55 protein-coding genes (2 of these 55 running past the window's edge) are annotated in these 56034 nt (G+C 64.9%); 17 read left to right on the forward strand and 38 right to left on the reverse strand.

Annotated elements, in window-relative coordinates; genetic code table 11:
- Window positions 1-567, reverse strand: partial view of a cold-shock protein gene (locus GQO94_RS21245; protein ID WP_156840894.1) — the 5' portion only. The gene continues 186 nt to the left of window position 1, outside the view; 567 of the gene's 753 nt are visible here — the first part of the coding sequence; its start codon is at window positions 565-567; the stop codon falls past the left edge of the window.
- A gap of 274 nt (window positions 568-841) precedes the next feature.
- Here GQO94_RS21245 and GQO94_RS08715 point away from each other — a divergent pair, with 274 nt between their 5' ends.
- The gene (locus GQO94_RS08715) at window positions 842-1273 is read left to right on the forward strand and encodes a TIGR01244 family sulfur transferase (RefSeq protein ID WP_156840758.1); all 432 of its coding nucleotides are present in this window, start codon (window positions 842-844) and stop codon (window positions 1271-1273) included.
- A 149-nt stretch (window positions 1274-1422) separates the two neighbouring features.
- On the opposite strand, the gene GQO94_RS08720 is transcribed toward GQO94_RS08715, so the two are convergent.
- From GQO94_RS08720 to hisN, 14 genes are all read right to left on the reverse strand, one after another.
- Window positions 1423-2757, reverse strand: coding sequence for an ammonium transporter (locus GQO94_RS08720; RefSeq protein WP_156840895.1), 1335 nt, complete (start codon window positions 2755-2757; stop codon window positions 1423-1425).
- A gap of 29 nt (window positions 2758-2786) precedes the next feature.
- Entirely contained in the window at window positions 2787-3125 is a 339-nt protein-coding gene (locus GQO94_RS08725) for a P-II family nitrogen regulator (protein ID WP_156840759.1), read from the reverse strand.
- Window positions 3126-3411: 286 nt separating this feature from the next.
- Window positions 3412-3750, reverse strand: coding sequence for a P-II family nitrogen regulator (locus GQO94_RS08730; protein ID WP_156840760.1), 339 nt, complete (start codon window positions 3748-3750; stop codon window positions 3412-3414).
- 149 nt (window positions 3751-3899) lie between these two features.
- A complete protein-coding gene (locus GQO94_RS08735; RefSeq protein WP_156840761.1) occupies window positions 3900-4604 on the reverse strand; it encodes an endonuclease/exonuclease/phosphatase family protein in 705 nt (234 codons plus the stop codon).
- A gap of 44 nt (window positions 4605-4648) precedes the next feature.
- Window positions 4649-6187 carry a peptide chain release factor 3 gene (locus tag GQO94_RS08740; protein WP_156840762.1) on the reverse strand — a complete coding sequence of 513 codons (1539 nt, stop codon included), beginning with the start codon at window positions 6185-6187 and terminating at the stop codon, window positions 4649-4651.
- Window positions 6188-6227: 40 nt separating this feature from the next.
- Window positions 6228-6977: an SDR family oxidoreductase gene (locus GQO94_RS08745; RefSeq protein WP_156840763.1), complete on the reverse strand. Its 750-nt coding sequence runs from the start codon at window positions 6975-6977 to the stop codon at window positions 6228-6230.
- 10 nt (window positions 6978-6987) lie between these two features.
- Window positions 6988-7869 (reverse strand): aldose 1-epimerase family protein, encoded by an 882-nt coding sequence (locus GQO94_RS08750; protein ID WP_156840764.1) that lies wholly within the window; start codon window positions 7867-7869, stop codon window positions 6988-6990.
- Window positions 7866-10280, reverse strand: a complete 2415-nt coding sequence (gene pheT, locus GQO94_RS08755; protein ID WP_156840765.1) for a phenylalanine--tRNA ligase subunit beta — start codon at window positions 10278-10280, stop codon at window positions 7866-7868. Before pheT ends, GQO94_RS08750 begins: the two co-directional genes overlap by 4 nt.
- 16 nt (window positions 10281-10296) lie before the next feature.
- Complete coding sequence (gene pheS, locus GQO94_RS08760) at window positions 10297-11391, reverse strand: phenylalanine--tRNA ligase subunit alpha (protein ID WP_156840766.1); 1095 nt, start codon at window positions 11389-11391, stop codon at window positions 10297-10299.
- Between the two features lie 44 nt (window positions 11392-11435).
- On the reverse strand, window positions 11436-11768 hold the full coding sequence (locus GQO94_RS08765) for a GIY-YIG nuclease family protein (RefSeq protein WP_156840767.1): 333 nt from the start codon (window positions 11766-11768) through the stop codon (window positions 11436-11438).
- Between the two features lie 123 nt (window positions 11769-11891).
- Complete coding sequence (gene rplT / locus GQO94_RS08770; RefSeq protein ID WP_156840768.1) at window positions 11892-12251, reverse strand: 50S ribosomal protein L20; 360 nt, start codon at window positions 12249-12251, stop codon at window positions 11892-11894.
- Between the two features lie 13 nt (window positions 12252-12264).
- A complete protein-coding gene (gene rpmI, locus GQO94_RS08775; RefSeq protein ID WP_156840769.1) occupies window positions 12265-12468 on the reverse strand; it encodes a 50S ribosomal protein L35 in 204 nt (67 codons plus the stop codon).
- A gap of 164 nt (window positions 12469-12632) precedes the next feature.
- Window positions 12633-13058, reverse strand: coding sequence for a gamma-glutamylcyclotransferase family protein (locus GQO94_RS08780; protein WP_156840770.1), 426 nt, complete (start codon window positions 13056-13058; stop codon window positions 12633-12635).
- Window positions 13059-13068: 10 nt separating this feature from the next.
- On the reverse strand, window positions 13069-13851 hold the full coding sequence (gene hisN / locus GQO94_RS08785) for a histidinol-phosphatase (protein WP_156840771.1): 783 nt from the start codon (window positions 13849-13851) through the stop codon (window positions 13069-13071).
- 200 nt (window positions 13852-14051) lie between these two features.
- Here hisN and GQO94_RS08790 point away from each other — a divergent pair, with 200 nt between their 5' ends.
- The gene (locus GQO94_RS08790) at window positions 14052-14957 is read left to right on the forward strand and encodes a helix-turn-helix domain-containing protein (protein ID WP_232332839.1); all 906 of its coding nucleotides are present in this window, start codon (window positions 14052-14054) and stop codon (window positions 14955-14957) included.
- 7 nt (window positions 14958-14964) lie between these two features.
- On the opposite strand, the gene GQO94_RS08795 is transcribed toward GQO94_RS08790, so the two are convergent.
- Complete coding sequence (locus GQO94_RS08795) at window positions 14965-15900, reverse strand: ribose-phosphate pyrophosphokinase (RefSeq protein WP_156840773.1); 936 nt, start codon at window positions 15898-15900, stop codon at window positions 14965-14967.
- Between the two features lie 109 nt (window positions 15901-16009).
- The gene (gene glpX / locus GQO94_RS08800; protein ID WP_156840774.1) at window positions 16010-17008 is read right to left on the reverse strand and encodes a class II fructose-bisphosphatase; all 999 of its coding nucleotides are present in this window, start codon (window positions 17006-17008) and stop codon (window positions 16010-16012) included.
- 105 nt (window positions 17009-17113) lie between these two features.
- Here glpX and GQO94_RS08805 point away from each other — a divergent pair, with 105 nt between their 5' ends.
- A complete protein-coding gene (locus GQO94_RS08805; protein ID WP_156840775.1) occupies window positions 17114-17530 on the forward strand; it encodes a hypothetical protein in 417 nt (138 codons plus the stop codon).
- 12 nt (window positions 17531-17542) lie between these two features.
- Here GQO94_RS08805 and GQO94_RS08810 read toward each other — a convergent pair whose 3' ends face one another.
- Together GQO94_RS08810 and GQO94_RS08815 are read right to left on the reverse strand one after the other, a co-directional pair.
- Entirely contained in the window at window positions 17543-18850 is a 1308-nt protein-coding gene (locus GQO94_RS08810) for a homoserine dehydrogenase (protein ID WP_156840776.1), read from the reverse strand.
- A gap of 85 nt (window positions 18851-18935) precedes the next feature.
- On the reverse strand, window positions 18936-19787 hold the full coding sequence (locus GQO94_RS08815) for a hypothetical protein (protein WP_156840777.1): 852 nt from the start codon (window positions 19785-19787) through the stop codon (window positions 18936-18938).
- Window positions 19788-20140: 353 nt separating this feature from the next.
- On the opposite strand from GQO94_RS08815, the gene GQO94_RS08820 reads away from it, so the two are divergent.
- The 4 genes from GQO94_RS08820 to GQO94_RS08835 all read left to right on the forward strand — a co-directional run bounded on the left by GQO94_RS08820 (window position 20141) and on the right by GQO94_RS08835 (window position 22778).
- Window positions 20141-20809, forward strand: coding sequence for an energy transducer TonB (locus GQO94_RS08820; RefSeq protein WP_156840778.1), 669 nt, complete (start codon window positions 20141-20143; stop codon window positions 20807-20809).
- A 66-nt stretch (window positions 20810-20875) separates the two neighbouring features.
- The gene (locus GQO94_RS08825) at window positions 20876-21664 is read left to right on the forward strand and encodes a MotA/TolQ/ExbB proton channel family protein (protein WP_156840779.1); all 789 of its coding nucleotides are present in this window, start codon (window positions 20876-20878) and stop codon (window positions 21662-21664) included.
- Window positions 21665-21782: 118 nt separating this feature from the next.
- Window positions 21783-22316 (forward strand): ExbD/TolR family protein, encoded by a 534-nt coding sequence (locus GQO94_RS08830; protein WP_198045892.1) that lies wholly within the window; start codon window positions 21783-21785, stop codon window positions 22314-22316.
- Window positions 22317-22343: 27 nt separating this feature from the next.
- Window positions 22344-22778: an ExbD/TolR family protein gene (locus tag GQO94_RS08835; protein WP_156840780.1), complete on the forward strand. Its 435-nt coding sequence runs from the start codon at window positions 22344-22346 to the stop codon at window positions 22776-22778.
- 74 nt (window positions 22779-22852) lie between these two features.
- On the opposite strand, the gene GQO94_RS08840 is transcribed toward GQO94_RS08835, so the two are convergent.
- Window positions 22853-25309, reverse strand: a complete 2457-nt coding sequence (locus GQO94_RS08840) for a ligase-associated DNA damage response DEXH box helicase (protein ID WP_156840781.1) — start codon at window positions 25307-25309, stop codon at window positions 22853-22855.
- 246 nt (window positions 25310-25555) lie between these two features.
- Here GQO94_RS08840 and GQO94_RS08845 point away from each other — a divergent pair, with 246 nt between their 5' ends.
- On the forward strand, window positions 25556-26491 hold the full coding sequence (locus tag GQO94_RS08845; RefSeq protein WP_198045893.1) for a BON domain-containing protein: 936 nt from the start codon (window positions 25556-25558) through the stop codon (window positions 26489-26491).
- Window positions 26492-26579: 88 nt separating this feature from the next.
- Here GQO94_RS08845 and pgmG read toward each other — a convergent pair whose 3' ends face one another.
- From pgmG to GQO94_RS08860, 3 genes are read right to left on the reverse strand one after another with little or no spacing between them, the layout of a single operon-like run.
- Window positions 26580-27983: a phosphoglucomutase/phosphomannomutase PgmG gene (gene pgmG / locus GQO94_RS08850; protein ID WP_156840782.1), complete on the reverse strand. Its 1404-nt coding sequence runs from the start codon at window positions 27981-27983 to the stop codon at window positions 26580-26582.
- Complete coding sequence (locus GQO94_RS08855) at window positions 27983-28276, reverse strand: J domain-containing protein (RefSeq protein ID WP_156840783.1); 294 nt, start codon at window positions 28274-28276, stop codon at window positions 27983-27985. The genes pgmG and GQO94_RS08855 overlap by 1 nt, the downstream gene beginning before the upstream one ends.
- Before the next feature lie 15 nt (window positions 28277-28291).
- Window positions 28292-29098, reverse strand: a complete 807-nt coding sequence (locus GQO94_RS08860) for a division plane positioning ATPase MipZ (protein WP_156840784.1) — start codon at window positions 29096-29098, stop codon at window positions 28292-28294.
- Between the two features lie 99 nt (window positions 29099-29197).
- Between GQO94_RS08860 and panC the strand changes: the two genes are divergently transcribed.
- The 7 genes from panC to GQO94_RS08895 all read left to right on the forward strand — a co-directional run bounded on the left by panC (window position 29198) and on the right by GQO94_RS08895 (window position 34940).
- Complete coding sequence (gene panC, locus GQO94_RS08865; protein ID WP_156840785.1) at window positions 29198-30085, forward strand: pantoate--beta-alanine ligase; 888 nt, start codon at window positions 29198-29200, stop codon at window positions 30083-30085.
- A 124-nt stretch (window positions 30086-30209) separates the two neighbouring features.
- A complete protein-coding gene (locus tag GQO94_RS08870) occupies window positions 30210-30980 on the forward strand; it encodes a CsgG/HfaB family protein (protein WP_156840786.1) in 771 nt (256 codons plus the stop codon).
- Between the two features lie 169 nt (window positions 30981-31149).
- A complete protein-coding gene (gene modA, locus GQO94_RS08875; RefSeq protein WP_156840787.1) occupies window positions 31150-31911 on the forward strand; it encodes a molybdate ABC transporter substrate-binding protein in 762 nt (253 codons plus the stop codon).
- A gap of 12 nt (window positions 31912-31923) precedes the next feature.
- On the forward strand, window positions 31924-32589 hold the full coding sequence (modB, locus tag GQO94_RS08880; protein ID WP_156840788.1) for a molybdate ABC transporter permease subunit: 666 nt from the start codon (window positions 31924-31926) through the stop codon (window positions 32587-32589).
- The gene (locus GQO94_RS08885) at window positions 32586-33242 is read left to right on the forward strand and encodes an ATP-binding cassette domain-containing protein (protein WP_156840789.1); all 657 of its coding nucleotides are present in this window, start codon (window positions 32586-32588) and stop codon (window positions 33240-33242) included. Before modB ends, GQO94_RS08885 begins: the two co-directional genes overlap by 4 nt.
- Window positions 33239-33640, forward strand: a complete 402-nt coding sequence (locus GQO94_RS08890) for a winged helix-turn-helix domain-containing protein (RefSeq protein WP_156840790.1) — start codon at window positions 33239-33241, stop codon at window positions 33638-33640. The genes GQO94_RS08885 and GQO94_RS08890 overlap by 4 nt, the downstream gene beginning before the upstream one ends.
- Before the next feature lie 103 nt (window positions 33641-33743).
- The gene (locus tag GQO94_RS08895) at window positions 33744-34940 is read left to right on the forward strand and encodes a carboxylate--amine ligase (RefSeq protein WP_156840898.1); all 1197 of its coding nucleotides are present in this window, start codon (window positions 33744-33746) and stop codon (window positions 34938-34940) included.
- Here GQO94_RS08895 and GQO94_RS08900 read toward each other — a convergent pair.
- From GQO94_RS08900 to GQO94_RS08910, 3 genes are all read right to left on the reverse strand, one after another.
- The gene (locus GQO94_RS08900) at window positions 34897-35376 is read right to left on the reverse strand and encodes an arsenate reductase/protein-tyrosine-phosphatase family protein (protein WP_332310837.1); all 480 of its coding nucleotides are present in this window, start codon (window positions 35374-35376) and stop codon (window positions 34897-34899) included. The genes GQO94_RS08895 and GQO94_RS08900 overlap by 44 nt on opposite strands.
- An 89-nt stretch (window positions 35377-35465) precedes the next feature.
- Complete coding sequence (locus GQO94_RS08905; protein ID WP_156840792.1) at window positions 35466-36446, reverse strand: polysaccharide deacetylase family protein; 981 nt, start codon at window positions 36444-36446, stop codon at window positions 35466-35468.
- A gap of 44 nt (window positions 36447-36490) precedes the next feature.
- Complete coding sequence (locus tag GQO94_RS08910) at window positions 36491-37333, reverse strand: cupin domain-containing protein (RefSeq protein WP_156840793.1); 843 nt, start codon at window positions 37331-37333, stop codon at window positions 36491-36493.
- Between the two features lie 324 nt (window positions 37334-37657).
- Between GQO94_RS08910 and GQO94_RS08915 the strand changes: the two genes are divergently transcribed.
- Window positions 37658-39034, forward strand: coding sequence for an ethanolamine ammonia-lyase subunit EutB (locus GQO94_RS08915; RefSeq protein ID WP_198045894.1), 1377 nt, complete (start codon window positions 37658-37660; stop codon window positions 39032-39034).
- A gap of 11 nt (window positions 39035-39045) precedes the next feature.
- A complete protein-coding gene (gene eutC, locus GQO94_RS08920; protein ID WP_232332840.1) occupies window positions 39046-39801 on the forward strand; it encodes an ethanolamine ammonia-lyase subunit EutC in 756 nt (251 codons plus the stop codon).
- Between the two features lie 252 nt (window positions 39802-40053).
- Here eutC and GQO94_RS08925 read toward each other — a convergent pair whose 3' ends face one another.
- The 12 genes from GQO94_RS08925 to GQO94_RS08980 form a co-directional block, all read right to left on the reverse strand.
- Window positions 40054-40638, reverse strand: a complete 585-nt coding sequence (locus GQO94_RS08925; RefSeq protein ID WP_332310838.1) for an ArdC-like ssDNA-binding domain-containing protein — start codon at window positions 40636-40638, stop codon at window positions 40054-40056.
- Window positions 40639-41289: 651 nt separating this feature from the next.
- Window positions 41290-42105, reverse strand: coding sequence for a uroporphyrinogen-III C-methyltransferase (cobA, locus tag GQO94_RS08930; protein ID WP_156840796.1), 816 nt, complete (start codon window positions 42103-42105; stop codon window positions 41290-41292).
- The gene (locus tag GQO94_RS08935; RefSeq protein WP_156840797.1) at window positions 42102-44678 is read right to left on the reverse strand and encodes a nitrate reductase; all 2577 of its coding nucleotides are present in this window, start codon (window positions 44676-44678) and stop codon (window positions 42102-42104) included. The genes cobA and GQO94_RS08935 overlap by 4 nt, the downstream gene beginning before the upstream one ends.
- A 6-nt stretch (window positions 44679-44684) precedes the next feature.
- Entirely contained in the window at window positions 44685-45053 is a 369-nt protein-coding gene (nirD, locus tag GQO94_RS08940) for a nitrite reductase small subunit NirD (protein ID WP_156840798.1), read from the reverse strand.
- Window positions 45050-47566: a nitrite reductase large subunit NirB gene (nirB, locus tag GQO94_RS08945; protein WP_232332841.1), complete on the reverse strand. Its 2517-nt coding sequence runs from the start codon at window positions 47564-47566 to the stop codon at window positions 45050-45052. Before nirB ends, nirD begins: the two co-directional genes overlap by 4 nt.
- A gap of 253 nt (window positions 47567-47819) precedes the next feature.
- On the reverse strand, window positions 47820-48266 hold the full coding sequence (cynS, locus tag GQO94_RS08950; protein ID WP_232332842.1) for a cyanase: 447 nt from the start codon (window positions 48264-48266) through the stop codon (window positions 47820-47822).
- Between the two features lie 82 nt (window positions 48267-48348).
- The gene (locus GQO94_RS08955) at window positions 48349-49197 is read right to left on the reverse strand and encodes a formate/nitrite transporter family protein (protein ID WP_156840800.1); all 849 of its coding nucleotides are present in this window, start codon (window positions 49195-49197) and stop codon (window positions 48349-48351) included.
- A 43-nt stretch (window positions 49198-49240) separates the two neighbouring features.
- Window positions 49241-50473 (reverse strand): alginate export family protein, encoded by a 1233-nt coding sequence (locus GQO94_RS08960; RefSeq protein WP_156840801.1) that lies wholly within the window; start codon window positions 50471-50473, stop codon window positions 49241-49243.
- A 179-nt stretch (window positions 50474-50652) separates the two neighbouring features.
- Complete coding sequence (locus GQO94_RS08965; protein WP_156840802.1) at window positions 50653-52347, reverse strand: ABC transporter ATP-binding protein; 1695 nt, start codon at window positions 52345-52347, stop codon at window positions 50653-50655.
- Between the two features lie 22 nt (window positions 52348-52369).
- Window positions 52370-53389, reverse strand: coding sequence for an ABC transporter permease (locus tag GQO94_RS08970; protein WP_156840803.1), 1020 nt, complete (start codon window positions 53387-53389; stop codon window positions 52370-52372).
- Between the two features lie 40 nt (window positions 53390-53429).
- Window positions 53430-54857, reverse strand: a complete 1428-nt coding sequence (locus GQO94_RS08975; RefSeq protein ID WP_156840804.1) for a CmpA/NrtA family ABC transporter substrate-binding protein — start codon at window positions 54855-54857, stop codon at window positions 53430-53432.
- 221 nt (window positions 54858-55078) lie between these two features.
- On the reverse strand, window positions 55079-56034 hold the 3' portion of the coding sequence (locus GQO94_RS08980) for an ABC transporter substrate-binding protein (protein ID WP_156840805.1). Its footprint extends 253 nt past the window's final position; the window shows 956 of its 1209 coding nt (coding positions 254-1209); its start codon lies off the right edge, out of view — the gene reads right to left on this strand; it ends in the stop codon at window positions 55079-55081.

The following is a 56034-nucleotide window of genomic DNA, read 5'->3' on the forward strand; positions in this document are numbered from 1 at the left end:
GAACTTGACCGTTCCGGTGGCCTTCTCGCCGGTCAGCTCGCGCTGCGGAGCCTCGCGCTTCTCGACCGCGATGACTTCGCCGACAGGCTGCAGATCGCTAGCGGAAATCTTCCCGCCACGATCGACCAGCGTGAACTCGAGCTGCTGGCCTTCTGCCAGGCCTTCGAGGCCGGCGCGCTCGACAGCGCTGATGTGCACGAACACATCTTCGCCGCCCTCATCGCGCTGGATGAAGCCGAAACCCTTGTTTTGGTTGAAGAACTTTACGGTGCCTTTGCCCTGGCCGACAACCTGCGCGGGCATGCCACCTCGACCGCCGCCGCCGCCACCGCCGAAGCCGCGACCACCGCCGCCTCCGCCAAAGCCGCCACCGCCGCGTGGGCCACCGCCACCGCCGCCGAAACGGTCTTCCTGAAAACCGCCGCCCGGGCGATCGCCGCCACCGCCGAATCTGTCGCCGCCGCCGCCGAACCGATCCTGTCCACCATAGAACGGATCGAATTCTTCTTCGCCGAACCTATCCCGCTTGTCGCGTCCCCTACCGCGACGCCCTCTATCAAAACCCATTTCTAAGAACGTACCTTCGCTTCGCCCCAAAAGCGTTCGCCCGGCCACGCGGACGAATCGCGCCAGGCGACAGTCGGAGTAACCGATACACGTGATCAGCCCTCTGCTGCGAGATAAGGTATACACACTTTTCGCGCCCCTTGCGACCACAAATAGTTGCGATTGCGCGCGAAGCGGAATCTTGTGTTGGTGTCGCGATAGCCTATCGCCGCCGTACCGTTCAGCAAGTGACGCCCGATCGGATGATGACGCATCGAGCCAGGAGATTTCGCCCATGTTCAAGACGATCGATCCCGACATCCTCGTCAGCCCGCAGATCGATCCGGCCGATGTGGCGGAAGCGAGGGACCGTGGGATCGAGCTGATCATCAACAACCGCCCCGAGGGCGAGTCGGATGACCAGACTCCAGGCGAAGCAATCGAGGCTGCCGCCCAGGCTTCGGGCATCGCTTACGTCTCGATCCCGGTCACGCACGCCGGTTTCAGTCAGTGGCAGGTCGATGCCATGGTCGCGGCCCTGGAGTCGGCCAAAGGCCCGGTGCTGGCATATTGCCGTTCGGGTACGCGCTCGACTTTGCTTTGGGCCCTGGCCCGCGCGCGAATGGGCGACGATCCCGACCAGCTGGCGTCGAAGGCGGGGGCCGCGGGATACGACGTTGGCCCGGTCCGGCCAGTCCTGGACATGATCGCCGCAAACCGAAGCTGACACGCGCCGTGCAGCGGTAGGGGCTAACACCCTTCAAGTCTGGGCAATGAGAAAGGGCCGGAGCGGTTGCTCCGGCCCTTTCCTTTGGCGTCGAGAGATCGAATGCGACGAAGGAGAGAGCGAACTCGCCTCCGTCGACCCGAACCCTGTCAGTTGTAGGCGCGCTCGCCGTGCTCGCCGATGTCGAGGCCTTCCTGCTCGACTTCGGGAGTGACGCGCAGGCCGGTGATCATCTTGGTGATGAAGCCCGCGATCAGCGTGCCGACGGCCGCCCAGACGACCGCGATGAGAACCGCGACGATCTGCGTGATCACTTGCGCGCCCATGACGAAGTCGTCACCGCCGGGGCCGCCCAGCGAAGGCGCGTAGACGACGCCGGTGCCGATGGCACCGACGATGCCGCCGACGCCGTGGATGCCGAAGGCATCGAGCGAGTCGTCATAACCCATGGCCGGCTTGATCTTCGAAACGACGAAGAAGCAGACCACCGAGGCGACAATGCCGAGAACGATCGCGCCGAACGGGCCGGAGTTGCCCGCTGCCGGCGTCACCGCGACGAGGCCCGCGATCACGCCCGAGCAGAAGCCCAGCGCCGAACCCTTGTGACCGGCCAGACGCTCCATGACCATCCAGGTGAGGGCGGCCGCAGCGGTGGCGACGAACGTGTTGATCATCGCGAGACCGGCGGTGCCGTCCGCTTCGAGTTCCGAACCGGCGTTGAAGCCGAACCAGCCCACCCACAGCAGGCCGGTGCCGACCATGGTCAGCGTCAGCGAGTGCGGCGGCATCGGCTCGGTCGGGTAGCCATGACGCTTGCCCAGCAGGAACGCGAGCACCAGGCCGGAGATACCGGCGTTGATGTGCACGACGGTACCGCCGGCGAAGTCGAGAGCGGCAGGCGACCAGTTGAACAGGAGGCCCTGACCCGCCCAGACCATGTGCGCGATCGGGAAATAGACGATCGTCAGCCAGATCGGGACGAACAGCATCACCGCGCTGAACTTCATGCGCTCCGCCGTCGCGCCCAGGATCAGCGCCGCGGTGATCGCCGCGAAGGTCATCTGGAAGCAGACGAAGACGTATTCGCTGATGACTTCGTCGGAGAAGGTCGCCGCCGTACTGTCGGACGTCGTCGCCGACAGGAACAGGTTGCCCCAGCTGAAGAAGGCGTTGCCTTCGGGACCGAACGCGGTCGAATAGCCCCAGATCACCCAGATGAGCATCGCCAGCGCCGCGGTGGCGCCGATCTGCGTCATCGTCGACAGCATGTTCTTGGTCCGCGTCAGACCGCCGTAGAACAGCGCGAGGCCGGGAAGGATCATCATCATGACGAGCACGGTCGACGTCATCATCCAGGCATTGTTGCCCGGATTGGCGACGGGCGTGGCAGCGGCTTCGGCGGCCTGCAACTGCGCCCAGGCTGGCGTAGCGGCGAACAGGGATGCGCCAAGCGCACCCGCACCGCAAAGATACTTGCGAAACATGGTCTTCACCTCATGGTTCAAGGCGCCGATCACAGCGCGGTTTCCCCGGATTCCCCGGTGCGGATGCGGACGGCAGCGCCAATGTCGAAGACGAAGATCTTGCCGTCACCGATGCTTTCGCTGCTCGCGGTCTGCTGGATGGTTTCGATGACCTGCGCTTCCATGGCGTCCGAGATCGCGATCTCGAGCTTGACCTTGGGCAGCATGTTCGTGGTGTATTCGGCACCACGGTAGATTTCGGTCTGACCCTTCTGGCGTCCGAACCCCTTGACCTCGGTGACGGTCATCCCCGCTACGCCAATGCTCGCCAGAGCTTCGCGCACCTCGTCGAGCTTGAATGGCTTAATTATCGCCACGACAAATTTCATGTCTTCCCCCTTTCTGACAGGCCGCGGAAGCGACCCCGGAGCCCAAAATTCGCGGACACGTTCGCTGTGCCTCGCAAAAATCTTCCCCTACCCTTTGGAAAAAAGGGCCGGAGCGGCTGGCTCCGGCCCATTCAGTTTGTGTTCGCAGGAGGAACACCGTGTAGCGGGAGCGGGTCTGGAGGAGAGGAGAGAATGACCCGACCCCCGCTAAACTCTCTAAGCAAATCAGTATGTTACTGATTTCGGCCAAATCTCTGACGTGCCCCTGCCCGATCACAGCGCCCGATCACAGCGCCGTATCTCCGGACTCGCCGGTGCGAATGCGCACGGCGGAAGCCAGGTCGAGCACGAAAATCTTGCCGTCACCGATCGCCTCGGTGCTGGCTACCTGCTGGATCGTCTCGACGATTTTGGGAGCAAGGACGTCGGGCGCCGCAACCTCGATCTTCACCTTGGGCAGCATGTTGGTGGAGTACTCCGCCCCGCGGTAGATCTCCGTCTGGCCCTTCTGCCGCCCGAACCCCTTGACCTCGGTCACGGTCATGCCTGCCACCCCGATCGAACCAAGCGCTTCCCGCACTTCGTCGAGCTTGAATGGCTTAATGATGGCTATGATGAATTTCACGCCAATCCTCTGTCAGCTACCGACCCCCATCGTCGGCGCAACAGAATAAGCAAAGGGCGTGCCAGTTTACGGCTTGGCAATAATTAAACAGATTCAACGTTAATGCTCGCAGCGATTATGCCATGAGCGCCCGATTGCTGTGCAGCTGCCTACTTTTTAGGCAGCAGCAGCGACGCACGAATGGGCAAATGGTCAGAACCTTTCGCTGCTAACGCACTGTGGTGCACTCGCGTTTCCAAAAGCTCCCACTCCGGCGAAATTATAATGCGGTCGAGCTGCGCGACCGGGCGCCGTGAGGGAAAGCTCCGGCCTGGTGCAAGGACGCGCCAAGAGGAATCGAACGAGCGAAAGCAGCCGCCGCGCGTCGCCCATTCGTTGAGATCCCCCATCAGCACCGCCGGGTAGTGGGCCTCGCACGATGCCACGTGATCGAGCACGCTGCTCACTTGATGCCGCCGCCTGAGACCGGAAAGATCGAGGTGCATCCCGATCACGCGCACCCGCTGACCGCCAATCGCCAGATCCGCCCGCACCGCGCCGCGCGGCTCGAGAACGGGAAGCGGAACGGCCGCCGCTTCGAGGATCTCGATATCGCGACGCACCAGCAGGACATTGCCGTGCCAGCCGAGGCTGTCGGGCTTCATCGTCAGGGGGACGGGCTTGTAAGGCGTGCGCTCGTGAATGGCTTCGAGCGGCAGCACCGCCATGCGCCGACCGAAGCGCCGATCCGCTTCCTGAAGCGCCACGACATCGGCTCCGACTTCGTTGAGGATCGCAAGGATGCGATCGGAATCGCGCTTACGATCGAGCCCCACCGCCTTGTGGATGTTGTAGCTGGCGAACGTTACTTCCATGCGATGCCTCTAACCGACCGGCCGGGCGGCGGGCAGCCCACGGCTCAGCGTTCCTTGGTTCCACTAAACGTGAGGTCCGGGTTGCGTTCCTGCTGATAGCTCACATCCCAGGCGGATTTCGCCATGAAGACCGGATCTCCGTCGCGGTCCTTGGCAAGGTTCATCTTGTTGAAATCGGCGAAGTCGCGCAAGGCCTTGGCATCGCCGGTGATCCAGCGCGCGGTATCGAAGGGCGAGGCTTCGAGCATCGCTTCGACCTTGTATTCCGCCTCCAGCCGCGAAATCAGCACTTCGAGCTGAAGCTGGCCAACCACGCCGACGATCCACTGCGCGCCGATCTCGGGATAGAACACCTGGATCACGCCTTCTTCGGACAGATCGTCGAGCGCTTTCCTCAGCTGCTTGGTCTTGGTCGGATCGCGCAGCGCCACTCGCCGCAGGATCTCCGGCGCGAAATTGGGCAGGCCGGTGAAGCGCACGTCGTTCTTTTCCGACAGTGTATCGCCCACGCGCAGCGTGCCGTGGTTGGGGATGCCGATGATGTCGCCCGGCTCCGCCGTGTCGGCCAGTTCGCGATCCTGTGCGAAAAAGAGGATCGGCGAATGCACCGCGATCGGCTTGCCGAGGCCCGAGGGCGTCAGCTTCATGCCGCGATTGAAGGTGCCCGAGACCAGCCGCATGAAGGCGATCCGATCGCGGTGCTGCGGGTCCATGTTGGCCTGCACCTTGAAGATGAAGCCGGTCACGTCCTTGCGATCGGGCGTCACTTCGCCGCCGTCCGCCGGCTGAGGGCGCGGCGGTGGGGCATAAGCCGAGATTGCCTCGATCAGCTCGATCACCCCGAAGTTCTTGAGCGCCGATCCGAAATAGACCGGGGTCAGGTCGCCGCCGCGATAGGCTTCGAGATCGAATTCGGGATAGCCGATCTTGGCAAGTTCGATTTCCTCAGCGACCTCCTCGGGCAAGTCCGCGTCCTCATCGACTTTGCCGAGGAATTCCTTGGAATTTCCCTCGGGGCGGCTGACCCGTCCCGATTCGAGGTCCATGATCCCCTGGAACAGACCGCCCATGCCCACCGGCCACGACATCGGGCAGACATCGAGCGCGAGCATGTCCGCGACTTCGTCGAGCAGATCGAAACAGGCGCGCCCTTCGCGGTCGACCTTGTTGATGAAGGTGATGATCGGGACCGAGCGCAGGCGGCACACCTCGAACAACTTTCGCGTCTGCGGCTCGATGCCTTTGGCGGCGTCGATCACCATGATCGCCGAATCGACCGCGGTCAGCGTGCGATAGGTGTCTTCGGAGAAGTCCTCGTGCCCCGGCGTATCGAGCAGGTTGAACGTGATCACGTTGCCGTCCGCATCGGCACGCTCGAAGGTCATGACCGAGCTGGTGACCGAGATACCGCGTTGCTGCTCGATCTTCATCCAGTCCGAGCGCGCGCGCCGCGCGGCTCCGCGTGCCTTCACTTGCCCGGCAAGGTGGATCGCGCCGCCTTGCAGCAGCAGTTTCTCGGTCAGCGTGGTCTTGCCCGCGTCTGGATGCGAAATGATGGCGAAGGTGCGCCGCGAATTGGTCATCGCGCGCACTTAGGACCACCGGCGCCGGGCCGCAACGTCCTTAGGTCTCGCGCGCGACCTTGAAGCCTGCGAAGCTCTGGTTGACCGGCATCACTTCCATCGCGTTGATGTTGACGTGCGGCGGCTGGCTCGCGACCCACAGCACCATCTCGGCGATGTCTTGGCCGGTCAGCGGATTGACCCCCGCATAGAGCGCATCCGACGCCGCCTGATCGCCGCCGTTGCGCACGGTGGTGAATTCAGTCTCGACCATGCCCGGCTCGATCGACGTGACGCGCACCCCGGTGCCCGACAAGTCCGACCGCAATCCCAGCGCGAACTGGCGCACGAACGCCTTGGTGCCGCCGTAGACGTTGCCGCCGGTGTAGGGATAGGTCGCGGCGACCGAAGACAGCATCACGATCGCCCCCTTGCGCGCAATCAGCCCCGGCAGCAGCTTGTGCGTCATCGAAACGAGCGCGGTAACGTTGGTGTCGATCATCGTGCGCCAATCGTCGAGATCGGCCTCCTGCGCATCGGTCAGCCCAAGCGCCAGGCCCGCATTGTTCACTAGGCAGTCTATGCCCGCGAAAGCCTCCGGCAGCCCCTCCAATGCGCGGTCGCGCGCGGCCTCGTCGCGCACGTCGAAGACGCAAGGGTGGAAGACGTCGGCGCCCAATTCGTCGCACAGCGCCTGGAGCCGGTCTTCGCGGCGCCCGGTGCCGATCACGCGCCAGCCGGCGGCGGCGAAGGCGCGGACGCAGGCCTCGCCAATTCCCGAGGTCGCCCCGGTCACGAGCGCGGTTTTCATTGTCAGGCTCCTAGTCAGCGGTCACCACGGTCATGTCCACGCGCATGGTGTGGACCTCGCCCTGCGGCAGATTGACGATCCCGCGCTTCTCGCGAAAGTCGCCGGTGAAATCGGCATCATCGGCCAGCCCCTGCCACGGCTCGATACAGATGTAACCCGCGCCGGGCTTCTGCCAGATGCCGAGATAAGGCGTGTCGGGAAAGGCCACTTCGATGCGCGGGGCTCCGGATTGGCTTTCATAGCGCAAGTGGCGGCTGCGCAAGTCATCGAGGATCATCGCATCGTCCTCGAACAGCTCGGGGCGCAGCGACAAACGATCGCCCACGATGGGAGAACTCTCGTCATGCGCGATCAAACCATTGGCATCGAGCCGCCAGATGTCGAGCGGTTCGTCGCAGGCGAAAACGATCTGGTGCGCCAGCTTTTCCCCGCCGTCCGGCAGCGGCCAGGCGAAGGCGGGGTGGAAGCCGAAGCTGAAAGGCAGGGGCGCGTCACCGGGATTGCGCACCGAGGCTTCCAGCTTCAGCCGCATGCCGTCAATCCGGAACGTCAGTTCGAGCACGAAGGCGAACGGATAGACCGCGCGGGTTTCGGCGCTGTCTGTCAGGCGGAAGCGCGTCAGATCATCGCGATGCTCGACCAGTTCGAAGTGTGAGCGGCGCGCGAAGCCATGCCGCGTCAGCGGGTATTCCTTGCCGTCGAGCGAATACATGCCGCCACGCAGTTCGCCGACGATCGGGAACAGCACCGGCGCATGGCCGGTCCAGAACCTCGGATCGGCATCGGTCATGTATTCGCGCCCCTGCGCGTCGACGAGCGACCACAGTTCCGCCCCCAGCGGGTTGATCCGCGCGGTGAGATCGCTGGTCCCGATGGCAACGAGACCGCTCATCCGCGCAGCTCGGCACCCAGCTTGGCGGCCGCCTCGGTCACGCGCTGCGAGATCGCCTTGAGGTCGTCCTCCTTGTAGCTCTTCTCGAGCGGCTGCAGCGTCACTTCGATCGCCAGCGACTTGCGGCCTTCCGGAATGCCCGCGCCGCGGAAATCGTCGAACAGCCGGGCAGAGACGATGTTCGCTTTGTCCGCGCCCTGCACCACCCGCACGAGATCGCCCGCGGGCACCTCGACCGGCACGAGGAACGCGAAGTCCCGCGTCACCGCTTGCAGTGCGGGCGGCGCATAAGCCGTGCGCGCAAAGCTCGCGGCGCCCTTTTTCGCGGGGATGGCATCGAGATGAATTTCGGCCAGTGCCACCGGCCCCTCGATGTCGAACTGCTTCGCGGTCGACGGATGCAGCATGCCGAAGCGGGCGAGCACGTTCTTGGGGCCGAGCCGCAAGGTCGCCGACTGCCCCGGATGGAATTGCGGCCCCGCCTCGCCCATCACTTGCAGCTTATCGACCGGCGCGCCGGCCTCGGCGAGCAGCGCCAGCACTTCGGCCTTGGCGTCGTAGGCATCGAACGCAGCCGCCTTGCCGGTCGCCCAGCCGCGCGGCGTCTTGTCGCCTGCGAGCACCAGCCCGAGCGTCAGCTTCTCGTCGCTCGCGCCGCCTTCCCCGCGCAGATAGCGGCGGCCGATCTCGAACAGCCGCAGCGCGGTCGCACCGCGATCGAGGTTGCGCTTGGCGGCCGAGAGCAGCCCCGGCAGCAGCGAGGGGCGCATCGCCTTCATGTCCTCGCTGATCGGGTTGGCGAGCGTCCAGACGCCGCCATTTCCTTGCGCGAAAGCGTCGGCCTCGGCTTCGGGAAGGAACGACCAGGTCACCGCCTCGTGCAGACCCCGCGCCGCAGCCGCGCGGCGCACGCGGCGTTCCAGCTTCTGCGCCGGGGTGGCGGTCGGGCGCGCGACACCATCGGCGCGCGGCAGCGCCACGCTGGCGACGTTCTCGAGACCATGGATGCGCACGACTTCCTCGACGAGATCGGCTGCGCCGTCGATGTCCGGTCGCCAGCCGGGCACGGTCACGGCCCAGCTCTCGTCCCAGTTTGCCTCTTCGCCGACGACCGAGAAGCCGAGGCTTTCGAGGATGCGCTTCTGCTCGCCCGCCTCGACCGCCACGCCGCCAAGCTTTTCGGTCAGCGCCGGGGCGAAATGCACGATTTTCGGAACATCGGGCGCAGCGCCGGCGATCACCACATCCGAAGCCTCGCCACCGCACAGCGTGAGGACGAGCTTCGTCAGCTGCTCCATCGCGAGGCCGAGGAAACCCGGATCGACGCCGCGCTCGAAGCGCTGGCGCGCGTCCGAGGTGAGGTTCAGCTTGCGACCGGTGCGCGCGATGCGCTCGGGATCGAAGTAGGCGATCTCGAGCAGGATATCGGTTGTCTCCTCGGTGCAGCCCGAGTGTTCGCCGCCCATGATGCCGGCGATGTCATGGACGCCGGCGTCGTCGGCGATCACGGTCATTTCACCGTCGAGCGTGTAGGTCTTCTCGTTCAGCGCCTGCACCGTCTCTCCGTCGCGCGCGCGCCGCGCCACGACCGCGCCGGTCAGTTTCGCGAGATCGTAGGCATGCGCCGGACGGCCATAGCTCAGCATCAGATAGTTGGTCGCATCCACCAGCGCCGAAATCGGGCGCTGCCCGGCGGATTTGAGCCGGTCCTGCAGCCACTGCGGCGAGGTCCCGTTCTTCACGCCGCGCACGACGCGGCCGTAGAAGGCGGGGCAGCCCTCGGAATCGTCGGTGCGGATCTCGACCGGGCAATCGAACGTCGTCAGGTCCTCGACCTCGGGAAGCGGCTCGAGCGTACCCAGCCCTGCCGCCGCAAGATCGCGGGCGATGCCGTAGACGCCCATGCAGTCGGGCCGGTTCGGCGTGATCGCAACATCGATCACCGGATCGGCGCCGTGATAGTCCGCGAAGCTGGTACCGACGGGAGCATCGCCCGGCAATTCGATGATGCCGTCATGCTCCTCGCCCAGCTCGAGTTCGCGCACCGAGCACATCATGCCATTCGATTCGACACCGCGTATCGCCGACTTCTTCAGCACCATGCCGTTCGCCGGAACCACGGCGCCGGGTAGGCCGAGCACGCCGGTCATCCCCGCGCGCGCATTGGGCGCACCGCAAACCACCTGAAGCGGCGCGCCATCGCCGGTATCGACCGTGAGCACTTGCAGCTTATCGGCATCGGGATGACGATCCGCCGTCAGCACCTTGGCGACACGGAAGCCGGCAAGCTTCTCCGCCGGATCCTCGATGCCTTCGACTTCGAGGCCGATGGCGTTGAGCTTGGCGGCGATCTCTTCGAGCGAAGCGTCGGTTTCGAGGTAGCTCTTGAGCCAGGAAAGCGAGAATTTCATGTCGTGTCGTCCCTGCTCAAGCGGGGGTGCCGACGCCGGCCGACAGGGTCGGAACGTCGTGAGCGGAAAAGCCGTAGTGCGACAGCCAGCGCACGTCGCCGTCGAAGAAGGCACGCAGGTCGTCCATGCCGTATTTCAGCATGGCGAGCCGGTCGACGCCGGTGCCGAACGCAAAGCCCTGCCACTGATCGGGATCGAGCCCGCCGAACTCGATCACGCGGCGATTGACCATCCCCGAGCCGAGCACTTCCATCCAGGCATGCCCCGGCGCATCGCCCGAGCCGCCAACCACGCGGCGTCCCCCTTCGTTGAAATAGCCGACATCGACCTCGACCGAAGGCTCGGTGAAGGGGAAGTAGCTGGGCCGCAGCCGCAGGACGATGTCCTCGCGCTCGAAGAAGGCCTTGAGGAAGGTTTCCAGCGTCCACTTGAGGTGGCCGAGGTGGATGCCCTTGTCGATCACGAGGCCCTCGATCTGGTGGAACATCGGGGTGTGCGTCGCATCGCTGTCCGAACGGTAGACCCGGCCCGGCGCGATCACGCGCAGCGGCGCGCCTTGCTGGATCATCGAGCGGATCTGCACCGGCGATGTGTGCGTGCGCAGCAGCATCTCGCGGTTCTTCTCGTCCCGGTCCGGGAAGTAGAAGGTATCGTGCATCGCGCGCGCCGGATGGCTTTCCGGCATGTTGAGCGCGGTGAAGTTGTGCCAGTCGTCCTCGATCTCGGGACCGGTGGCGACCGCGAAGCCCATGTCGGCGAAAATCTCGGCGAGTTCGTCCATCACCTGGCTGATCGGGTGCACCGTACCGCGAGGGCCATCGGGCGCGGGCAGCGAAAGGTCGATGGTTTCCGACGCCAGCCTGGCTTCGAGCGCGGCCGTCTCGAACGCGGCCTTGCGCGCGGCCAGCGCCTCGGTCACGGTTTCGCGCAGCGCATGGATCTTCGGGCCTTCGACCTGCCGCTCCTCGGGCGTCATCTTGCCCAGCGTCTTGAGCAGGCCCGAGATCGAGCCCTGCTTGCCGAGAAACTCCACGCGCAGCGCTTCGACATCCTCGGCGGTGGCGGCGAGGGCGATCCGTTCGATCACCTGATTGCTATCGATCACATTCATCCCCGAATCGTCATTCCCGCGAAGGCGGGAACCCATCTCCGGCGCTAGCGGCGAAGAACCCGGCCCGATGCCAAGGGAGCAAACCCCATATCGATCGCCAGATCCCGCCAGTCCGGGTTCGTTTCCTCGATCAGGGCGATCTTCCACGCCCTGTTCCATTTCTTGATCCGCTTCTCGCGCGTTATCGCAAATTCCATCGTCTCGTGCGGTTCGAACCAGACGAGGCGCCGCACGCCGTAGTCCTTCGTGAACCCATCTAGCAAGCCTTCGCGATGCTGGTGGAGCCTTGCCGGCAGGTTCGATGTGACCCCGCAATAGAGCGTGCCCTGGCGGTGTGAGGCCAGAAGATAGACCATCGGCTGCAGATCAGGCCGCATGGGCTGGGTCCGGAGATGGGTTCCCGCTTTCGCGGGAATGACGAAGAAGAGAGCTGAAAACGAAAAGGGGCGCGATCCTTGCCGGACCGCGCCCCTTTGCTGTCGTCAGCGAAGAGCTTCGGCTTACGCCGGCAGCGCCTTCTTGGCCTGCGCGATGACGGTGCTAAAGATCGCACTTTCGTTCATCGCCAGATCGGCCATCGTCTTGCGGTCGAGTTCGATCCCGGCGAGCTTGGTGCCGTGGATGAACTGCGAATAAGTCAGGCCTTCGGCGCGAACCGCGGCGTTGATGCGCTGGATCCAAAGGGCGCGGAAGTTGCGCTTCTTCACCTTGCGGTCACGATAGGCGTACTGGCCGGCCTTTTCGACAGCCTGGCGCGCGACGCGGATCGTGTTCTTGCGGCGGCCGCGGTAACCCTTGGCCTGATCCAGAATACGCTTGTGCTTGGCGCGTGTGGTCACGCCACGTTTGATACGGGACATTGGCTAGTACTCCTCAGTTGAGCCCGTAGGGCGCCCACTTCTTGATGACCTTGGCATCGGCGTCGGAAATGACTTCGGTGCCGCGGTTCTGGCGGATGTACTTGCCGTTATGGCTGATCAGGCGGTGACGCTTGCCGGCGACGCCGTGCTTCACCTTGCCCGTCGCGGTGATCTTGAAGCGCTTCTTCACACCGCTCTTGGTCTTCAGCTTGGGCATTTCGGTCTCCTTGTAAGGGACACGTCGATCCGGCCGTGGCAGCCCTTTTCGCCAGGCAGGACAGTGAGTCGTCCGATTAGGGGATTTCTCGCGTGTCGATTGAAGGGCGCGCCTTTAGTCAGGTCTTGCCGATAAAGCAAGCGGAACGGGCGCCCGACGCGCAATCAGGTCCCGTTGCGCGTCCTCGCGAAGGCTGCCGATCCGGTCGCCTTGAGCCAGGAGGAGAAGTTTCCGCTGCGGATCGGCCGGGCAGCGGACGGCAGCGCGCCGTTCCAGATATACGCCTGCGCCGTGCGCCGAGACCCGCCGCGACACACGGTGCGCACGGCTCCGCGCCGGTATTCCCGCCCTTCGAAGCAGTCGAGCCGCGCCAGGTCCCCGCGCGCGAAGGCAAGGCGCAGCAGTGTCCCTTCGACCCGGCCGATCCCTGGCACCAGGGCGGGATACCAATGGTCGTCGGCCGCGATGGCATAGAGTGTGCCGGGCGCGCTCGCCGGCTGCGCCTCGGCCACGAAAGGCCTGAGCCAGCGGCTCATCCTTGTGTCGAGTTCGGGCTGCAGCGTCCCGTACACGAACAGGTCGATGCGCATCGCCCCGACCTCAGTGATCGCAGGCGAGCGCCTCGATCACATCCTCGAGCCGCGCCGGATCGCCGATCGCGAGGACGTGGCCGTCACACCCCGCATGCAGGGGATCGCCGTTCCAGTCGCACATGGTGCCGCCGGCGCCTTCCACCACCGGGACGAGGGCAGCGAAGTCGTACAGCTTGAGCCCCGCCTCGCAGACCAGATCGATATGACCGCAAGCGAGCAGGCCGTAGTTGTAGCAATCCCCGCCCATCACCATCCGGCGATGATCGGTGCGGGCGGCCAGCGCCATGAAGTGGGCGCCTTGGTGGTCGTCGAAATAGTGCGGCCCCGTGGTGGCGATGCTGGCATCGGCCAGATCCTTGCACGCGGCCGTGCGGACCGGCGCCCCGTTGAACGTGGTCGGTTGCCCGGACGCGCCGATCCAGCGCTCTTTCGCGATCGGCTGGTCGATGACGCCCAGCACGGGAAAGCCATCGACGAGCAGCGCGATCAGCGTGCCGAAGATCGGGCGCCCGGCGATGAACGACACCGTGCCGTCGATCGGATCGAGCACCCACTGCCGATTGGTCTCGCCCGGCTTCTCGCCGAATTCCTCGCCAATGACGCCATCGCGAGGAACTTCGGCGGTCAGGATTCGCCGCATGGCCTCTTCGGCCTCGCGATCGGCGACCGTAACCGGCGAGGCATCCTGCTTGCGCTCCGAGCCGATCCCCGAGCGGAAGTGGGGCCGGATCGCAGCGCCGGCCGCATCGGCGAGGCGCAGCGCGAGCGCGATATCGTCATTCATGGTCATGCCGCCTGTGTGGCGGTGCAACGCGCGGTCGGTCAAGTGTTGACCGAAATGACTAACAAGGCTTAATAAAGTTTACGTGCGAGCCGCAAGACCTGCCTTGAATACTGTCAATATCAGATAAATTACGGGCGTTACCCCAACACAACTTGAGGGTGAAAATCAGTTTAGTGTTGACTGGTACACACAAGAATGGTCAGGCGTTGAAACCTTCCATCGCGCACACGCGCGATGGACAGCCGATTTCCTACAACCGCGCGCCGGCACCGGACCTCGCCCCGTGGATCGCTCGGCTCTATGTTACCAAAGTCGATCTTGGGGACGAGGTCATCAGTTGCGGTCTGCTCACCGATTGTGCGGCGGTCCGCATCAAGTTGTCGGGAACCTGGCAGGCCGAAACCGCTGGCGGTCCCAGGCGGTTCAGCCAGGCCGTATTGTTTTTCGGTCCCCAGACACATCGCATGCCGGTGCAGGTGCGCGACGGTTTCGTCAGCCTCGGCTTCATGATCCGGCCTGGAGCTTTTTCGGCGTTTCGCGGCCAAAAGGTCGCCGAATATCTCAACAAGATATCGCCAATCACGGAGCTCTCGAACCGGGATCTGTCTCCCGCCGACATTTTCACGGATGACCTATCGCCGGAAGAATGGTTGCTTACGATCGAAGATGCCATCCGAAAACGGCTCGCAGACCGGGTCGATGCCCAAACTCATCCGGCGACGGCCTGCTTCGAGGCCATCGCGATGACGGACCCATCGGTCAGCATCGTCGAGGCGGCGGAGCGGTGCGGGGTTGATCGGCGGCAACTCGAACGAATCGTCCGCCGCGATTTCGGGATGTCGCCCAAACAGGTCCTGCGACGTGCGCGTGCGCTCGATATGGCAAGCCATCTGCGCGGCGTGGCCGACGGCAGCGAGGGCGACGAGATCGCGCTGCGCTATTACGACGACAGCCACCGCATCCGCGAATTCAGTCAGTTCTTCGGAATGTCGCCGCGCCAGTTCGTCGAACGGCCGCAACTGCTCATGACGCTGGCGCTGGAATTGCGTCAGGCCGGGCGACTGGAAATGCTCAAGCGGATCGAGCCCGGCAAGGCGCGGCCCTGGGAGTAACGGAAATTCAGTCGAACAGGCTGGAGACCGAGCTCTCGTCGGCGATGCGGCGGACCGCTTCCCCCAGCAGCGGCGCGATCGTCAGGATGCGGATCTTCTCGCAATCGCGGGTGGCATCGTTCGCCAGGATCGAATCGGTAATGACGAGCTCGGTCAGCGCCGAGTTCGCGACGCGCGCCACGGCGCCTCCCGAAAGCACCCCGTGGCTGATGTAGGCGGTCACGCTCGCCGCGCCCTGATCGAGCAGGGCTTGCGCGGCGTTGCACAAGGTGCCGCCCGAATCGATGATATCGTCGATCAGGATGCAGGCGCGGCCGTCGACCTCGCCGATGATGTTCATCACTTCGGACTGGCCGGGTCGGTCGCGACGCTTGTCGACGATCGCCAGCGGAGCGTTGTCCAGCCGCTTCGCCAGCGCGCGAGCCCGCACCACGCCGCCGACGTCCGGCGAAACCACGGTCAGGTTCTCGCCGCCGAGTCGCGCCTGGATATCGGCGGACATGACCGGTGCCGCGAACAGGTTGTCGGTCGGGATATCGAAGAAGCCCTGGATCTGCCCGGCGTGCAGATCGACGGACAGCACGCGATCGGCGCCCGCCTCGGTGATCAGGTTCGCGACCAGCTTGGCCGAGATCGGCGTGCGCGGGCCGGGTTTGCGATCCTGCCGGGCATAGCCGAAATAGGGCACCACGGCGGTGATCCGCTTCGCCGAAGCCCGCCGCAGGGCATCGATGCAGATCAGCAGTTCCATGAGGTTGTCGTTGGCCGGAAAGCTCGTCGGCTGAACGACGAAGACGTCTTCGCCGCGCACGTTCTCATGAATCTCGACGAAGACTTCCTCGTCCGCGAATCGCCGGACGCTGACATCGGTCAGCGGCAATTCGAGATACCCGGCAACCGCTCGCGCCAGCGGCAGATTGCTGTTGCCGGACATGATCTTCATCGCGAATCCCCGCTTACGCCCTTCAGGGCCTTGCCGTGCCCGCGTCTAGCCGAGAGTCACCCAATTGCAATATCGCGCGACCGCAGTTTCCCCGGCGCGCCTTGCCCGATCAGCCGAACGGGCTTGGGCCCTTGCGGTGTTCGCCCTGAATCCAGCGGACCGTGCCGGAGCTCGCCCGCATCACAACGCTCTCGGTCGTCATGCGGCCGCCCTTGAGGTGCTTGACGCCCTGAAGCAACGAACCGTTGGTGACGCCCGTCGCCGCGAAGATGCAGTCGCCCTTGGCGAGGTCCTGCAAGTGGTAGATCTTGTCGAGATCCTCGATGCCCCACTTGCGCGCGCGCGCGCGCTCGTCGTCGTTGCGGAACAGCAGGCGGCCCTGGAACTGTCCGCCGACGCAGCGCAGCGCCGCGGCGGCCAACACGCCCTCGGGCGCGCCGCCCGATCCCATGTACATGTCGATCGTGGTGTCCTCGTCGGTCACTGCGATCACGCCCGCCACGTCGCCGTCGGGAATGAGCTGGATGCCGCAGCCGATCGAGCGCAATTCCGCGATCAGCGCCTCGTGGCGCGGACGGTCGAGCACGCAGACGATCACTTCGTTCGGCGCCACGCCCTTGGCCTTCGCGAACGACTTGACGTTCTCGGTCGGCGACTTGTCCAGATCGATTACGTCGGGCTCATAGCCGGGGCCGATCGCCAGCTTTTCCATGTAGACGTCGGGCGCGTTGAGGAGGCACCCTTCCTCGGCCGCCGCGAGCACGGCCAGCGCGTTGGGTCCGGCCTTAGCGGTGATCGTGGTTCCCTCGAGCGGATCGAGCGCGATGTCGATCTTGGGGCCGCCGCCCGGAGCACCGCCGACCTTTTCACCGATGTAGAGCATCGGCGCCTCGTCGCGCTCGCCCTCGCCGATCACCACGGTGCCGTCCATGTAGAGTTCGTCGAACGCTTCGCGCATGGCCTCCACCGCGGCGTGGTCGGCCGCCTTCTCGTCCCCCCGGCCGATGAGGCTTGACGCGGCGATCGCCGCCGCTTCTGTGACGCGTACCATCTCGAGAACGAGGACACGGTCGAGTACCTGACTTGAAGGGGGTGTCTTGCTGGTCATGTTCAGTCCGGATTAAGGCGCTGGGAGGTCGTTCTTCGGAGCGCTTAGACAGGGGAAATGAAATTGTCGAGAAATTGCGCGCCAATTCCTTTTGCCCTGGCGGCTATGTTCTTCACAACGCCGGCCTTGGCCCAGGCGCCGGCCGATGCCGGATCGAAGGACCGTGAGATCGCCGAAATGATGCTGCGATCGCAAGGCGCCTATTCGACCACCCGCTCGCGGACGGAATGCTACGAGCGCGCGGCCAGCGGCGAAATCGTCGTTTGCGCGCAGGATGACAGCCGGTTCCGGGCGCAATCGACGAGCGACGTCGACCCGCTGTCCTCGCAGGCGCTGAACGACGGCTCGATCCGGCCGCCCGACCTCGAGCCGAAATACCCCGGCTTCACCGCGGCGCGCGGATGCTTCATCCCGCCCTGCCCCAAAGGCCCGGCCTATTTCGTCGATCTGGAGGCGATTCCCGATGCCCCCGCCGGTTCGGACGCAGACCTCATCGGCAGGGGCGAGAAGCGCGCGCCCTGAGGGGCCAAGCCATCAGTTGTCGAGAATGTTGAGGACCAGCGGCGGGGCGTTGAGGCTCTCCGAGCCCTCGAGGATCCGCAGCGCCTCCTCGACGCAGGATTCGGGGCCCTCGTGCGTGACCAGGGCGAGCATGACTTCGCCCGTCCGGTCGTCCCGCGCCTTCTGAATCATGCTTTCGATCGAAACGCCCGCATCGCGCATGGCCGCCGTGATGTCGGCGAGCACTCCGGGCCGGTCGGGCACGATGAACCGCAGATAGGCGCGACCGCGTCGCTCCCCGCTGGCGGCCGGGGCCATCTCGCGCAGTTCCCCCGAAGGCATCGAGAAACCGACGCCCCAGTCATTGCGCGCGATGTCGATGAGATCGGCGACCACGGCGCTTGCGGTGGGGCCGTCGCCGGCGCCGGCGCCCTGGAACAGCAAGCGACCCATGAAATTGCCTACGGCGACGACCGCGTTGGTCGCCCCGTCGACATGGGCGAGCGGGTGATCGAAAGCCACCAGATGCGCGCGCACGCGCTGGAACAGCCCCGGTTTGCCACTGGGGGACGCCGCTTCGGCAACCCCTATCAAGCGGATCACGTAGCCCAGCGTGCGGGCCTGGGCGATATCGACCGCCATGATTCGCGAAATGCCCGAAGTCTCGACGGCGTCGAACCGCAGCTTCGTGCCAAAGGCGATCGCGGCCAGGATCGAAAGTTTATGCGCCGCGTCCACGCCTTCGACGTCGAACGTCGGATCGGCTTCGGCATACCCGAGCCGCTGCGCTTCGGCGAGCACGTCGCCGAAATCGGCGCCAGTGTCTTCCATGGTGGAGAGGATGTAATTGCAGGTGCCGTTGAGGATTCCGTAGACGCGATCGATCTGATTCGCCGCCGCGCCTTCGCTCAATCCCTTGATCACGGGAATGCCGCCGGCCACGGCCGCTTCGAACTTCAGCGCCACGTCCGCCTGCTCCGCCGCCGCCGCGAGCTCGAGCCCGTGGTGCGCGATCATCGCCTTGTTCGCGGTCACCAGCGACTTGCCTGCCGCGATCGTGTTCCGGGCGAGCGTGAGTGCCGGACCGTCCGACCCGCCGACCAACTCGACCACCACATCCACATCCGCGCGGTTGCCGAGCCGGGTGGGATCGTCGTCCCACTCGTAGGCCGAAAGATCGATGCCGCGATCCTTGCTGCGATCGCGCGCGCTCACCGCGGTAATCCGGATCGGACGCCCGGCCCTGCGCGAAATGAGTTCGGCATTGGTCTCGATCAGCCGGATTACGCCGGTTCCGACGGTCCCCAGTCCAGCAAGTGCGATCTTGAGCGGTTCAGCCATGTCAGTCCTTTCCGGCAGCGCGCCTAGGCGAGGCGCGCCCGAAAGGCCAGAGGCTTGCAGCAAAGTCTCGGAGGCGAGGTCCGGGTTACGAAATCGTCCGGTCGCAAGGGCCGAGCGCGTCGATCACGAGCCGATAATCCGTCTCCGCCTGCTGCCGGGCAGCGGCGCTTTCGGACAGGTTGGCACCGGGCGGCGGCATCTGCGGCAGGAAGCAGGCCAGCCTGTACCATTCGATCGTACCGCGCTCCGGCGGGCGGCTGACGTCTGCGACCAGTTCGGAAAACGAGACGCCCCACAGCGGCGGCCGGCCCGGCTCGTGGCGCACGGTGATCGACGCCGCCGACCGGTCCACGGTGGACAGAAACATCTGGGTCTCGCCTTCGCCCGCGAGCGTCCCCGGAACGAAAATAATCTCGCGCACACCGGTCACCTTTGCGGGCGTTGCGGGAGACAGCAGCGCCGTGATGATTTCGCGCACTTTCGCCTCGTTGGCTTGGCTCGCGAACAGTTGCGCATCGGGTTTCACCAGCTGCAGCTCGCCGGGCCGCCCGGGAACGGGGCGCGCGAAGATGATGACGTCCTGCTTCTTGAGCGAAGGCGCCTTGCCGCGCGCGTCCAGCGGCAGATCGACCAGGTAGGCGAGCGATTCTCCGATCGCGGAAGCGCCGGACAACAGCGCTGTCGTACGCGCCTCGACGTAATAGCGGGCCCGGCCTGGCCGCAATCCCGGCGCGCGCTCATTTTTAACCTTTATCGCCTTGCGGACATTGGCCTTGATCACGAGCGGCGCCGAATCGGCGAGGTCCGCGAGGTCGGCATAAGTCGGACCGGACGGCACGGGGGCAGCCGGCTGGGCGAACGCGGACACGGGCAGAGCCGCCAAAAACGCCCCTGCGACCAGGGATTTCAGTGGCTTGGCTATGGGGGTCTTCGGCATGTCCCGGTCTTTCCTGGTCTGCTTCAAGTCATGCCTACACGACGGGTCGCAACCGCGTCGATAGTGCTGCCGGAACATTGCACCTGGACCACCCTGAATCGAAGGTTAACCCAGCCTAAAGCCGATTCGACATTGCGCGGCGACCACACGCTCGCTAAGGAATGCCCAAAATCGGGGCGTGACAAGAATTCGCCTCACGGCCTGCCGGTCGTGCGAGTGACTTTATCGGCAGGTCGTTAGCCGTCAGGGTGGACACTTTTTTGGGTTTCGTCATGGATTTGACGCAATGCGTCCGGTTCATGCGGTTCCGGGGCTTGCCCCGTGGCAGTTTAGTGATGGAGTGATGCGACTGAATGGCCTACGCTGACCAGAAGATGAGCGGTAACAAGCTTGCCGCTTTCATAGTCGTTCTTCTGCTTCACGTTTTCCTGCTTTACGCGCTCGTCACCGGCCTCGCCTACGAAGCGGCGAAGAAGGTGATCTCAAAGGTGACGACCGTCGACATCAAGGAAGAAGTGAAGAAGGAAGAACCGCCGCCACCACCTCCGGAGCAACCGAAGGTAGAAGCGCCGCCGCCGCCTGTCGCACCGCCCGTGAAGATCAACGTGGCGACCAAGCCACCGCCGATCAACACGGTCACCGTTGCGCCACCGCCGGCGCCGGTTATCGCACTTCCGGCTGCGCCGGTCGTTGCGCCGCCGGCCCCGCCGCCGCCGGCACCCAAGGGTCCGACTTCGGATCCTCAGCCTCGTGGCAATCCCGGTAACTGGGCGACCGCGAACGACTACCCGTCGCGCGCGCTTCGTGAAGAACGTACCGGAACCACCGGGTTCCGCGTTACCGTCGGCCCAGACGGCCGCGTCACCAACTGTACGATCACCAGTTCGAGCGGGCATCCCGATCTCGACGAGGCGACGTGCAAGAACGTGAGCCGTCGCGCCCGCTTCAAGCCAGCCTTGCAGAATGGCCAGGAAGTCCAGGGCACTTACTCGAACCGCATCCGGTGGGTGATACCGGACTGATCCCGATGGCTGCCCTGACCGGGGCGGCCATCCGACCTGCACCTTTTTCTTGAGAGGACTACCCGCATGCTTATCGTCGATATTCTTGCCGCCGCCGGTCAGGGCGCGCCGCAGAACAAGTTCGGTTTCGCCGAAGCTCTCGAGCAGGGCGGTTTCATCGCCTATGCGACCGTCATCATCCTGGGCATCATGTCCTTCGGTTCGTTCTACATCCTGTTCACCAAGTGGTTCGAGCAGTCGAAGATCCTGCGTCAGTACAATTCGATGCGTTCGACTTTCTGGAAAGCTCCGACGCTGCGCGAAGGCGCGTCGAAGCTCGACAAGAACAGCGCATGGCGTCAGCTCGTCGACGATGGTCTGGCCGCTGAAGAACAGCACGCCAAGATGACCGATCAGCTTGAAGCGCACGACTGGATGCACAGTTCGCTGGCTCGTTCGGAAGCTTCGGTCAACGCCCGCCTCGCTTCGGGTCTGCCGTTCCTCGCCACCGTCGGTGCGACCGCGCCGTTCATCGGCCTGTTCGGTACCGTCGTCGGCATCTACCGCGCGCTGATCGCCATCGGCCTCGCCGGTTCGGCCTCGATCGACAAGGTCGCGGGTCCGGTCGGTGAAGCTCTCATCATGACCGCGCTCGGTCTGCTCGTCGCGGTTCCCGCGGTGCTCGCCTACAACTACCTGCAGAGCCGCAACAAGCGGATCGCCGAGCTGCTGACCGGTTTCTCGAGCGACGTCCTCGCCAACATCACCTCGCGTGGTGCAGTGAAGCCTGCGGTGATCACCACCCCGGCGTCCGCTGCCAAGGCCGCGCCGAAGGCGGCTCCCGCTGCCAAGCCGGCGACGCCTGCCAAGCCGTAAGCAAGGCCATGCGCGCTTCGCAGGCTCCTCGTCTGCGAAGCGTTAGGGGTCAAGCGGCGGGCCTGGCATGCGGGTCCGCCGCCCTCTCCCCAGACATATCAAGGATTAGGATACAACTATGGCGATATCCACGGGCGGGGGCGGTGCCGAAGCACCGATGTCCGACATCAACACGACGCCGCTCGTCGACGTCATGCTGGTGCTTCTCATCATCTTCCTGATTGCTGTTCCCGTTGCCATCCAGACGATCGAGAAGCTCCGCATCCCGATCATCGAATCGGTGGAGTCGAAGGACAAGGTCGAAAACCTGCTGCTGACCGTCTCGACGACGGACGACAGTGGTCGCAGCGCGGGCGAACCCGGTTTCAACGGTGCCTCACGCAACGGCGAATGCCGTGTCTACTTCAACAACGTCACGCCGGTGGATGCGGAAGAGCTTCGCGATCAGGCGTTCAAGCGGCTCGACGCCATCGTCAAGCGCGAAGGCGGTCCCGAAGCGCTCAAGAACAATCCCGAAGCGATTCCGCAGGTGCATATCCGCGGCGACGTCGATGCGCCCTGGCGCTGTGTCGCGGGCGCCATCTACAACGTGCAGATTTCGGGCTACCCGACCGTCGGCTTCATCTCGAACCCGGTCGACCCGAACGGCTGACGCGGACAGGTTACAGGAGTACTATCCATGGCAATGTCAGGCGGCAAGGACGATGGCGCCCCGATGATGGAGATGAACACGACGCCGCTCATCGACGTCATGCTCGTCCTTCTCATCATGTTCATCATCACCATTCCGGTCGCGACCCACTCGATCGACATCGACCTCCCGGTCGCGAATCCGCCGGATTCGCCGCCGCCGGACGTCGATCCGATCAAGAACAAGGTCGTGCTCACTCCGGACAACCAGATCCTGTGGAACGGCAACCCGATCGATGGCGGCACGCTGCTTTCGCTGCTGCAGGAATCGCTGACCTACCCCGTCGAACCGGAACTGCAGTTCCAGCCCGACCCGCAGGCCAGCTACGAACTTTCGGCCAAGACGCTGAACGTGATCAAGCAGTCGCAGGTCACCAAGTTCGGCTTCGTCGGCAACGAGCAGTTCGCCGAATTCAGCAAGTAGTCAACGCGAAGCGAAATCGAATTGAAGGGGCGGAGCGATCCGCCCCTTTTTTTGTGCATGCGGCCAGGATCGACTTACTCTTCCTCGTCCAGATCCTCGACAGGATCGGTGCGCATCGCCATCGCCGCCAGGCTCTCCGCCTCGATCAGCAGTTCATCGTCGGCCGCCCCGCCCGGCGTGCTTTCGCGCCCGATCATCGAAATGACCGGCACCGATAGCGGGCTGATCCGGTCGAGCTTCACATGCACGATCTCGCGCGCGGCACGGTCGAGGACATCGCCCACTCGGCCGACGTCGGTCATCCGCGCACGCGCATCCGCCCAGGCGTCTTCGATCAGCAAGTGATCGGGCTCGTACTTGCGGAGCACATCATAAATGAGGTCGGTCGAGAACGTGACTTGCCTGCCCGACTTGCGCTTGCCGGGTTGCTGGCGCTCGACGAGGCCGGAAATTACCGCCACTTCGCGAAAGGCGCGGCGCAGCAAGTGCGACTGCTGCACCCAATCGACGAATTCGTGAGTCAGAATGTCGGGCGACAACAAGGCGAGCGGATCTTCCACCGCCTTCAGCCCCCAGACCGCCAGGGTATAGTCGGTCGCGACGAAACCGAGCGGCCCGAGCCCGCGATCCTCCATCCGCCGCGTAATCAGCATGCCCAGCGACTGGTTCGCGTTCCAGCCCTCGAACGTATAGTAAGTCGTGTAGGCAAGCTCGCGGTGCGGGAAGCTTTCGATCAGGAGCGTTCCGGGAACCGGAAGCTCGGAGCGCCACGCCTGCACTTCCAGCCATTCGCGCACGTCGTCCGGAAACCGTCCCCAGCCCGCACGGTCGGCAAGCATCGCGCGGACGCGCTCGGCGAGATGCGCGGTAATCGGCAAGCGCTGACCCGAATAGCTGGGAATGGTCGCGGATTTCTTGGCCGCGCGCACCACCAGTTCGAGATCGCGCAGCGCTTCGACTTCGAGGTCCATGCCGGCGAAGCGAAACGTATCGCCCGGCTTCAGGCTTGCCCCGAACATCTCCTCCACCTTGCCCAGCGAGCGCCCATTGCGAAACCGGACATCCAGCATCTCGCTGTCGACGATGATGCCGGCATTGAGCCGATGCCGCGCGGCATGTTCGGGATGGCTGAGCCGCCAGGTGCCGTCGCGCTGCTTCACGATGCGGCGGAAGCGATCGTAGCTGCGCAGCGCGTAACCGCCGGTGGCGACGAAATCGAGCACGCGCGCAAAGGCCTCCTCATCGAGCCAGGCATAGCTCAGCGAGGAGCGCACTTCGTCCAGCAGCGCACGTTTGTCGAACGGCCCGGCGCAAGCCCGCGCCATGACATGCTGGGCAAGGACGTCGAGCCCTCCGGGGCGAAAGTCCTCGCCATCGCGCTGGCCCTGATCGACCGCTTCGACCGCCGCGCTCGCTTCGAGGTATTCGAAGCGATTGCCGGGCACCAGCAGCGCCTTGCTCGGGCTGTCGAGCCGGTGATTGGCGCGCCCGATGCGCTGCAGCAGCCGCGACGAGCCCTTGGGCGCGCCCATCTGCACCACGAGATCGATGTCGCCCCAGTCGACGCCGAGGTCGAGGCTTGCGGTACAGACCAGTGCCCGCAGTTCACCCCGCGCCATCGCGGCCTCGACCTTGCGCCGCGCCTCGCGCGAGAGCGAGCCGTGGTGGATGCCGATCGGCAGGTTGTCCTCGTTGGCATCCCACAGCCACTCGAAGATGTATTCGGCCAGGAAGCGCGTGTTGGTGAAGACCAGCGTGGTGCGATGCGCGCGGATCTGCGCATAGAGCTGCGGGATCGCCCAGGTCGCGGCGTGGCCGCTCCAGGGGATGCGCTCCTCATCGGGCAGCAGGATCGAAACGTCGGGCGGCGCGCCTTCTTCGCCCGCGACCAGCGTAACTTCGTCGATTTCGCCCCATGGCGCCAGCCAGGCGCGAAAGTCTTCCGGCGCGGCCACGGTCGCCGACAACGCCGCGCGCTGCATCCCTGGCGCAAGCGCTTGCAGACGCGTCAAAGCCAGCGCCAGCAGATCGCCGCGTTTGCCCGTGGCGAAAGCATGGACTTCGTCGATCACGACACGGCGCAAGCTGGCAAACAGCGTCTCGGCTTCGGGATAGCTCAGCAGCAGCGACAGCGATTCGGGTGTCGTGAGCAGGATATGCGGGGGCCGGGCGCGCTGACGGGCCTTGCGGTCGGAGGGCGTATCGCCGCTCCGCGTCTCGATCCGCAGATCGAGGCCGATCTCCGCGACTGGCGCGAGCAGGTTGCGCTGCACGTCCGTCGCCAGCGCCTTGAGCGGGGAAACGTACAGCGTGTGCAGGCCCTCGGCCGGAGGCTCGCCCGCAAGCCGCGAAGGACAGAAATCCGCAAGCGTGGGCAGGAAGCCCGCCAGCGTCTTGCCCGCGCCGGTGTCCGCCACGAGCAGCGCATGCCGGCCCGCGTCGGATGCTTCGAGCATCTCGCGCTGATGCCGCCGTATCCGCCAATCCTTCGCGGCGAACCAGGCTGAAATTTCGGGGGGCATCTCGGACATGAGCTTGGATCTCTGGCTACGCGGCGAGAGCGTGGCACGCAAGCACACGCGCCCCTGGAGGCAGGTTCCCGAAGTTAAATAAGCCTTTCCGACGCCCAGTCTGCGCCGACCTGCTGCATGGCTGCGTCAAGATGCGGATCCATCGCCGGGCTTAAGAAGTTGAATCAGCATCGAATGAGCAACACCGGACGCATCCCGGGTCTGGGACGATCCATCTGCTCGATCACTCAAGCCATGGAGCACACAATGAACAACCGCGACCGCGAATATCAGAACCGAAATTATCAGGACCGCGACGATGGTCCGCGCCAGCAGAACCAGTTCGCCGATCATGCCCGACAGTCGGGCGGCGACTGGCAGGGCCGGGGATCGCCCCAGATGGGCGGCAGCTACGAAGGCAGCTATGAATCCGGCTACGGCGGCCCGCAGCAGCTGGACCGCGACCGGATGAGCTACAATCGGTCTGACCGGAACGATCGCAGCGGTTCCTGGCAATCCCAACCGCGCGGCCAGGGCCGGCGCGGCGGCGCCGAGCAAGGCTACGAAATCCCGACCTATAGCGCGTCCGGAAGCCAGAATTTCGGATCCTTCACCAGCGAGGATTACGGCGGGCGCGATAGCTACGGCGCCGGTGGCGGCGGCATCGGCGGCTCGTCCGGCTATGGCTATCGTCCGACGTACGACACCTTGGGCCGCAACCGCTTCGGTGGCGACGCCGCGCGCGCCAACCAGGGACGCGACTACGACGATTGGCGTTCCTACGGCGAAAGCCGCGGTTTCCTGGATCGGGCCGGCGACGAAATCGCCAGCTGGTTCGGGGACGAAGATGCCGCGCGCCGGCGTGAGATGGACCATCGCGGCCGCGGCCCGTCCAACTACACGCGTTCGGACGAGCGCATCCGCGAAGATGCGAACGACCATCTGACCCACGACTGGGGCGTCGATGCGCGCAAGATCAGCGTGTCGGTCAGCGAAGGCGAAGTCACGCTCGACGGTCAGGTCGACTCCCGTCAGGCCAAGCGTCGCGCCGAGGATGTGGTCGATCAGATCTCCGGCGTCCGGCACGTCCAGAACAATCTGCGCGTCGAAACGGTGCGCGAAGGCACGCCCAGCATGCCCGCGAGCGGCATGGGCGCCAGCGCGGCGATCGGCGATCGCAAGAACGCCACGACCGACAGGTAACGAACGCCGCGCGCCCTGAACGGCGCCAAGGCTGACGCAAGAAGGGGAGCTGCAGCGTTTGCAGCTCCCCTTTTTCGTCCCGCTTCGCTTAGTGGCCGGCCTGCGGGCCGCGTTCGAGGCCGGACAGCGAAAGCTGCTCGTCGATCTGGCCCATCAGACGCTCGAGCCCGGCTTCGGTATCGCTTTCGGCCCGCGCGACGAGCACGTCCTGCGTGTTCGAGGCGCGCAGCAGCCACCAGCCGTCGGCCGTGTTGACCCGGACACCGTCGATCGCGATCACTTGCGCGTCGGTTCCGGCCAGACGCTCCTTCACTTCGTCGATCGCCGCGAACTTTCGGCTTTCGTCGACCTGGAAGCGCATTTCGGGCGTGTTGAGCATTTGCGGCATCTCGCCGCGCAGCGTGGTGACCGACTTGCCCAGCCGCACGCTGGCCGCGATCAGGCGCACGGCGGCGTAGAGGGCGTCGTCATAACCGTAGTATTCGTGGGCGAAGAACACATGCCCGCTCATCTCGCCGGCCAACGGCGATCCGGTTTCCTTCATCTTGGACTTGATCAGCGAGTGCCCGGTCTTCCACATCAGCGGTTCGCCGCCATGCTGCTTGACGGTGTCGAACAGCGCGCGCGACGCTTTCACGTCGGCGATGATCGTGGCGCCCGGCACCATGTCGAGCAGATCTTCGGCATAGATCATCAGCAGCTGATCGCCCCAGATCACCCGGCCTTCGCCATCGATCGCGCCGATCCGGTCGCCATCGCCGTCGAAGGCCACGCCGAAATCGAGCTTCTTCTCGGCGACCAGCGCCTTCAGGTCTGCGAGGTTCTTTTCCTCGGTCGGATCGGGATGATGATTGGGGAACGTGCCATCGACCTCGGTATAGAGCAGGTGATGTTCGCCCGGCAGCTTCGCCGCCAGCAGCTCGAGCGCGGGGCCGGCGGCACCGTTGCCCGCATCCCAGCCGATCCGCATGGCCTTGAGCGCTTCGGCGTCGATGCCGCTGATCCCTTCGAGCAGGCGCATGATGTATTCGTCGATGATGTCGCGGCTCTCGAACGAGCCGCTGCCTTCGTCCCAGTCGCCCGTGGCTGCCATTTCGCCGAGCTTGAGGATGTCCGCGCCAAAGAATGGCCGGCCGCGAAATACCATCTTGAAGCCGTTGTAATCGGGGGGATTGTGGCTGCCAGTTATCTGAATGCCGCCGTCCACGTCTTCACTTGAAGCTTCCGCGTAGTAGAGCATCGGGGTCGGCCCCATGCCGATGCGCACGGCATCGACGCCGCTCGCATTGAGACCGGCGACCAAGGCGTCTTCCAGCATCGTCGAGCTTGTCCGACCGTCGTAGCCGACGGCCACCTTGCTGCCGCCGTCGCGCCGGATCAGCGTTCCGAAACCCCGCCCAATGGCCCGCGCATCGTCCGGGCCCAGGGTTTTGCCGATGATCCCGCGAATGTCGTATTCACGAAGGACAGTGGGGTCGAACGTATAGCTCATCATTGCTCCTGCGATTCGGTTGGAAGATCGGCCAGCAGCATATCGCGCGCTGCGTTGGCTTCATGCACCTTTTCGCTCGATCCGCCCCGATCCGGATGCACCGTGGTGATCAGACGACGATGGGCATCGAGAATCTCGCGACGATCCGCGCCGTCGTCCACGCCGAGCAGGACTTGCGCCTGCGCCTTGGCGAAGGACCGGCGCGCCGGCAGCCGTCGCTGCCATGGCCAGCGCCCGAAGAACAGGCGCCAGGCGCAGACCGCGAGGATCACCAGCCAGACGAGTTTGAGCATGGTTCGGGGGTTTCGTCAGCCCGCGAACGCGAGATCGGGCTGGCGGCGCGCGGGCATCGGCAAGTTGAGGCCGGCGACGAGCTGGCGCAGCTCCTGCCGCGCGACGAGATGGCTGGTGCCGAGATCGCCCAGATGCTCCTTGTCGAGCAAGGTCAGGCCCGAGGGGAACAGCTCGCGGAAGATGACGCGTTCGGACAAGCCGCTGGCGACACGGAAGCCGACGCGCTTGGACAGTTCGCGCAAGGCACCGTCGAGGCGGCGCATGTTGCGCGCTTCGACATGCTGCACGCGGTTGCGCACCACGACCCAGTCCATCTCGCGCCGACCGTCCTCGATCGTGCGCATGCCGCGCTTCTTGCGCGCTTCCCAGATCATCTCCGCGTAGAACGAGAGCCGCTTGACCTTGAAGGTTTCGCTCTCGACTTGCCCGATCAGATCGAAGTCGACGAAGCTGTCGTTGAGCGGCGTCACCAGCGTATCGGCCGAAGCCGCGACATGGCGTGCCAGCGGATCGTCGCGGCCCGGAGTGTCGACGATCAGGAAATCGTAGCCGTCCGAGATTTCGCTCATCAGGTCGTCGAGTTCGGCGGTACTCTCCCCATCGTAGACGGCGAAGCGCGCGCCGGGCAGCGCGATGTCCCGCTTGCGCTCGGTCTCGACGCGGTTTTCCAGGTAGCGGAACAAGGTGCGCTGGCGGTGATCGAGATCGACCGCCGCCACCGAGGCACCCTGATAGGCCAGCGCGACGGCGACATGCACGGCCGTCGTCGACTTGCCGGTACCGCCCTTCTCGTTGGCGAAGACGATGCGATGGGTTGTCACGAGCTAAACCCGCTCCTTCCAAGGTTGTCCGAACCTACACTGCCCGGCTAAGGCGAGCGGCGCGTCGGTCGTGACGTGAATATCGGAGCAGGCGGCGCCATGCAAATCGTCCAGGAGCTTGATCCACTGCGAACTGCCGTTGCTGGTTTGCGCCGGACCGGCACGCTGGCGCTCGTCCCGACGATGGGCGCGCTGCACCAAGGCCATCTCGAACTGGTGCGAACGGCGCGGGAGCGAGCCGATACCGTTGCGGTGTCGATCTTCGTGAACCCGCGGCAGTTCGGCGCCGGGGAGGATCTCGACGCCTATCCCCGCCAGTTCGAGCGCGATTGCGCCATGCTCGAAGCGGAAGGAGTCGATCTCGTCTGGGCGCCCGGCGTGGATCAGATGTATCCGCCGGGCTATGCCACCAACATCTCGGTTTCGGGGGTCAGCGAAGGGCTTTGCGGCGGAACACGCCCGGGCCACTTCGATGGCGTCGCCACCGTGGTGTGCAAGCTGTTCAATCAGGTCCGGCCTGACCTCGCCTTCTTCGGGGAGAAGGACTGGCAGCAGCTTGCCGTGATTCGCCGCATGGCCCGCGACCTCGATCTCGTGCGACCCGCAGCCGATCGCATTCTCGGCGTCCCGACCGTGCGCGAAGCAGACGGCCTCGCGATGAGTTCGCGCAACGCCTATCTGACCGAAAGCGAGCGCGCGCAGGCCGCGACTTTGCCGGCCGCGATGCGCGCGGCGACTGCGGCGATCGTCGCGGGCACGCCGATCGATGACGCGCTCGACACATTGCGCCGAGAGCTGGTCCGGGGCGGTTTCAGCGCAGTCGACTACGCCGAAGTTCGCGATGCCGCTTCGCTCGAACCGATTGAGCGACTCGCCGAACGTCCCGCTCGATTGCTCGTCGCCGCTCGCATCGGGCGGGCGCGGCTGATCGACAATATGCCCTTGGTTGTCGATCCTCGGACTGCGCCTCCTCACCCCGCCGCCTGAGAAACGCACGGCCGGCGAGTGGTTTAAATCACAGATCGGGCGCTTTCCAGTCATCCTGTCTGCGGGTATCAATCCGCTTGTGGGAGCGCAAAGTATCGCGCGGATTTTAGAGGGAGCCACCAAGATGAAGAAGCTTGCTTGTGCGATTGCCGCAATCGCCGTCGTGATGTCCGGAAGTACCGCCGAGGCCGCAGATCGTTCTTCCGGTCGCAAAGCGCAGGATCGCGGAACCCAGAACATTCCGATTTGCGCACGCAACCTCGGTACGGTCGCCATTGTCGAGCCGGACAGTCAGTGGTGGCGCGAATACAATCTCGGCAGCCCCGAAGCGATCCTGCGCGTCTTCGTGCAGCGTTCGCGTTGCTTCACCCTGGTGAACCGCGGCCGGTCGCTCGAGAACCGCGCGATGGAGCGCGCGCTTGCCGATAACGGCGAACTGCAGCGCGGCTCGAACATCGGCCGCGGGCAAGTCAAGGCGGCGGATTACTTCCTTCAGCCCGATATCGTCAGCGCCAACCGCAATTCGGGCGGCAATGGGCTTGGCGCCGTGCTTGGCGGCGTCGGCGGCCTGTTCGGCCGTGGTATCGGGGCAATCGCGGGCGGTCTCAACATCAAGAAGGGCGAGGCCAACGTCACTCTCTCCGTGGTCAACTCGCGGACCACGGTCGAGGAAGCGCTGACCGAGGGCTATGCCCGCAAGTCGGATGTCAGCTTCCGGGCTGGCGGCGGCGGGTTCTTCGGCGGCACGTTCGGCGGCGTCGGCGGGGGCGGCTATCAGAACACCGAGATCGGGCAAGTCATCGTGCTCGCTTATCTCGATGCGTACACGCAACTCGTCTCGCAACTGGGCGGACTGCCGAGCGATGCCTCCGCGGCCGCACCGCAGGCCGAATAAGGCGGCAAAGAACGCATTTCGCACAGGAGGGCGGGGCTGCGGCGCCGCCCTTTTCGTTTGTCTCAGTGATCCGACGACCGACTTGGCCAAGTCGCAAGCTTTACGTCGGTGCGTTTCGCAGTATACGGCCAAACATAGCGCTGGTTGATCGGCGCGGAGCCTCGCACCGATGCAACTCGATCGCCGAAATCTCCTGATCGCTGCCTTGGCCGGTGCAGTGGCGGCCTGCACGGAGCCTGCCGCGTCGCGCAGCGTGCGGGTTGCAGTGGCTGCGAACTTCACGGCCTGCGCAAAAGAGATTGCCGCAGCCTTTCAGCAGGAACGCGGCGATCCCGCCGTCCTGAGCTTCGGATCGTCCGGCGCCTTCTACGCGCAGATCGCCCAAGGCGCGCCCTTTGACGTATTCCTGTCCGCCGATGCCGCGAAGCCGCGCCAGCTGGTGGCCGAAGGCCTGGCGCCGGCTTCCGGACTCTTCCCTTACGCAATCGGGCAGCTGGCACTGTACTCGGCGCGCGCCGGCCTGGTCGATGCGGAGGGAGACGTGCTGCGCACCGGCAATTTCGCGCGCATCGCGATCGCCGACCCGCAGCTTGCTCCTTACGGTCAAGCCGCAATCGAAGTGATGGACAGGCTCGGCGTGCGCGCGCGTCTGGCGCCGCGCCTTGTCCGGGGCACCTCCATCGCCCAGGCCTTTCAGTTTGTTTCGTCCGGCGCCGCCGACCTCGGCTTCGTGGCGCAGAGCCAGCTGGTCGGCGCCACCGGCGGATCGCGCTGGGCGGTGCCCGCAGATCTGCACTCGCCGATCGAGCAGCAGGCGGTTCTTCTCGCCAAGGCTAGCGACAATCCCGCCGCGACCGCTTTCGTCGCATTCCTGAAATCCGCCGCAGCCCGCGCCATCATCGCGCGCTATGGCTATGGCCTGCCGGGCTGAAGCCTCCAGCCGATGGGTCTCGTCATCCGCACCACCGCCGAACTGGCCGCGATCACCACGATCCTGCTGCTGATCCTTGCGACCCCGCTCGCCTGGTGGCTGACTCGCTCGTCGTCCTGGACGAAAGATCTGATCGCCGCGCTGGTGGCGCTGCCGCTGGTCCTGCCCCCCACGGTCATCGGCTTTTACGTGCTGGTGGCGCTGGGGCCGGACAGCCCGCTGATGGCGCTGCTGCACCCGTTCGGCATTCGCACGCTGGCGTTCACGTTCGAGGGCCTTGTGATCGGATCGCTGGTCTATTCACTTCCCTTCGCGGTGCAGCCGTTACGCACCGCTTTCGAACTCATCGGCACGCGCCCACTCGAGATCGCCGCGACCATGGGCGCCGGGCCGCTCGATCGCTTCCTGACCGTGGTCGTACCACTCGCGCGCCGCGGCTTCGTTTCCGCGGCCATCCTCGTCTTCGCGCATACCGTCGGTGAATTCGGCGTCGTGCTGATGATCGGCGGCGCCATCCCGGGCGAGACCGAAGTGCTCTCCACCCGCATCTACCGCCTTGTCGAAAGCCTCGATTTCGCCGCGGCGCACCGCATCGCCGCAGGGTTGCTGGTGTTCTCCTTCGTCGCGCTGTTCCTGCTGTTCCTCGCCGACCGGCGGTTTTCGGCGCTCGAGCGATGAGCGGTCGGATCGTACTGCGTGGCCCCGTCAGCCGGGATTTCGCGCTCGAGGTGGCGTTCGGTCTGCCGGAACGCGGCGTCACCTGCCTCACCGGCCCCTCGGGCTCGGGCAAGACCACGATCCTGCGGGCGGTCGCCGGGCTCGAACGATTGCCCGGAGAGGTTCGCGTCGGCGGAGAGACCTGGCAGGACGAGAGCCGCTTCGTCCCCCCCCACCAGCGTCCGGTGGGTTACGTCTTTCAGGGCGGAAGCCTGCTGCCGCACCTGACGGTACGCCGTAACCTCGCTTACGCCCAAAGGCGCGCGCCCGATGGGCCGTTCGACGCCGCCCGCGTGATCGCGCTGACCGGCATCGGACCGCTGCTCGATCGCACGCCGTCGCGGCTTTCGGGTGGCGAGACGCAGCGCGCTTCGCTGGCGCGGGCGCTCTTGTGCCAACCCCGGCTGCTGCTGATGGACGAGCCTCTCTCCGCGCTCGACAGCGAGGCCCGCACCGCGCTGCTGGCGCATTTCGAGCAACTCTTCGCCGAATTCGCCCTGCCGGTGCTGTACGTCACGCATGACCGGCATGAAGCGGAAAGGCTGGGCGCCCGCATCCTCCGGATCCGCGACGGCGCTCTGGCGGACTGCAAGATGGCTGAGCGGCGGCAATGACGAGGGCGCACTCCGCTTGCAAGATCAAGGTGCAGATCCTCTGCGACGACGAGATCGCCATGGGGCCCGGCAAGGCCGACTTGCTCGAGGCGTTCGCGCGCGAAGGATCGATTTCCGCCGCAGGACGCGCGCTGGGCATGAGCTATCGCCGCACCTGGTTGCTCGTCGATACGATGAACCGCTGCTGGCACTCGCCCTTGGTCGAGACGGTCCAGGGCGGCCGCAAGGGCGGCGGCGCTCGCCTGACCGATCTGGGTACGGCGATCCTCGCCCAGTACCGCCAGCTTCAGGCGGACCTGGACCAGGCGAGCGGCGGAGCGGCGCTGCACGCCCTGACAGCGACGTTGCGCGAGCGCCCAGCCCCGGCGCAGTCGCCCCGCTCCCCGGCGAAGCATTAGCGAAATCTTATCCGTAGAGACTTACCATTCTCGGGAATGGGGTTTGCCGCAAGCCATCGCGATTGACCGTAAACGCCAAGCCAATCCGAAGGTCCTTTGTGTGATGCCACCTCACGAGTTAGTCGCGGTACTCGGGGCAGACAGCCCGATCGGGCTCACGGTCATCAGGGAGCTGGGCCGACATGGCGTGCCGGTCCTCGCGCTGGGCGGCAGCGCCTTGTCGCTTGGCCGACACTCGCGATACACGCGCAAATTCGCCACGATCGGCAAGCCGCTGGCGGACTGGCTTCCCAGCTTCGTCGCGGAACATCGGGTCTCCGCGATCATGGCGATTTCCGAACATCACTTGATCGAACTGGCGAAGCTGGCGCCGCAGCTGGTCGGCTGCAAGGTTCTTTCCCCCGCAAGCGAGCAACTCGCGCTGGTGCTGGACAAGCGCCGCACGCTCGAATTTGCAGAGACGCTGGGGATGAGCGTTCCCGATAGCTGGCAGCCCGTGCCGGACTCGGACTTCGCTGCGAAGGCCGCTTCGTTGCATTATCCCGTCGCCGTGAAGTGGCCCAGCCCGCCGGACATTCTCGACCAGCTCAACGCGGCCGGGATCGCGTTTGAGAAGGTCGACTATGCGACGGACGCGTCCCAGCTTCTGCAGATCCTGGGGCGCTACGATCGCTTGAACCAATGGCCGCTCGTCCAGACCTGGTGCCCCGGGTTTGGCCTGGGGCAGATGCTGATGATGCAGGATGGCAAGGCCACTCTGCGCTTTCAGCATCAACGCCTCAGGGAATGGCCGCCGACCGGGGGCGTGTCGTCGCTGGCCAGATCTCTGCCGCTCGATCGTCATGCCGAGCAGATGCAGCGTTCGGAAGCGCTTCTGGCGGCGATGGACTGGAGCGGGCCTGCCATGGTGGAGTATCGCTACGATCCTCAGACCCACAGGTACTGGCTGATGGAAGTGAACGGCAGATTCTGGGGCAGCCTGCCGCTGGCATCGAGCTGCGGCGCCGAATTCGCCTGGGAATACTATCGCAGGTTCGGGCGCGAGGATCGCACCGATCGCGAAGCGCGGTCACGCGACGGTCGGTCTCGCTTCGTCGCTCCGGACGTCAAACACTTGTGGGTGCAGTTGACCAACAAATCGGCTTCGCTTTCGCAGAAGCTGCGCCTCTCCGCGCAATTCCTGGGCGAGTTCTTCAATCCGAAGACCCGGTACTACGTCTGGTCCGCAGACGACCCGAAGCCGTTTTTCGGGGATCTTATCGATTCGACCCGGAGACGATCGCGGAAGGGTAAGTCTTGATCAAACCCGCTACCGCACCTTCAATTCGGGTGATGCATACCTCCGCATAAGCAGGATTGAGCTTGTAGGGGTCATGCAAGTGGGGAACGGGAACGCGGCCGTAGGACCCAAGCAATCCGCGCGGAATCGCCCTTAGTGCAGGATTGGCCGCAATTTTTCTGAGATGACGCACTTCCATCGCGAGCAGGTAGTCACCGGGCTGCGGCTGGTAGTCTTCCACCGCAGTGGTCAAATGGCCATGCAGGTCGAGGTGCCGGGCATCGGCTATGGCGGCAATGGGCGGATGCGCGGGCTTTCCCGTCGAGGTGGAAAGGCCGAAAGAGGACGCGGATGCGCCGAACTTTCGGGCCAGAACGTCGGCATAGGCGCTGCGACAGATGTTGCCGTGGCAGACGAACACCAGGCGCTTGACGTCCTTGGCTTCGGGCCGCCGCAAGGGCGCGATCCTGAGGCCGACTTCCGCGTAAGCGAGCAGGAGCCTTACGAGCCCGCGCCAAGTCCCGAACCGCGTTTCGATCGCATGTCTCATCGCGAATACAGCAAATTCGCGACCGCCTGCTCACCCACCCGCAAGAGCTCGCGCGTGGGGTTGTGCCGCAATAGCTGCGTGGGCTCGGTGAGCGAGTCGCACCCGAGCAAATCGTTCAGGCCGGGGTCGCGCAAGTCCGCGGTCCTGGCCGCCGACTGACCGGCAAGCCATTCGCAGTATTGCTCGAACCGGTACCGAACGATGCGATTGGACGTCCCGCGCTTGCGGTTCATCATCTCGAAGCTGTGCGACACGATCACCAATGCGGGCCAGCCGGCAGCTACGGCGTGACGCGTGGCATCGCGCAGTTCCCAGTCGGACATGGCTGTCAATTGCACGTGCCGGCGGCTGTCTCCGCGGCTCGAGATGGCCCCGATCGGAAGTTCCGTCACGCCATGCATCTGTGTGGGCGTGAGCACGTGCGCGCCAAACGAGAGGCGGCAATCCGATTGGTCGAGGCCAGGCGGGAAACTCGTGTCGAAAGGAATGTCGAGCTGCGACAGGCACCGCAAGGTGTTGTCGTCGGCGCCATAGTTGCCGGCTCGAAACGCCGTCGGAAACGGCGCGCCTGCCGCCATCAGCGTTTCGAGAGCGACCGTCAGCAGCACCAACTGGTCTTCTGCCGAGAAATCGGCGAGGTTCTTGCCGGTTCGGCTGCCGAGCGGATTGCTCTCGGCAAATGCGAGCCACTCCGTATGAAGATGCAATTGCACGTCGTGGCCGCGTTCGAGGATCGGGCCGACCACGCGCTTGATGGGTTCGATCCCCCAGACCAGCGCAGGCATCGGATCGACGAAGAACACCAGCTTGAGGCCGTGCCTATCCGCCACGTCCATCTGATAGAATATTCCGACATCGCCCTTGCTCGTCTCGCAAGCGATGCACGTGCGAAAGTTGTCTTCCCAATCGCGCGCCGCGCCCTGGCCGAACATGCCGGACGAGAATTCCGTGTCGATTGTGAGAAATACGGGCAGCATACCGATGGCCTTAGCGCAGCTTGATTGATGCTCCTTTAAGGAGATCAGCCGCGCATCGCTTTCACTCGGCGTAGCGCGCGCCAGCTCATCGCCTTGGTGCGATTGGTCGCCGGCCATCTGCCGGGCGCGGCGGGTTTCATTCCGAGCCGCCGCAACACGCCATTCATGCCGCGGGCATCCGCTTCGGCAAAGCTCCATTCCGAGCGCCACGTGATCGACAGCGAAACCGACGGCTGCGGCCCATTGCGAACGAAATGCGGCGCCATCACCGGAACGTAGATCGCCTCACCGGGACCAAGCGGGAATTCCCGTCCGCCTGCCAGCATCTCGTCCCGCCATGCGAGCTCGCGCCCGCCTCCGAGGTGATAGGTCTCGTGCACCTCGTCGGGTGCATAGGCTGGATCGCCGGCAGGAAATTGGGTCATGGTCTTCGTGCCGCGTAACTGCAGCAGGATGTTGTGCTCGGGGTCGAAATGATAGGGGGTCACGCCCCCCGGCGACGTGATGAAGGCAAACGCCTGGGTCTTGAGCATAGCGCCGGTCTTCGCTTCGATCGCCGGGCGCAGCTCGCTGAGCAAGTCGTTCAGCAGCCGGGCGTAATCCGGGTCTTGTTCGATATATTTGAGCACCGCCCAGCTGGCGCTGCTGTCGATCCGGCGGATGGTTTCGCCGATCGGGACGCCGGTCGGCTCGGGCTTGCCATCCACTCCGATCGGTTGATCGGCGGCGTTGTATTCTATCGCCGATTGCGGAAGCCGCTCGGCCAGTTGTGCCAGCGCCTCGAGTTCCAGCAAGGGATGATTGTGTAAGTCGTGGCTCAGACCATGCGGGATTTCGGGATAGTTCGCCGCGAACGTCGCTCGCGCAGCCGAGGGGAAGACCTTCATTTCACTTACACCGTCCGCGCACAATCAGATCCGCTCGGATTGCCTTGCATCCCGCCGCTGATCCCGTTTCGGCAACACGGCCTTATCCGACACAAATCCTTAGCATCCGGCTAACCACGTGCGGTTGTGCTGACCAGCGATGCTCGGTCCCGCTGTCCGGCACGAAGCCGACCAACGAGAACGAACGCCAAAGCTCGGGGCCGGAGGGCTTCTGCCCAGTTTTGCAATTTCCGGCCACGACCGCGAACTTTTGGCGCAACCTGGACGTTTCGTCTTTGAACGGTCCCGATCAAACGGGGATCCTGAACACAATGAGGACGGATCATGTTTGCCCATAGCGTAGGCGCCACCCGCTACGTCTTCAGCGACCTGAAAGAGGTGCTGGCGAAAGCATCTCCGCAACGTTCGGGAGACGAACTGGCCGGTGTCGCGGCGACATCCGCGGCGGAACGGGTCGCGGCGCGCCATGTCCTGGCCGATCTGCCGCTGCGTACCATCGCGGCGGAATCAGTGGTTCCCCATGAAGAGGACGAGGTAACCCGCCTGATCGCCACGCAGCATGACGAGGACGCGTTCGCCCCGCTGGCTTCGCAGACGGTGGGAGAGTTGCGCGAATATCTGCTCGCCGCTTCCTCAGCGGAACTGGAACGCCTGGCCTACGCGCTGACCCCGGAAATAGTGGCGGCGGTATCGAAGATCATGCGAAACCAGGATCTTGTCGCGGTCGCGGCTATGCGGCGGGTGGAAACGTCCTTTCGCAACCGCCTGGGCGGCGAAAAGGTGCTGGCAGTGCGCCTGCAGCCCAATCATCCCACCGACGATCCCAAGGGTGTCGCCGCCTCGGTGCTCGATGGTCTGTGCATGGGGTGCGGCGATGCCGTCATCGGAATCAACCCCGTATCCGACGATGTCGGCAGCACCTGTTCGCTGCTATATATGCTGGACGAGGTGCACACCCGCCTCGAGCTCCCGACGCAAAGCTGCGTGCTGGCGCATATCACCACGACGATGGCCGCGATCGAGCGAGGCGCCCCCGTCGACCTCGCTTTTCAGTCGATCGGCGGAACCGAAGCGGTCAACCGCAGCTTCGGCATCGATCTGGCGTTGCTGAAGGAGGCGCACGAAGCGACTTCGGCGCTCAAACGCGGAACCGTCGGCGACAACGTCATGTATTTCGAGACCGGTCAGGGATCGGCACTCTCGGCGGACGCGCATCACGGGGTCGACCAGCAGACGATCGAGGCGCGCGCTTACGCCGTCGCTCGGGCCTTCCGCCCCTTGCTGGTCAACAGCGTCGTCGGTTTCATCGGTCCGGAGTATCTCTACGATGGCAAGCAGATCGCCCGCGCCGCGCTGGAGGATCATTTCTGCGGCAAGATCCTGGGCCTGCCGATGGGCATGGACATATGCTACACCAACCATGCCGAGGCGGATCAGGATGACATGGATGCGATCCTGATGATGCTTGGCCTCGCGGGGGTGAATTTCATCATGGGCGTGCCCGGATCGGACGATGTCATGCTGAACTATCAGTCCACCAGTTTCCACGATGCCCTGTTCGTGCGCCGCCAGCTCGGCCTGTCTGCCGCACCGGAATTCCAGGACTGGCTTGAAGGCAGCGGATTGAGGGATTTGGGCGGTTTGCCAAAGCTCGAGCGCGTCGGCATGCTCGAGCACCAGCTGGGTGATATCGCCTCGTGAGCCGGCTACCGGTGAGCGAAACAGACAAGTGGATGCGGTTGCGCGCGGCGACGCCCGCGCGAGTCGGCCTGGGCAATGCCGGTACCGGCCTGCCGACGGATGCGATGCTGGATTTTCAGGCCGACCACGCCTGTGCCCGTGACGCCGTCCACGCCACGCTGGATACGCAGCACCTCGCGGATCGGTTGAGCCGTCGCCCCGCTGCGATTGTCACGAGCCGCGCGGAGGACCGACAGACCTATCTGCGCCGGCCCGATCTCGGTCGTCGATTGAGCGAGGAAAGCGCCAAGAGCCTGGAGCAGACCGATTGCGACATCGCCTTCGTCCTTGCCGACGGCCTTTCCGCCCTCGCCGTCGAGCGCCATGCCATTCCCCTGCTGACAGCGCTCGGTGCCATCGAAGCGGGTTATAGCGAGGCGCCGGTCGTCATTGCTACCCAGGCGCGGGTCGCGTTGGGAGACGACATCGGAGAACGCCTCAGGGCCCGGCTGATCGTCATGTTGATTGGCGAAAGGCCCGGCCTCAGTTCATCGGACAGTCTCGGCATCTATACGACATGGCACCCGCATGTCGGGCGCCGTGATCACGAACGCAACTGCATTTCCAATGTCCGCGAGCCGGACGGTCTCGCCTATCCCGTTGCCGCCACGCAAATTGACTGGCTGGTCAAGGAAGCCCGCAGATTATCCTGCACCGGCGTGTCGTTGAAAATGGACCTGCCGGTGGCGGAGAAGCCCTCGAGCCTCCCCGCTCCCGAGAACCGCTAATCGTTCAGCCAGCGGTAACTGGGTCAGCGAACGGCGGGTCTATTGCCGGGATAGGCTGGACCGGCTCGGGCTCGAGGATATGCGGGCCGTATCCGTAACCCCCGCATCGGCGCACATCCCACGTCTGGGCCACGCTACTACTCAGATATCGGCACCTTTCCCAAATCCCAACTAAGCGCGCATGGCGATGGATATCTGCGGGCAACTCTCAACAAACACAGCGCGCAACAGCGACCGTTTCCCGAATTCTCACTATTTTTTTGGATGTCTGCGGAAGGAGCGGTAGGCAGCGCGGACTTTGTCGCTGTCTCGATGGGCCAGTGCGCGTTCGATGGCGTCAGTGTGCCATTTGCCGCTTTCATTGAGCAGGGTCGATGCCATTGCGCGGAAGCCGTGGCCGGTCATTTCGACGCTTGTGTGAAACACGGTAAAGCGCTTGAGGAAGGCAATCGTCCTTGCGTCGCGATCCTCGCTGCTCGCCTTTGCCGCGTCGTCCCTGGGTGTGAACCGGTCCGCATAGTAGATCACGGTCCCCTTCTCGCCGCGCCGGACATGCCCCCCGGTCTTGGTCGCCTGACGGTAGGTCAACCAACGCTGCGACGAATAGCCCAACTCGCTTGCCGCCGCCCACAGGATCAGGACATTGATCCCGGGATAGCTTTTCTCGGACAGCGCGTTCTTGGGCATCGTGCAGGGACACAGTGGCGCATCCCAGGGCTGCACCCATGGCAGCCGACCTTGTTCCAGCTCGGCAATGATCCGCTGCGTGACCTCCCCATAGAGGCTGGGGTGTTCGCTCCTTGCCATATCTCCTTCACTCCTTTCCTCAACCGCCATGGACCGGCGCCAGGGTGGCGGGGGGCGGCAGGAGCGGACCGTCAGCCCCGCCGGCTGAAGGCGGGGCGCAGCCGAAGGAGCCCAACGAAGTGTAGCAACCGGGCAAGCGCAGCGGCCGGGTTGCGCCCCGTCGAGGTGGGGCTAAGGGGCAGCGACGCCCCCCGCCACACCCGAGCCGAGGCTAACGCCGCCGCGCGACAAGCGTGGCGACCGCTGACGGGAGGCGAAGCATCCCGCCCGGGCCGCGCATGCGGCCCGGCACGCGTCAGGCGATCGTTGCGGCTATGCCGACGAGACGGCGAAGGCGGCTCGGCCGTAGCGCAAGCGGAGGTAGAGCGCGGTCAGGCCCGCAGGGGCTGGGACGCCAAACCCGGTTGTAAAAATTCGTTGACAAATTTACTGCATGCGCGCGCACGGACACAGCCGAACAGCCGCCATTGTTTCCGGGTAAGCTATTCTATTGGCAGCATCTTGCTCGGGACGATATGCGCCAAACCTCGGTTCACTTGGCAACGACCGCTTTCAAATAAGCGAGCGTCTTGGACTGTTGACAGAACTTAGCCGACAAAGTGAGATCCCCTTGACGAAAAGCTGATATAACCCAATTGTTTCTCGGTTTGCGCGTGCATGGTTTCAATAACCAAAGCCTTTTCATCGACTACCATAAGACGAATTTACCCCGGTGGTGCCCGCATCTGCAAGCACACTCGCGCCCGACTGCGCGGGGCCGGCGGGATCGCGTTGCCGCAAGGCCTCGCCGATGAGCAGCAGCGCGGGTCCGTCGCCCAGGGCGGTGCGGGCGGCGAGCGGGAGGAGATCGAGCCGGGTGTGGAACGTCGAACGTTCGGGAAGGCTGGCGTTCTCGACCAGTGCGACCGGCGTATCCGGCGCAAGGCCCGCGCCGATGAGACCCGCCGACACGTCCGCCGCCGCCGCCTTGCCCATATAGACCGCAAGCGTCGCCTGCGGATCGGCAAGCGCCTGCCAATCCAGATCGACGCTCTGCCCTTTCACGGTATGCGCAGTGACGAAAGTCAGCCGCCGCGCGAGGCCGCGCAGCGTCAGCGAAAGACCGAGATCGGCTGCCGCCGCGCTGGCCGCGGTGATACCGGGGCAGACGTGTACCGCGATGCCCGCCGCGCGGCATGCGTCCAGTTCCTCGGTCGCGCGGCCGAAGATCGAGGGATCGCCGCCCTTGAGGCGCACCACTCGCTCACCCGCAAGCGCCGCTTCCACGATCAAGGCGTCGATCGTCTTCTGGTCCTTCGAGTGACGGCCGGAACGCTTGCCAACCGGAACCAGCCGCGCGAGCGGTGGAGCCAGCGCCAACACGCCGGGCCCGACGAGCGCATCGTAGAAGATCACGCTGGCCGATTGCAGCAATCGCTCGGCCTTGCGCGTCAGCAGGTCCGGGTCGCCCGGCCCCGCGCCGACAAGCCAGACGGTTCCTCGATCGATTGCGGTCATGAGACGGTTTCCTTGGCTAGGGACTGCACGGACTCCAGAATCCTGGCGATGGCGGGGCGGCAGGAGCCGCAGTTGGTTCCGGCGCACGTCGCACTCCCGATCGCGGCCACTGTGGCGGCGCCTTGATCGGCGGCTCTGGCGATGTCCCGCTCACCCACGCCATGGCAGACGCACACGATCGCACCGCGATCGGGCAATGGCTCGGAGGGGCGCCCGGCGAGCAATTCACGCGTGGCGAGTTCACTCTCAAGGAGCTTGCCTGCAACCCATTCCCGGGGCGGCAGCGTTCCCGATCGCGTCAGATAGATGGCGGCCAATAGCGTGCCTTCGGCCGACCTGACCGCGATCCGCCGCATGCCCTTGGCAGTGTCCGCGACTTCCAGACGCTCGCCTTCGGGAAGCAGGGGATCGAGATCGATCGTGCCGGCCCCTGCCAATTCGTAAAGCCATCCTGCGCGAAGCCGCGAACGCGTCCAGTAGACGAGGTCCATCGGTTGCGGCGCCTCGCACGTTACCAGAAAGGCGCGCCATTTCGGCGTGACGGCCTCGACACGCACTGCGGAATCCTTGAAACCCGGCTGCCCTGAAATCGGATCGACCGACTGGTTCGGCAACCGGTTCGTGCGGCCCTCGCCCGACATCATGTCGGTCCAGTGCATCGGCACGCAAAGCTCGCCCGGGCGCTGCGTGTGGGCAATCGAAACCCGGTACACCGAGGCCCCGGATGCGCTCTCGACTCGGGCGAGCCCGCCATCCAGAATCGCGTGCGCGCTCGCATCGGCGGGATGGATCTCGAGCAGCGGTTCGGGACGGTGCTGCGACAGCGTGGGCGACAGACCGGTGCGCGTCATCGTGTGCCACTGGTCGCGATAGCGCGCGGTGTTGAGGCGCATCGGAAAGTCCGCATCGGCGAGCGAACGGGGCGGCTGCACCGAGACCATGCGGGCCTTTCCCGAGGCAGTGCGATAGCCCGACGCCAACGGCCGCGCGCCGCCCCACTGAAACGGTTCGAGGCGATCGTAGTCTTGGCCGTCGATTGTATCATATGCCGTCAGGTCGAGCGCCTTGCCCCGGCGCGCGGCGAGGCCGGTCATCGCCGCATATTCGCGAAAGACATCGGCCGGGCCGGCCCAATCGAAGGCCGCGCCCCAGCCCATTTTCGCGGCCACATCGGCTACCGTGCGCCAGTCGGCCCGCGTTTCGCCCGGCGCAGGAAACAGCGCGCGCTGGCGACTGACGCAGCGCTCCGAATTGGTGACGGTGCCGTCCTTCTCGCCCCAGCCGTGGGCCGGAAGCAGGATGTCGGCGAACCGCGCCGTATCGGTGCGAGCGATGACTTCGGAAACGATCACGGTCTCGCAGCGGGCAAGGGCTTCGCGCACGAAAGCGCTGTCCGGCAGCGAGACGGCCGGATTGGTCGCCATGATCCACAGGACCTTGATCCGCCCCTCGTGCACGGCGCGGAACATGTCGACCGCCTTCAGGCCGGGACCGGGGCAAAGCGTCTCGGTATTCCAGAAGGCCGCTACCTCAGCGCGAGCGTCGGGCTCGAAGCCGAGATGCACTGCCAGCGTGTTGGCCAACCCTCCGACCTCGCGTCCCCCCATCGCATTGGGCTGGCCGGTGATCGAAAACGGGCCCGCCCCCACGCGATTGATGCGGCCGGTTGCCAGGTGCAGGTTGATGATCGCATTGCCTTTGTCGGTTCCGCAACGCGACTGGTTGGCGCCCTGGCTGAACAGGGTGATCATCCGCGGATGCGCCTCGACCAGATCGGCGAGGCGCGCGAACAGCGAAGGCTCGATGCCGGAGTCGCGCGAAAGCTTGTCCCAGAAGCCGGGGTCGAGATCGACGTGATCGGCCAGGTACGTGTCGTCGACGTGTCCGCGAGCCTTCATCGCGGCAAGCAGCGCATTGAACAGCGCGATATCGCCGTCGGGCGCGAGCGGAATATGCAAGTCCGCCTGCTCGGCGGTTTCCGTGCGGCGCGGGTCGATCACCACGAGCCTGGTGCCGCGCCGCGCCCGTGTCGCTTCGATCCGTTGCCACACGACCGGGTGGCACCAGGCCGTGTTCGAACCGACCAGCAGGATCAGGTCCGCCGCGTCGAGATCCTCGTAGGAGCACGGCACGACGTCCTCGCCGAAGGCGCGGTTGTGCGCGGCGACCGCGCTGGCCATGCACAGACGCGAATTGGTATCGATGTTGCCGGTGCCGACGAAACCCTTGGCCAGCTTGTTGACCGCGTAATAGTCCTCCGTGAGCAGCTGCCCCGAGACGTAGAAGGCGACGCTGTCGGGCCCATGCCGATCGATCGCCGCGCGCATCCGTCCCGCGACGGCAGCGAGCGCGGCGTCCCAGCTTGCTGGCCGACCGTCCACTTGCGGATGCAGCAGACGGCCTTCGAGACCGACCGTTTCGCCAAGGTGCGTGCCCTTGGAGCACAGCCGCCCGCGATTGGCCGGATGGTGCACGTCGCCCGCGATCTGCACGTCGCGCTCGCCGGTCACGGTCGCGGCGATGCCGCAGCCAACGCCGCAGTAGGCGCAAGTCGTCCGGATCGCGTCGGCCATCGTGGCTCAGGCCGCTTTCGCGTTGGCGTCCGCGTCCTGCGCGCGCGGTGCGACGACCGCCGATCGCTTGAGGTAGATCCGCCCCGCATCGACGCGCAACGGGATGGTGGGAACGCAGCCCTCGTCGCCGCCCAGCGCCTTGCCGCTTCGCAGCGAGATGTTCCAGTTATGCAGCGGGCAGGCGACGACGTCGCCATGGATGATTCCTTGCGATAGCGGCCCCTGCTTGTGCGGGCAGGCGTTGACCATGGCGAAGAATTCGCCGCGCATCGTGTGGAACACCGCGATCTCCTCGCCCCCGACCACGGGGAGCGTGCGCGCCGTCCCCGGCTCGATCTGGGTGACGGGTCCGATATCCAGCCAGTTGCCGATCATTGCACCACCTCCAGTTCGAGCGGCCTTACGGTCGCGATGTGATTGTGCAGATCCGCCCGCTCGCCCGCGGCGCGCTTGGCCCAGGGATCGTCCTGCATGAATTGCTGCGCATAGCGAAAGCGCGCGGCGAGCCTGCCGATGGTCTCGGGATCGTCGAACAGCGCGGCCTTGACGGTATCGAGCCCGACCCGCTCGATCCACGGCGCGGTGCGTTCGAGATACCAGGCCTGCTCGCGGTAGAGCTGGATGAAGGCGGCGCAGTGTTCGAGCGCCTCCTCCTCGGTCGCGACCTTGCACAGCAAGTCGGTCGCGCGCACCTTGATGCCGCCGTTGCCGCCGACGTGGAGTTCGTAACCGCTATCGACGCACACCACGCCGAAGTCCTTGATCGTGGCTTCGGCACAGTTGCGGGGGCAACCGCTGACCGCGATCTTGAACTTGTGCGGCATCCAGCTGCCCCAGGTCATCTGCTCGATCTTGACGCCGAGACCAGTCGAATCCTGCGTGCCGAAGCGGCACCAGTCGGAGCCGACGCACGTCTTCACCGTGCGCAGCGACTTGCCGTAGGCGTGGCCCGACACCATCCCGGCGGCATTCAGATCGGCCCATACGGCGGGCAGATCCTCCTTCTTGATCCCGAAGATATCGAGCCGCTGCCCGCCGGTGACCTTGACCATCGGCGCGTTGAACTTCTCGACCACGTCGGCGATCGCGCGCAGCTCGCGCGGATTGGTGAGCCCGCCCCACATGCGCGGGACGACCGAATACGTGCCGTCCTTCTGAATGTTGGCGTGCATCCGCTCGTTGACGAAGCGGCTCTTCTGGTCGTCCTCGTATTCGCCCGGCCAGGCGCACAGCAGATAGTAATTGAGCGCAGGCCGGCACGAGGAGCAGCCGTCTGGCGTGGTCCAGTGCAGCTCCTGCATGATCTGCGGAATTTCGCGCAGGCCCTTCTCGAGGATCAGCTCGCGCACTTCGGCGTGGCGGAAGCTGGTGCATTTGCACATCGTCTTCGGCCCGCTTTCGACCTCGCTGCCCAGCGACAGCGTGAGCAGGGTTTCGACGAGGCCGGTGCACTGGCCGCACGAGGCCGAGGCCTTGCAAGTCGCGCGCACGGCATCGACCGAATGCGCACCGCCCTCGATGCAAGAGAGGACCTTGCCCTTGGAAACGCCGTTGCAGCCGCAGATCTCGGCATCGTCCGAGAGCGCTGCAACGGCGGCGCTAGGGTCCAGCCGGGCACCTCCGGACGCGAAGGCCTGACCAAAGATGAGCGCTTCGCGAATGTCGGAGATATCCGCTTCCGAACGCATCAGGTCGAAGTACCAGTTGCCGTCGGCGGTATCGCCGTAGAGCACCGCGCCGACGAGCTTGCCGTCGCGGACGACGACTCGCTTGTACTGGCCGCGCGCGGCATCGCGCATGACGATGTCCTCGCACAATTCGCCGTTGGGCCCCGGTGCGCCCGAAAAGTCGCCGGCGCTGAACAAGTCGATGCCGCTGACCTTGAGCTTGGTCGAGGTGACCGTGCCTTCGAAGCCGCTGGGCGTCTCGGTCACGTAGTCGGCAAGGCTGCGGCACATGTCCCACAACGGCGCGACGAGGCCATAGCACAAGCCGCGATGCTGGACGCATTCGCCCACCGCGAGGATGTCGGGATCGGACGTCACCATGTGATCGTCGACGAGAATGCCGCGCTCGACATCGAGGCCGGCAGCGGCAGCGAGCCCGGTGGCGGGACGGATCCCCGCGGCCATGACGACGATATCCGCCTTGACCTTGGTGCCGTCGGCCAGCTCGATGCCCGCGACCTTACCGTCGGCCCCGAGGATTTGCTTGGTGTTGGCCCCGGTCAGGATCGTCTGTCCGCGCCTTTCGAGCTCGGTCTTGAGCAGCCAGCCCGCCGCTTCGTCGAGCTGGCGCTCCATCAGCGTGGGCATGAGATGAACGACGGTGACCTTCATGCCGCGAAGCGAGAGCCCATGCGCAGCCTCCAGCCCGAGCAGGCCACCGCCGATCACCACCGCGTCGCCGCCCCCATTCGCCTTGCCGGCTTCGGCGGCGGCCAGCATCTTGTCGACATCGTCGAGATCGCGGAACGTGACGACACCCTCGAGGTCCTTGCCGGGAACGGGTATGATGAAAGGGTCGGAGCCCGTCGCGATCAGCAGCTTGTCGTAGGGTTCGATGCGACCCGAAGCGGCTACGACGGTCTTGGCTTCGCGGTTGATGTGATCGACCCGATCGCCGGAAACGAGGGTGATGGCGTTGTCGTCATACCAGTCCTGACCGTTGATCACGATCTCATCGAAGCTCTTTTCGCCGGCAAGGACGGGCGAGAGCATGATGCGGTTGTAATTCACGCGCGGTTCCGCGCCGAAGATCGTGACGTCAAAGCGATCGCCGTCGCGCGCCAGGATTTCCTCGACCGCGCGGCAGCCGGCCATGCCGTTGCCGATCACTACAAGGCGCTGGCGCTGGCCGGGCGAACGGCCGTTTGCTTCGAAATTCACCGGTGCATTCACGTCGCGTCTCCGGATGCGACGCGCGACAACGCAAAAAGCCGCCTCGGACCAACTCCATGCGGTGGAGCAGGCTCGGGCGGCTTCGTTGCCACGCGTCTATCGATGGGGTTGGTGAAGCGGTGTGATCGCCCCTCGTCGGGCGCCGCTTCAATTTTTCTACATTAGCCGATTCGGCCTGGCGATGCCAAGAGAATTTTCGCAGCGCAGCATTCCGTGGGCTGCGGCGATGTGACGGATCGGCTCACCAGCTCTTGTAGGGCAGGAACTTGCCCGACATGCGCACTTCGATGCGATCGCCCTTTTCGTTGGGTATCTTCTCGACATCCATTTCGAAGTCGATCGCGCTCATGATGCCGTCTCCGCCCTTTTCCTGGATCAGTTCCTTGAGCGTCTCGCCATAGACGCCGACGATCTCGTAGAAACGGTAGATGCAAGGGTCGGTGGGAACCTGCTGGTCGAACATTTTCTTGGGATATTCAGCGAGAACGACACCCGCTTCCTGCGGCAGGCCGAGGCCGGTCGCCACTTTGTCGGCAGCCTCGCGCGGCAGCGAATTCATGCCGAGGCAGGCGGAAGTCACGAAGACCTCGCCCAATCCCGCCATCGTCGCGATCTCGGCCCAGGTGGTCCCGGCCGCGCGCTTCTTTTCCATGATCATATCGGTCACGTCGGATTTGTTCATCATCATCGTGGTCTCCAGCGGGGAACGTCGCCGCGAAATCGGGGAGCGCCAGGTCAGTGGCGCTCCCCTTCCCGCATGAGGGTGGGGATCAGGCTGCAACCGAAACCGGCTTAAGATCCGACACGGGTGGCTCGCCGCGGTTCGGCAGCTTGCGCGCGTGCGTGGCGTAGAGCATCAGGCCGGTGAAGGTCAGGCCGCCCACCAGGTTGCCCAGCACCACCGGGATCTCGTTCCACAGCAGATAGTCGCCGATGGTGAAGTTGCCGCCGAGCATGAGGCCGGTCGGGAACAGGAACATGTTCACGATCGAGTGTTCGAAGACCATGTAGAAGAACAGCATGATCGGCATCCACATCGCCACGACCTTGCCGGTCACCGAAGTGGAAATCTGCGCGCCGACGACACCGGTCGAGACCATCCAGTTGCACAGCATGGCGCGCACGAAGATCGTCAGCCAGCCGGCCGCGCCGAACGCGGCGTAACCGACGGTGCGCTTCTCGCCCATCACGGCGAACTTCTGGCCGACTTCGTTGACCTCGTCCGCAAAGCCATACGTCCAGTAGATCGCCATCAGCACCGCGGTGGTGAGCGCGCCGGCGAAATTGCCGATGAAGACGAGGCCCCAGTTGCGCAGCACGCCGCCCCAGCCGCAGCCGGGTCGCTTGTCCCACACGGCCAGCGGACACAGCACGAAGACGCCGGTCAGCAAGTCGTACCCAAGCAGATACAGCATGCAGAAACCAACCGGGAAAAGCACCGCCCCCGCCAGCGGCTGACCGGTCTGGACGTTGATGGTGACCGCGAAGGCTGCGGCCAGAGCGAGCGTCGCGCCCGCCATGTAGGCCCGGATCAGGGTGTCGCGAGTGGACATCTTGATCTTGGATTCACCGGCATCGATGAGTTTTACGACGAAATCCGCCGGAGCGAGATAGGACATGACAGTCTCCTTGAAGTCTCCTGGAATGGGTCGATGATTGCGCTCAGAAAGAGAATTCGGCCTGGAGCCAGAACTTCTCGGTATCGACGCCGAAATCCTTGGCGTCGTAATTCGCGTATTTGAGCAGGATGCCATAGTTCTGGATCTTGAACCCGAGATTGGCATCCCACTCGGTTCCGTAATCGAGACCGCCCACGTCGCTCTCGAACTTGTGATAGACGACCGCGGCCTTCAGCCCCTTCAGCGGGCCGACGTCGCCGAGCCCCTTGCCGACCGATCCGTAATAGTCGCGCAGGCCCGCGGCGGGCGTCGTCAGGAACAGGTCGGCCCAGCCGTTGAAGGCGTGCAGCGTGGCGAGCGGCGTCTGGAAGGCGGCGATGCCATCATCGCTGCCCAGCTCCTCGTAGCCGCCCTTGATGCCGAAGCCCGCGACCGAGCCGCCCAGTTCGCCCCAAAAGTAATCGGCTGAGTAATCGACCGGGTTGGCCTTGTAGTCGGACTGGCGGGCATACGTCGCGCTGACGTCGATCTTGGTCTTGCCGCCGAGCGGGATCGACGTGCTGGCAAGAATGCCGAAAGTCTGGCTCGAGAACGCGACGCGGTCATCGTAGTCGAGCAGATACGTGAACGCCTTCAGCTTCACGCCGTGCGTATCGATGCCGGCCTGGGCGAGAATGAAGTCGCCGTCGAAATGCTCGTTCGGGCTGTCGATGCCGAAGACGGTGCGCTGCGAGATCGCATAGGTCGCGTCGATCGCGACGGGCCCCAGCTTGGCGGTGCCGCGCACGGCGTCGAAGGTCTGTTCGTTCTGCCGCCAGATGACGTCGCCGACGAAGCGCGCGTTGTCGTAGACGATGCGCTGGCGGCCGACGGTCAGGCCCAGGTCCTTGCCCTTGTAGGCCACCTGCAACCGGTTGAGCTCGACGGTCTGGGGGTCGGCGACGACCGAATAGGGCTCGGCCCCGAGGTACCCGTTATTGCCGGGGATCGTGTCGTTGTAACGATCGCCGATCGCGAGATTGGCTTCGGCCTCGGCGAGGAAGGCGAGACCGCTGTCGTGCTGCAGTTCGAAGCCGCCGCGCATGCGCAGCGTCACCGCGTCCGCATCCTTCAGGGCATTGTCCTGCTCGACATGTTCCCAGCGCAGCCGGCCATCGATGATCGGGTCGAACGTCAGGCCATCGCCGACCGGGATCGGATCCCCGGCCTTGGCCTGACACGGTGCGGCGATCGCAAGCCCGGCAGCCAGCGCGGAAACAGAAAGAAACGACTTCATAGGTGCGTACCTCCGAGCGGGCTCCCCAGCGGGGGGCCCGGTTGATTCGAAGGCAGACGCCGTTGTCCGCCGGGATTGTGCGCGGAGCCTCCCAACTCCGACCTTGGATTTGGCGTCCCGGCGACGGCCACCCTTGCCCGCCGCCGCCCCCTCACAGGGACGCGCCTCGTTCCGGGACCTCAGGCCGCTTTCGCGCCCGGGCCGTGATCGTATTCGGCCAGGAAGTGCAGCACTTCCTGCCGGTATTGATAGAACTTGGGATCATCGAGCAGCGCCTTGCGATCGCGCGGGCGCGGCAGATCGACTTCGAGAACCTTGCCGATCGTGGCATTGGGGCCGTTGGTCATCATCACCACCCGATCGGCGAGCAGGATCGCCTCGTCGACATCGTGCGTCACCATGATCGCGGTGACCTTGGTCCGGTTCCAGGTTTCGACCAGAACGTCTTGCAAGTCCCAGCGCGTCAGACTGTCGAGCATGCCGAAAGGCTCGTCGAGCAGTAGCAGGCGCGGCGAAAGCGCAAAGGCGCGGGCGATGCCGACACGCTGGCGCATGCCGTTCGACATTTCGGCGGCAAGCTTGTCCTTGGCGTCGCCCAGGCCGACCCGGTCGAGATAGTAATCGACGATGTCGCATCGCTCGGCCTTGCCCGCATGGGGATAGACGCGTTCGACGCCGAGCGACACGTTCTGGCGCGCGGTGAGCCAGGGCATCAGGCTCGGGGCCTGGAAGACCACCGCCTTGTCCGGCCCGGCCGCGGTGATCTCGCGATTGTCGAGAACGATGCCGCCCTTGCTGATTGCGTTGAGCCCCGCGGCCATCGTCAGCACCGTGGACTTGCCACAGCCCGAGTGCCCGATGAGCGAGACGAATTCGCCCTTGTCCATCAGCAGGTTGAAATCCTCGACGACGGTCAGCGGCCCCTTCGGGGTCGGGTAGACCTTGTCGAGCTTGTAGAATTCCAGATAGCGCGTGTGCACCGCGGACTTGCCGGCTTCGACATAGGCATCGGGCAGCGCGGCCTCCGGCTTGGCGGGGTGCAAGTCGATCGGCACGACATTGGGCAGGTCGACCGCGCTTTCGCCGACCGTCCCCGCCGCGTTCAGCTCGCCGAGGTAGCTCACGATCTCCCGACGCAGCGCCTGGAAGTGCGCATCGTCGTTCACTGCCTCGCGATCGCGCGGACGCGGCACGTCGACAGTGAAGATCCGCCCGATCCTGGCGGCCGGTGCCGGAGTCAGGATCGCGACGCGATCGGCGAGCAGCAGGGCTTCGTCGACATCGTTGGTGACGAGCAGGATCGTGCGCTTCTCTTCCTTGCGGATGCGCTCGATCTCGTCCTGCAGCTTGGCGCGAGTAAGCGCGTCGAGCGCGGAAAGCGGCTCGTCGAGCAGCAGGATCTCGGGCTCCATCGCCAGGGCGCGCGCGACCGACACGCGCTGGCGCATGCCGCCCGAAAGCTGCGACGGCTTGCGGTCCATCGCATGGCCGAGGCCGACGAGCTCCACCTTCTGCCTGACCAGCGCGGCACGCTCGGCGGCGGTGCGATCCTTGTGCACCGCGTCCACCGCCATCGCGACGTTCTTCTCGACCGTGAGCCAGGGAAACAGCGAATAGGACTGGAAGACCAGGCCGCGATCCTTGCCCGGGCCATCGATCGGCTGACCCTTGAGCAGGATCTGCCCCGCATCAGGCTCGATCAGTCCCGCGATCGCGGAAATCAGCGTCGTCTTGCCGGCGCCCGAGAAGCCGAGGATGGCAATGAATTCGCCTTCCTCGACGTCGAGATCGATGTGGTCGAGCACGTGGGTGACGTCGCCCGCCTTGCTCTTGTAGGCCTTGGTCACGCCCTTGAGTGTCAGGATGCTGGCCATGTCCGGTCTCCTTGCGCGATTGTCAGACGGTGCGGTTGCGGCTGACGAAGGTCTGCAGCGCCATCATGATCCGGTCGAGCGCGAAGCCGATCAGGCCGATGACGATCACCGCGAACATGATCCGGGCGAGCGACTGCGAGCTGCCGTTCTGGAATTCGTCCCACACGAACTTGCCGAGGCCCGGGTTCTGCGCGAGCATTTCCGCCGCGATCAGCACCATCCAGCCCACGCCCAGCGACAGCCGCATGCCGGTGAAGATGTACGGCAGCGAGGAGGGCAGCACGAGCTTGGTCAGCTTCTGGAACGTGCCGAGCTTGAGCACGCGGCCGACATTGAGCAAGTCCTTGTCGATCGACGCGGTGCCGACCGCGGTGTTGATCAGCGTCGGCCACAGCGAGCACAGCATCACTACCAGCGCCGAGATCACGAAGGCCTTGGGCAGCAGCGGATCGGCACTGGTGATCATCGCCGAGATCACCATCGTCACGATCGGCAGCCAGGCGAGCGGGCTGACCGGCTTCATGATCTGCACGATCGGATTGATCGCGGCGTTGAACACCGGCGAAAGGCCCGCGGCGAGCCCCAGCGGCACTGCGACCAGCGTCGCCAGGACGAAGCCGAGCGCCACCGTCTCGAGCGAGGTGATGACCTGGTCGAGGAATGTCGGCGGCCCGGCATAGTCGAAGGCCATCGCCTGCGTGCCTGCAGCGATGCGCGCATCCTGTTCGGCATAGAACTGCGCCTTGGCTTCGTTCGACGCCTGCCATTCCGCGAACAGCGAGCCGCCCTGTTCGGCGACTTCCAGCGGCCCCGGCAGAGCGCCGAGCGACGTATCGACGCTGGGCGCGAGCATGGCCCAGGCCCCGAGGAAGATCAGGATCCCGGCGATCGGGGCGATCAGGCCCTTGCCGAACACGGCCTGCATGTTCCAGGCCGGCGCGACCGGCGAGGATCGGACCGCGCCTTCGGCCGGCGCGGCATTCGTGGCCGGCGCGGCCGTCGCGGCTCCCGGTTCGGCAATGTCGGCGTATGCGGTAGCCATGGTGGAACTCCCTTTGATGCTGGAGGTCATCGAACGTCGATCAGCCGCCGGTCACGCCCGAGGCGGTGACCTTCTGGCCCTGCTTCAGGCCGATCTTGAGCGACTGGATGTAGGCGTTGGGCTTGCGACCGTCGTAAGGGATCTTGTCCATGAACCCGTTGTCGACCGGCTTGAAGCCGTCGGTCTCGGGGATCGCTCCGGCCGGGATCACCTTGTCGTCGACCAGCTTCTTGGCAGCGGCGAGATAGAGATCCGGACGGTAGACCGCCTTGGCCTGGGCCACGTACCAGGCATCGTCATGGTCTTCGGGGATCTGCCCCCAGCGGCGCATCTGGGTCATGTACCAGATCGCGTCGGAATAGAACGGGTAGCCCGCGTTCTTGTCGAAGAAGATATTGAAGCCCGGTGCGGGGCGGGTATCGCCCGGCTCGAACGTGAACTTGCCGGTCATCGAGGCCGCGATCACTTGCGGATCGGCGCCGACATAATTGGGCTGCGAAAGAATCTTCACCGCCTCGGCGCGGTTCTTGCCGCCATCGGCATCGAGCCACTGTTGCGCTTTGATGATGGCGCGCAGCATTGCCGCCGTCGTGCCCGGATACTTTTCGGCGAAGTCCTTGCGGATCGAGAAGACCTTCTCGGGATTGTCGTGCCAGATCTCGTCGTCGGTGATTACCGGCACGCCGATCTTCTTCTGCACGGCCGCCTGGTTCCAAGGCTCGCCCACGCAATAGCCCTCGATCGTGCCGGCTTCGAGAGTGGCGGGCATTTGCGGCGGCGGCGTGACCGAAAGCTGGACATCGGCATCGACCGTCCCGCCGACGTCGCCCGGCGTATAATACCCCGGATTGAGGCCGCCCGCAGCGAGCCAATAGCGCAGTTCGTAATTGTGCGTCGAAACGGGGAAGACCATGCCCATCTTGAACGTTTTGCCCTGCTGCTTGAAGCTGGCGACAACCGGCTTCAGCGCCGAGGCGGAGATCGGATGCGCGGGTTTGCCGCCGTCCACCGGCAGGCTCGGCTTGATCTGCTCCCACACCTTGTTCGACACGGTGATCGCGTTGCCGTTGAGATCGAGGCTGAGCGGCGCGATCAGATCGGCCTTGGTGCCATAGCCCAGCGTCGCTGCGATCGGCTGCCCTGCGAGCATGTGCGCACCGTCGAGCTGGCCACCGATCACGCCGTCGAGCAGGACTTTCCAGTTCGCTTGCGGCTCCAGCGTCACGTTGAGCCCTTCCTCCTGGAAGAAGCCCTTTTCCTTGGCGATCGCGAGCGGTGCCATGTCGGTCAGCTTGATGAAACCGAGCTTGAGCACGGGCTTCTCGACTGCCCCCGGTGCGGCAGCGGCCTTGACCGCATCGCCTTCCGGCGCGCCACCCTTGCTGCCGCAGCCGGCGAGCGCGACGCTCACGAAGAGTGCGGCAATCACTCCGCGCCGTTTGAAACCGATGCCCCGCTCAAAGCCCATTATTTCGATCCCGTTTGCCGGTGACGAACGCAAAAAAGCCGCCTCGATGCCGGTTCAAAAGAACCAGTTCGGGCGGCGACGTTGCCACATGATTTCTGAAGTTCGCGGCTCGGTTTCCAAAGCGTCCGTCCTTGGACGCCGATCGAGCTGCGATGGAGTCGTAATAGGTGATTCGGTACGGCTGCGTAAAGCTCTTTTTGCGATGCAGCAGAACTGGCCCCTCAATCGAGCGCGTTTACATAGCCTTCGATATCCAGCGGATCGAAGATCCTCCCATCGAAAAATCGGTTCGGTTCCAATACGATAGCACCTTGCTGGGTGCCCACCGCAGTGCGCTGTGCAAGGCTGCCCTCGATTTTCGAACTCGCGCCCGGCAGCGGCTCGTCCGTGCCGGAAAGCGCCTCGCGGTAGACGTCGGGCCGGAACACCGCGGCTGCCTTGGCCGCCTCTTGCGCATCGAAGGGAGTCCCGTCCCAGCGCACCATCTGGGTGTAGAGCCATTCCGCCTGGCTGACCCATGGAAAGGTCGCCGCCTCGCGGTACTGAAACATGAAATCGGGATAGTGCGCCAGCTCTCCGCCCCGCGCGACGAGAATCCGGTCGGAGATCGCTCGCCGGATCAGTTCGGGGCTGCCGTCGATATATTCGGGCCGCGCCAGCACTCTGGAATTGATCTCGAAGTTGGCCGGGTCGACGAAATGCGCCGCCGCCTTGCACAGCGCTCGGATGAGACGATGGATCTGGTCGCGCTTCTCCTCTAGCACGGCCTCGCGCATCGCCAGGACCTTCTCCACCCCGCGCCGCCAGATCTGCGCCGTGGCGAGGACGATCTCGCCCGCCCCCTGTTCCACCGCGACCGAGTTCCACGGTTCGCCCACGCAGATGCCGTCGACCTCGCCCTGCGCCAGCGCATCGGCGCAGAACGGGGGTGCCACGGTCGTGATCTCGACGTCCTGGTCGGGCCGGATACCGCAAGCGGCCAGCCAATAGCGCAGCATGTAGTTGTGGCTGGAGTAGCGATGCACCACGCCGAACCTGAGCGGATGTCCTGCAGCCTTGCGTTCGAGCGCGATCGTCCGCAGCGCTGCCCCCAGCGCCTTGGGATCGCCGATCCCGCGCTCGGGCCGGATGGCTTGCGCGATTTCGGGCCGCAGCGTCACTGCATTGCCGTTGAGCC

Source organism: Novosphingobium aquimarinum, from assembly GCF_009746585.1.
Taxonomy (GTDB): domain Bacteria; phylum Pseudomonadota; class Alphaproteobacteria; order Sphingomonadales; family Sphingomonadaceae; genus Novosphingobium; species Novosphingobium aquimarinum.

Excerpts from the sequence above, each read along its gene's own strand:
- GQO94_RS08885 (WP_156840789.1), top strand. The coding sequence starts at position 32,586 with ATGAGCGGTCGGATCGTACTGCGTGGCCCCGTCAGCCGGGATTTCGCG.
- GQO94_RS08825 (WP_156840779.1), top strand. The coding sequence starts at position 20,876 with ATGCTTATCGTCGATATTCTTGCCGCCGCCGGTCAGGGCGCGCCGCAG.
- GQO94_RS08745 (WP_156840763.1), bottom strand. The coding sequence starts at position 6,977 with ATGAAAACCGCGCTCGTGACCGGGGCGACCTCGGGAATTGGCGAGGCC.
- rplT (WP_156840768.1), bottom strand. The coding sequence starts at position 12,251 with ATGTCCCGTATCAAACGTGGCGTGACCACACGCGCCAAGCACAAGCGT.
- pheS (WP_156840766.1), bottom strand. The coding sequence starts at position 11,391 with ATGAATGTGATCGATAGCAATCAGGTGATCGAACGGATCGCCCTCGCC.
- GQO94_RS08820 (WP_156840778.1), top strand. The coding sequence starts at position 20,141 with ATGGCCTACGCTGACCAGAAGATGAGCGGTAACAAGCTTGCCGCTTTC.
- GQO94_RS08810 (WP_156840776.1), bottom strand. The coding sequence starts at position 18,850 with ATGGCTGAACCGCTCAAGATCGCACTTGCTGGACTGGGGACCGTCGGA.
- GQO94_RS08955 (WP_156840800.1), bottom strand. The coding sequence starts at position 49,197 with ATGTCCTATCTCGCTCCGGCGGATTTCGTCGTAAAACTCATCGATGCC.
- GQO94_RS08765 (WP_156840767.1), bottom strand. The coding sequence starts at position 11,768 with ATGCGGCCTGATCTGCAGCCGATGGTCTATCTTCTGGCCTCACACCGC.
- rpmI (WP_156840769.1), bottom strand. The coding sequence starts at position 12,468 with ATGCCCAAGCTGAAGACCAAGAGCGGTGTGAAGAAGCGCTTCAAGATC.
- panC (WP_156840785.1), top strand. The coding sequence starts at position 29,198 with ATGCAAATCGTCCAGGAGCTTGATCCACTGCGAACTGCCGTTGCTGGT.
- GQO94_RS08815 (WP_156840777.1), bottom strand. The coding sequence starts at position 19,787 with ATGCCGAAGACCCCCATAGCCAAGCCACTGAAATCCCTGGTCGCAGGG.
- cobA (WP_156840796.1), bottom strand. The coding sequence starts at position 42,105 with ATGACCGCAATCGATCGAGGAACCGTCTGGCTTGTCGGCGCGGGGCCG.
- GQO94_RS08830 (WP_198045892.1), top strand. The coding sequence starts at position 21,783 with ATGGCGATATCCACGGGCGGGGGCGGTGCCGAAGCACCGATGTCCGAC.
- GQO94_RS08870 (WP_156840786.1), top strand. The coding sequence starts at position 30,210 with ATGAAGAAGCTTGCTTGTGCGATTGCCGCAATCGCCGTCGTGATGTCC.
- GQO94_RS08905 (WP_156840792.1), bottom strand. The coding sequence starts at position 36,446 with ATGCTGCCCGTATTTCTCACAATCGACACGGAATTCTCGTCCGGCATG.
- hisN (WP_156840771.1), bottom strand. The coding sequence starts at position 13,851 with ATGACCATGAATGACGATATCGCGCTCGCGCTGCGCCTCGCCGATGCG.
- modA (WP_156840787.1), top strand. The coding sequence starts at position 31,150 with ATGCAACTCGATCGCCGAAATCTCCTGATCGCTGCCTTGGCCGGTGCA.
- pheT (WP_156840765.1), bottom strand. The coding sequence starts at position 10,280 with ATGAAATTCTCGCTTTCCTGGCTCAAGAGCTACCTCGAAACCGACGCT.
- pgmG (WP_156840782.1), bottom strand. The coding sequence starts at position 27,983 with ATGAGCTATACGTTCGACCCCACTGTCCTTCGTGAATACGACATTCGC.
- GQO94_RS08925 (WP_332310838.1), bottom strand. The coding sequence starts at position 40,638 with ATGGCGGTTGAGGAAAGGAGTGAAGGAGATATGGCAAGGAGCGAACAC.
- GQO94_RS08720 (WP_156840895.1), bottom strand. The coding sequence starts at position 2,757 with ATGTTTCGCAAGTATCTTTGCGGTGCGGGTGCGCTTGGCGCATCCCTG.
- GQO94_RS08895 (WP_156840898.1), top strand. The coding sequence starts at position 33,744 with ATGCCACCTCACGAGTTAGTCGCGGTACTCGGGGCAGACAGCCCGATC.
- GQO94_RS08845 (WP_198045893.1), top strand. The coding sequence starts at position 25,556 with ATGAACAACCGCGACCGCGAATATCAGAACCGAAATTATCAGGACCGC.
- GQO94_RS08835 (WP_156840780.1), top strand. The coding sequence starts at position 22,344 with ATGGCAATGTCAGGCGGCAAGGACGATGGCGCCCCGATGATGGAGATG.
- GQO94_RS08965 (WP_156840802.1), bottom strand. The coding sequence starts at position 52,347 with ATGGCCAGCATCCTGACACTCAAGGGCGTGACCAAGGCCTACAAGAGC.
- GQO94_RS08795 (WP_156840773.1), bottom strand. The coding sequence starts at position 15,900 with ATGAAGATCATGTCCGGCAACAGCAATCTGCCGCTGGCGCGAGCGGTT.
- GQO94_RS08910 (WP_156840793.1), bottom strand. The coding sequence starts at position 37,333 with ATGAAGGTCTTCCCCTCGGCTGCGCGAGCGACGTTCGCGGCGAACTAT.
- GQO94_RS08970 (WP_156840803.1), bottom strand. The coding sequence starts at position 53,389 with ATGGCTACCGCATACGCCGACATTGCCGAACCGGGAGCCGCGACGGCC.
- GQO94_RS08715 (WP_156840758.1), top strand. The coding sequence starts at position 842 with ATGTTCAAGACGATCGATCCCGACATCCTCGTCAGCCCGCAGATCGAT.
- GQO94_RS08780 (WP_156840770.1), bottom strand. The coding sequence starts at position 13,058 with ATGCGCATCGACCTGTTCGTGTACGGGACGCTGCAGCCCGAACTCGAC.
- modB (WP_156840788.1), top strand. The coding sequence starts at position 31,924 with ATGGGTCTCGTCATCCGCACCACCGCCGAACTGGCCGCGATCACCACG.
- GQO94_RS08960 (WP_156840801.1), bottom strand. The coding sequence starts at position 50,473 with ATGAAGTCGTTTCTTTCTGTTTCCGCGCTGGCTGCCGGGCTTGCGATC.
- GQO94_RS08725 (WP_156840759.1), bottom strand. The coding sequence starts at position 3,125 with ATGAAATTTGTCGTGGCGATAATTAAGCCATTCAAGCTCGACGAGGTG.
- GQO94_RS08740 (WP_156840762.1), bottom strand. The coding sequence starts at position 6,187 with ATGACCAATTCGCGGCGCACCTTCGCCATCATTTCGCATCCAGACGCG.
- nirD (WP_156840798.1), bottom strand. The coding sequence starts at position 45,053 with ATGATCGGCAACTGGCTGGATATCGGACCCGTCACCCAGATCGAGCCG.
- cynS (WP_232332842.1), bottom strand. The coding sequence starts at position 48,266 with ATGATGATGAACAAATCCGACGTGACCGATATGATCATGGAAAAGAAG.
- glpX (WP_156840774.1), bottom strand. The coding sequence starts at position 17,008 with ATGACCAGCAAGACACCCCCTTCAAGTCAGGTACTCGACCGTGTCCTC.
- GQO94_RS08855 (WP_156840783.1), bottom strand. The coding sequence starts at position 28,276 with ATGCTCAAACTCGTCTGGCTGGTGATCCTCGCGGTCTGCGCCTGGCGC.
- GQO94_RS08735 (WP_156840761.1), bottom strand. The coding sequence starts at position 4,604 with ATGGAAGTAACGTTCGCCAGCTACAACATCCACAAGGCGGTGGGGCTC.
- GQO94_RS08840 (WP_156840781.1), bottom strand. The coding sequence starts at position 25,309 with ATGTCCGAGATGCCCCCCGAAATTTCAGCCTGGTTCGCCGCGAAGGAT.
- GQO94_RS08750 (WP_156840764.1), bottom strand. The coding sequence starts at position 7,869 with ATGAGCGGTCTCGTTGCCATCGGGACCAGCGATCTCACCGCGCGGATC.
- GQO94_RS08890 (WP_156840790.1), top strand. The coding sequence starts at position 33,239 with ATGACGAGGGCGCACTCCGCTTGCAAGATCAAGGTGCAGATCCTCTGC.
- GQO94_RS08975 (WP_156840804.1), bottom strand. The coding sequence starts at position 54,857 with ATGGGCTTTGAGCGGGGCATCGGTTTCAAACGGCGCGGAGTGATTGCC.
- GQO94_RS08915 (WP_198045894.1), top strand. The coding sequence starts at position 37,658 with ATGTTTGCCCATAGCGTAGGCGCCACCCGCTACGTCTTCAGCGACCTG.
- GQO94_RS08935 (WP_156840797.1), bottom strand. The coding sequence starts at position 44,678 with ATGGCCGACGCGATCCGGACGACTTGCGCCTACTGCGGCGTTGGCTGC.
- GQO94_RS08805 (WP_156840775.1), top strand. The coding sequence starts at position 17,114 with ATGTTCTTCACAACGCCGGCCTTGGCCCAGGCGCCGGCCGATGCCGGA.